A 57,671-nucleotide genomic window follows, 5' to 3' on the forward strand; every position below is an offset into this window, starting at 1 on the left:
TCTCAGGATTTTTTCCGGCGGTTCAGCTTCCCGAACCTCCTGACGCGCCGCTGTGTAAGCCGTTGTTCCGTGTCAGTGGAGGCGCATTATAGGGAATTTCTGCAGGCTGACAAGGGCTAATTTTAAAATAAATTCTGACTGCTTTTTTTTCATTCAAAGCGATGCTTTTCACTTCGATTTGACCGGAAAACAGGCAAATTCACGGGCGAAACTGGCAACCTGCTGCCAGTCGGTATACTCCACTTCCTTTGTTTTATCCGTTTCACCGCCGGTCATCTTCATAATCAACTGAATCATCACGCGATCCAGCCAGCCGTAACGCGGATAACGCAGCGCACCGGCAAACACCGCACAGCAATCGGGCTGCCACGGCGACGTAAGTAGAAACTTCCGCATATAGGCATTGGTTTGCGGCGTGCGTTTTTCTGGTTTACGCGCGGTAAGGTTAACGCAGAAGAAACCTGATGGCCTTTGCTGCAAAGCTTCCAGGTTCTGCTTCACAAACTTCGCTACTGCCGAATGAAAACGTCCATAACGAATAGAAGCGCCGATAAGCACGCGATCGTATTGCGCCCAGTCGACCGCACCGACATGCAGGATATCCATCACGTCACATTCCTGCTGCTCTGATATGCATTTGCCTGCATAAGAGGCAATTTCACGCGTTTGCCCATCACGGCTGGAAAAAAGAATAAGGGCTTTCATTACTGTCCTTCTTTATCTATTCACGCCAGAACGTTGGCGTAAAGAGCACCAACAGCGTGAAAACTTCGAGGCGGCCGAAAAGCATAGTTGAAATCAATATCCATTTTGCGACGTCGTTCATGGAGGTGAAGTTATCCGCTACTACGCCTAAACCCGGACCGAGATTGTTTAATGTGGCTGCGACCGCAGCAAACGCGGAGAAGTCATCTACGCCGGTGGCGATGATGGCCAGCATACTGACCAGAAAAACCAGCGCATAGGCTGAAAAAAATCCCCATACCGCTTCGAGGATGCGTTCCGGCAGCGCGCGATTGCCCAGCTTAATAGAGTAGACCGCGTTCGGGTGAACCAGGCGTTTCAGTTCACGCGAGCCCTGTTTACAGAGCAGCAAAATGCGAATCACTTTTAAGCCGCCGCCGGTAGAGCCCGCGCAGCCGCCAATAAAGGCGGAGCATAAGAGCAGTACCGGCAGGAAAAGTGGCCAGCGTGCAATGCTATCGGTGGTGAAACCCGCCGTAGTGGCCATCGAGACCACCTGAAAAAAGGCCTGATTCAGCGTCTGCAACGTAGTGGGATAAACGTTGTGGAACCACAGCACAATGGTGCAGATCAACACCAGCGTCAGCTGGACACCGATAAAAGTACGAAATTCCGGATCGCGCCAGTAAACGCGCAGGTTACGTCCGCTGAGCAAAGAGAAATGCAGGCCGTAGTTACAGCCTGAAATCAGCAGGAATATGGCAATAATGGTGTTGATCGTTGGGCTGTTAAAATAGCCGATGCTGGCATCGTGAGTGGAAAAGCCACCAATGGCGATAGTGGAGAAGCTGTGACCAATCGCATCGAATAATGGCATACCAGCCAGCCATAACGCCAGCGCACAGGCGATGGTCAGCAATACATAGATCAGCCACAAGGTTTTAGCCGTTTCAGCAATGCGCGGCCGCATCTTATTATCTTTCAGCGGACCGGGCATTTCCGCACGGTAGAGCTGCATGCCGCCGACGCCAAGAATAGGCAGGATCGCCACAGCGAGCACAATAATTCCCATGCCGCCAAACCATTGCAGCATCTGGCGATAGAAGAGGATGGCTTTGGGCAATGAGTCGAGCCCGACCAGCGTGGTCGCGCCGGTTGTGGTTAAGCCAGAGAACGACTCAAAGAAGGCGTCGGTGACCGACAGATTCGGGTGCTCTGAAAAGATAAATGGCATTGCACCGACGCTGCCCAACACCGTCCAGAACAGCACTACAATCAAAAACCCTTCTCGCGGCTTCAGCTCTTTCTTCTGCTTACGGTTGGGCCACCATAATAATGCACCAATAATCAGCGCCATGATAAAGGTCTGACTGAAGGCGCGTCCGGCACCGTCGCGATAAAGCAACGCCACCAGCCCGGGCACAATCATCGTGCCTGAGAACAAAATGACCAGCAAACCGACGATGCGGGTAATGGCACGAAAATGCATTAAGCCGTTTCCTTAACCTGATAGAGAATGTTCGCTCGCCGTCAGCACCAACGCACCGCGGCTAAAATCGGACAAATTTTGTCGGCACCCTGCCACCTGTGCATAGGGCAAAGCGAGCCAGAGGGTAATTTCCGCCTGGAACTCACTGTGCAACACGTTGCCGGCAAAGCGTTTGATGATTCTTTCTACTTCAGCAAGCTGAGCATATTCACACCGCAGCTGAAAAGTCGCCATCGGCGTTTTAGTCTGCCGTACCAACAGCTTCAGCCCCTGTTGTACGCCCCCGCCATAGGCTTTTACCAGGCCGCCGGTGCCCAGCATGATACCGCCGTAATAGCGCACAACCACCGCGGTGATCTCACCGAGCTGGCTGCCCATCAGTTGAGCAAGCATCGGCTTGCCAGCCGTGCCGGAGGGTTCACCATCATCGGAAAAACCCAGCTGCTGTGAATCCTGCGGCGCGCCCGCTACCCATGCCCAGCAATGATGGCGCGCGGCCGGGTGCTCCGCCTTAACGCGCTGGACAAAAGCCCGTGCGTTTTCAACGCCATCAGTATGCGCTAACAGCGTAATAAAGCGGCTCTTCTTGATGGTTTCCTCGCTGACACTGACCGGCTCAGCAGGAATTTCATAAGCATCCATCAGGGCAGGTGCAGATCGCGCGTCATGTTTTCTAAACGATTCGCGTGAATCACCACGTTATCTTCAATGCGGATGCCGCCATAAGGCCTGAGCGCATCGATAGCCAACCAGTCAATATGCTGGCTAAATGCACCGTTGCGCAGCGGCTCCAGCAGGGAATCGATCACATAGAATCCCGGCTCGATGGTCAGCACCATGCGTGGTTCGAGCATACGTGTGCAGCGCAGGAACGGATATTGCGCAGGTGCCGCCAGCGACGTGCCCTGCTCATCCTGCATAAAGCCACCGACATCATGTACCTGCAAGCCTAATGGATGACCCAACCCGTGCGGCATAAACGGCCCGGTAAGGTTTTCCGCTACCATCGCCTCTGCGCTGATGCCTTTTATCAACTCAAACTTCAGCAGCATCCTGGCAATGCGCTCATGCATCTGCTGATGATATTCGGTGTAGCGCACGCCCGCTTTCAGGGTGTCGATCAGCGCCAGCTCCTGGTGGTTCATCTCCTGCACCAGCTGGCCATACAGCGAGTTTTTCTGGGCGGCATAGCTACGGGTGAGATCGGCCGCGTAGCCGTTATATTCCGCACCGGCGTCGATCAAAAAGCTGCGCATCTCTTCCGGTGCACGCGCATCGAGTTTGGTGTAATGCAGCACAGCGGCATGTTCGTTAAGCGCGATGATATTGCCGTAAGGCACATCGGTGTCGCGATGGCCGGTAGCCGATAAATAGGCGAGGTTAATATCAAACTCGCTCATGCCGGAAAGGAAGGCTTCTTTTGCTGCCAGATGCCCCGCCACCGCCAGCTTTTGCGCCTCGCGCATACAGGCCAGCTCATAGTCGGTTTTGTAAGCGCGATGGTAATCAAGGTAATTCAGCACCACGGCAGGATTGATGGCATCGGCGCGGATGCCCAGCTGCGTTGCGCGTGCCGGAACCGGGCCAATATAGGCAACATTTTCACGATGTGCTGGCAGCAAACTGCCAATGTCCGCACTGTTTCGCAGCGCAACGATCTCAATCTCATCGGTCCAGAAGCTATGCGGCAGCGGTTCCACGTTGTGCCAGTAGTCTACCGGTGAGTAAAACCACAGTTTGGGTTTATTCACGCCATCGACCCACAGCCAACAGTTGGCGACCTGCGTGACCGGCACCCAGGCTTTGAACTGCGGATTAACCTTGAACGGATAATGATGATCGTCCAGATGCACGGTTAACAGCTCACCAGAGTGAATCAGCAAAGCGTCATGCTGGCTGTGTGCCAGCGCCTGCTGCGCCCGTTGCTGCAACGTCGCGAGATGATCTTTATACAGGGTGTTCAGTGCGTCCATCTACTTTCCTCCGGTGTATGCGAAATGCCCGCATCTTATCACAGCCGCTGAAAGGATAGCGCACGGCAGCAGCTGTGATCGCCTTAGCAAATCAGTACAGCTGCGTTTGCAAATAATTAACATCAATCTCACACTCTCGATCATCTGGTATGACCAGATCCCTTTTGTGGTCTCAGGAGACAGACATGCTTTATCAAAGCGATACCCTTTCTCTCGACTGGCTTACCGATGGCATCGCCGAGCTGGTTTTCAATGCGCCAGGCTCGGTGAATAAACTCGATACCGCCACGGTAGCTAATCTGGGCGAAGCCCTTACCCTGCTGGAAAATGAACCCGCGCTGCGTGGCCTGCTGGTGAGTTCACGCAAGCCCGCCTTTATTGTTGGCGCCGATATCACCGAGTTTTTGACGCTGTTTTCCGCCCCGGCCAACCAGCTGACCGACTGGCTGAATGACGCCAATGCGATTTTCAACCGACTGGAAGATCTGCCGGTGCCTACGCTGACCGCCGTTAATGGTTATGCACTGGGCGGCGGTTGCGAATGTGTACTGGCCACCGACTTTCGCGTTGCCACGCCGGATACGCGCATCGGCCTCCCAGAAACCAGGCTTGGCATCATGCCCGGCTTTGGCGGCTCCGTTCGCCTGCCGCGTTTGATCGGTGCGGATAACGCACTGGAAATCATCGCAGCGGGCAAAGAGGTGGATGCCGCCAACGCGCTGTCGCTGGGTCTGGTCGATGCCATTGTCGCGCCGGAGAAGCTGGCCGCGGCGGCGCTGCGCATGCTGCAGGCAGCGATCGAGGAGCAAAGCTGGCGGGTACGCCGTGCGCCGAAACTGCAGCCATTAAAGCTCTCAGCAGTTGAAGCGAAAATGAGCTTTACCACTGCTAAAGCGCTGGTGATGCAGACGGCCGGTAAGCACTACCCTGCGCCCTTGACTGCGGTCAAAACCATTGAAGCAGCGGCGCATCTGGGACGCGACGGCGCGTTGAAGCTGGAAACGGCTGCCTTTGTTCCGCTGGCGCAGTCAAACGAAGCACGCGCGCTGGTCGGCATTTTCCTCAACGATCAGTGGGTCAAAAGCAAAGCCAAAAAGCTCGCACAGTCGGCACGTTCGCCACAACAGGCGGCGGTGCTGGGTGCCGGAATTATGGGCGGCGGCATCGCTTATCAGTCTGCCGCCAAAGGTGTGCCGGTGCGCATGAAAGATATTCGCGAAAATGCGCTGACGCTGGGGATGCAGGAAGCGGGCAAGCTGCTGAACAAGCAGTTGGAACGCGGCAAAATTACTGGCGCACAGCTCACCAGTATCATTGCCAGCATTCAACCAACGCTCAGCTTCGCCGACTTCGATCGGGTTGATATCGTGGTGGAAGCGGTGGTGGAAAATCCAACGGTAAAACGTGCAGTGTTGCAGGAGACCGAAGGTCAGGTACGCAGCGATACCATCATTGCCAGCAATACCTCGACTATTCCAATTGGCGATCTTGCTCAGGCGTTGAAGCGGCCGGAAAATTTTTGTGGCATGCACTTTTTTAACCCGGTGCACCGTATGCCGCTGGTAGAAATTATTCGTGGCGAGAAAACTGCTGACAGCACGCTGGCGCAGGTGATTGGCTGGGCGTTGAAAATGGGTAAAACGCCGGTGGTGGTTAACGACTGTCCCGGATTTTTCGTCAACCGCGTGCTCTTTCCCTATTTTGCTGCCTTTAATCTGCTGTTACGCGACGGCGCTGATTTCCGTCAGATAGATAAGGTGATGGAAAAAACTTTTGGCTGGCCAATGGGGCCATCATGGCTGCTGGACGTAGTAGGCATCGACACCGCTCATCATGCCCAGCAGGTGATGGCCGATGGTTTCCCGACGCGCATGAAGACGCCAGATCAGAATGCCATTGATCTGCTGTTTGCCGCCCAGCGTTACGGTCAGAAAAACGGCAGCGGATTCTGGCGCTGGGAAACAGACAAAAAAGGCAAGGCGGTCAGGCAGCCCGATGCCGAAATCGCTGCGTTGCTACAGCCGATATGTCAGCCGGCGCGTTCCTTCAGCGACGAGGAGATCATCGCCCGCATGATGATTCCTATGCTGAATGAAGTGGTGCGTTGCCTGGAAGAAAATATCATCGCCTCACCAGCGGAAGCGGATATGGCGCTGGTTTATGGTCTTGGCTTCCCGCCGTTTCATGGCGGCGCACTGCGCTATCTCGATACGCTCGGCAACGCGCGGTTTATTGAGATGGCGCAGCACTATGCCGCGCTTGGCCCGCTCTATACGCCGCCCGCTCTGCTACTGCAGAAAGCGGAGCAGCACGAGAGCTGGTATCCGGCCACGCCCGCGCGTGCTCATCAGCCGCTGAAAAGCGTGTAAGGAGAAATTATGGAACATGTAGTGATCGTAGATGCGGTACGTACGCCTATGGGCCGCTCGAAAGGCGGCGCGTTTCGCCAGGTACGAGCAGAAGACCTCTCTGCTCATCTGATGCGCGCCCTGTTAAGCCGTAACCCGGCGCTGGAAGCGGCGCAGCTGGATGATATTTATTGGGGCTGCGTACAACAAACGCTGGAACAAGGATTTAATATTGCCCGCAACGCGGCGCTGCTGGCGGAAATTCCGCATCGCGTACCGGCAACCACCGTTAACCGGCTGTGTGGCTCCTCAATGCAGGCGCTACACGATGGCGCACGGGCTATTATGGTTGGCGATGCGCACAGCTGCCTGATCGGCGGCGTTGAGCATATGGGCCACGTGCCGATGAGCCACGGCGTCGATTTCCATCCAGGCCTGAGCAAAACCGTGGCGAAGGCAGCTGGCATGATGGGACTGACTGCTGAAATGCTGGCGCAGGTGCACCATATCAGCCGTGAAATGCAGGATGCTTTCGCGGTACGTTCACATCAGCGCGCCTGGCAGGCAACACAGTCCGGGCAGTTTGCTCATGAGATCGTGCCCACTTATGGCCATGATGCCGATGGTGCGCTGCAACGCTTTGATTATGATGAGGTGATTCGTCCGGATACGCACATTGAGGCGCTTGCCGCGCTGAAACCGGCGTTTGATCCCCGCAACGGTACGGTCACCGCAGCCAGCTCTTCCGCGCTCTCCGATGGTGCCGCCGCCATGCTGATCATGAGCGAATCGCGGGCTGCCGCGCTGGGATTAAAACCGCGTGCGCGCATCCGGGCCATGGCGGTAACCGGCTGCGATCCGTCGTTAATGGGTTTTGGACCGGTGCCCGCCACGGAACTGGCGCTCAAGCGCGCAGGACTCAGTGTGCAGGATATCGATCTGTTTGAATTTAACGAGGCGTTTGCTGCGCAGACGTTACCTTGCCTGAAAGCGCTGCATCTGCTCGATAAGCTGGATGAGAAAGTAAACCTTAACGGTGGGGCGATTGCACTGGGTCATCCACTGGGCTGCTCTGGTGCGCGTATCAGCACCACGCTGCTTAACCTGATGGAACAGCGTAACGCTGAGTTCGGTCTTGCTACCATGTGCATCGGTTTAGGACAGGGCATCGCTACGGTATTCGAACGCGTGTAGGCAACAATCATCCCGCCGGTCATCACACGGCGGGATGATTATTCAGGCATCAGATAAAGGCAAACGCATCGCCAAACATGTGCGCTTCCAGCGCGCCACGCTCGGCACAAAAACGTTCACGGGCAATTTTGGCCATTTCAAAGCGGCCAGCGATGTAAATATCGTGCTCGCTGAGCGTACCAAAATCCTGCATCACCGCGGTAAGCACGGTGCCACTGCGCCCTTGCCATCCTGCTTCTGGCTGTTCCACCACCGGAATAACCTGCAATTGCGGATGCTTCACCGCCAGCGCGTTCAGCTCATCCAAATCGTACAGGTGCTTTAACTCACGGCCGCCCCAGTAAATAGCGATGTCGCGGTCAGGCTGCTGCGACAGCGCCGTCAGCAAAATCGAACGGGCATAGGAGAAGCCGGTACCGCCCGCAATCAGGATCAATGGACGATCGCCCTCTTCACGCAGCCAGGCGTCGCCATGTGGCAGATCAACGGTGATCTGACGCTCCTGCTGAATACGATCCATTACCGCCATCGCATAAAGATTGTGGTCAGAAGCTCCGATATGCAGCTCAATGATATCCTTTTCCATCGGCGTTGAAGCCAGTGAGAACGGGCGTTTGTCGCGCTCATCCATCACCACCATCAGATACTGCCCCGCCCGAAAGCTAAAATCAGCTTCCGGAATCAGACGTACCCGGAAAACGGTATCGGTGATGGCTTCAACTGAAGTCACTTTACAGCTTAAAGTTGTCATGCGTTCCCTCTGTCGGGTCGTCATTATCGTAGTGGCCGCCATTAACGCTGCGGCGGCTGAGTAAAGATGCCTAACTCATCCCATATCGCGTCAATACGCGCCGTTACCGCCGGATCTTTTTCGATAGGCCGTCCCCATTCTCGCTGCGTCTCTCCCGGCCATTTGTTGGTGGCATCAAGCCCCATTTTGGAGCCGAGGCCGGAAACCGGTGAGGCGAAGTCGAGATAGTCAATCGGCGTATTTTCAATCAGCACGGTGTCGCGTGCCGGATCCATGCGTGTCGTAATCGCCCAAATCACGTCGTTCCAGTCGCGCGCATTCACGTCGTCGTCACATACGATAACAAATTTGGTGTACATAAACTGCCGCAGAAATGACCAGACGCCCATCATTACCCGCTTGGCATGGCCGGCGTACTGTTTCTTCATCGTTACCACAGCCAGCCGGTAAGAACAGCCCTCTGGCGGCAGATAGAAATCAACAATTTCCGGAAACTGTTTAATCAGGATGGGCACCAGCACTTCGTTGAGCGCCACGCCCAATACCGCAGGCTCATCCGGCGGCCGACCGGTATAGGTTGAGTGATAGATGGCGTCATGGCGCTGCGTCACATGCGTCACGGTGAACACCGGGAAATCATCTATCTCATTATAGTAGCCGGTATGATCGCCATAGGGGCCTTCCGGCGCCATATCGCCTGGCTCGATATACCCTTCCAGCACAATTTCCGCACTGGCGGGCACGTCCAGATCGTTGGAGATACACTTCACCACTTCAGTTTTGTTGCCGCGCAGCAGACCAGCAAAGGCATATTCTGACAGCGTATCCGGCACCGGCGTGACCGCGCCCAGGATGGTGGCGGGATCGGCGCCCAGCGCCACGGCGACCGGGAAGCGTTCGCCCGGATGCGCTTTGCACCATTCCTGGAAATCCAGCGCGCCGCCACGATGTGACAACCAGCGCATAATCAGGCGGTTTTTGCCAATCACCTGCTGGCGATAGATACCAAGATTCTGCCGCTCTTTGTGCGGACCGCGCGTTACGGTCAAGCCCCAGGTGATCAGCGGAGCCGCATCTTCCGGCCAGCACTTCATCACCGGGATTTTGCTTAGATCGACCTCATCGCCCTGCATCACCTTTTGCTGACAAGGCGCATTACGCAGCCGCTTGGTCGGCATATGCAGAACCTGCTTGAACTGCGGCATCTTATCGAACAGATCGCGGAAGCCTTTCGGCGGTTCAGGCTCTTTCAGAAATGCCAACAGTTTGCCCACTTCGCGCAGCGCGCTAACCTCTTCCTGCCCCATGCCCATCGCCACGCGTTTCGGCGTGCCAAACAGGTTGCACAGCACCGGCATGTCATAGCCTTTGGGGTTTTCAAACAGCAAAGCGGGTCCGCCCGCGCGCAAGGTGCGATCGGCGATTTCAGTCATTTCCAGAATCGGATCGATTGACTGGGTAATGCGTTTTAGCTCTCCGCGCTGCTCAAGCAACGCCATGAAGTCGCGTAAGTCCTGATATTTCATGCTGCTTATTGTTCCGGCAAGTGAAGCGGCCATTATAGGATTGATTAGCGCGCTGTGTTGAATTTTGTGTGGCAATCCGCTGCGAATAATTGCCTGCGCTGGCGCTGTTTTTCGCTTATCGCCGCACGTCGGCTCGTGGATGCGCTATAACTCTCAGCACAGTTTTGATATTCTTAACATCCGAAAATTGGAATGTGACGTTATGGAATCCTGGTATCTGCTCTACTGCAAAAGAGGTCAATTGTTACGCGCCCGGGAGCACCTGGAGCGGCAGGCAGTGCATTGTCTCAGCCCCATGATCGCCATGGAAAAGGTGGTCCGCGGTAAACGCACCACGGTCAGCGAACCGCTGTTTCCAAATTATCTGTTTATCGAATTCGATCCAGAAGATATTCATACCACAACCATCAGCTCCACGCGCGGCGTGAGCCACTTTGTCCGCTTTGGCAATCAGCCTGCTACGGTGCCGCACACGGTTATCGCAGCGCTGCAAACCGACACGCCTGTTTCTATGGTTGATCCGGAAACCCCACAGGCCGGCGATGAAGTGCTGATCACCGAAGGCACCTTTGAAGGTCTCAAGGCAATTTTTACCGAACCCGATGGCGAAGCGCGCTCGATGTTGCTGCTCAATATGCTCAATAAGCAAATTATTCGCAGCGTGGACAATAAGCAGTTTCAAAAGCTCTGACCGGGTGTGCAAACCCGGTCATGACCCTCACGGCAGACGGAACAGACGTCGGCTGTTGCTCTCCAGCTGTGCAGCCAGCACATCCAGCTCTTCATTACGCCAGTGCGCCACCTGCTGAACAATATGCGGCAGATAGCAAGGTTCATTGCGGCGTGAGGTAGGACGCGGCCGCATATCTCGCGGCAGTAAATAGGGTGCGTCAGTTTCCAACAGCAGCCGATCTGCCGGTATTAGCGGCAACAACTCACGCAGCGCCAGGCCGCGTCGCTCATCGCACACCCAGCCAGTAATACCAATCATTAGCCCCATCGCCAGACACGCTTCCAGCTCTTGCTGGTTGCCGGTAAAGCAGTGCACCACCGCGCCCGTTAGCTTATCCGCCCAGGGTGTCAGCAACGCTTCAAAGCGTGTATGTGCATCGCGGCAATGCAGAAAAACCGGCATCTCCAGTTCTGCCGCCAGCGTCAGTTGGGCGGTGAACGCATATTCCTGCTGCTCATGGGCGCTGAAATTGCGGTTAAAATCGAGCCCGCACTCACCAATTGCCACGACTTCATCACTTTCGGCCAGACGGCGCAGCGTAGCGGCCGTTTCCCCTGACCATTCGCTGGCATGGTGCGGATGTATGCCCGCCGTGGACCAGCAGTAGCCCGGGTGACGCCGTGCCAGGCTTTGTGCCTGCTGACTCTCCAGCGCGTTGGTGCCGGTCAACAGCATGCCGGTGACGCCCGCTGCGCGCGCGCGGGCAACCACCTGTTCGCGATCTTTTGCAAACTGCGTGCTGGTCAGGTTTACACCGATATCAAACATCTTTTATCCCGATAGAAAAAAACCGCCCATTGGGCGGTTGAGTGAATGAGTTCTCCGCCAGTGTGCGGGAGAGTGCGTAACCGATCAGGGTTATGACTCTTGCTCGTCAGCCATATCCTGTCGCCTTTTCCCCACATAGAAACGGGAAAAGAATACGCCGACTTCAAACAGACAGTACATCGGAATAGCGAGCAAAGTTTGCGAAAAAACGTCCGGCGGCGTTAATAACATGCCGATGACAAACGCGCCGACCAACATATAGGGCCGTTTCTTTTTCAAGTCTTCCGGGCTGGTTACGCCAGTCCAGCACAGCAGCACAATCGCAATTGGCACTTCAAAAGCAACGCCAAACGCCATAAACAGCGACATGACGAAATCGAGATAGTTACTGATATCTGTGGCTATCTGCACGCCTTCCGGGGCGGTTTTGGCAAAAAAGCCAAAGGCCAGCGGAAAGACAACAAAGTAGGCAAACGCCACGCCAACGTAAAAGAGTACCGAGCTGGAAAACAGCAGCGGCATCACCAGTTTACGTTCATGGCGATAGAGCGCTGGCGCAATAAACGCCCAAACCTGATAGAGAATGACCGGCACCGACAGAAAAATCGAAACAATGATGGTCAGTTTGATCGGCGTAAAAAATGGCGACGCCACGTCGGTGGCGATCATGCTGGCGCCAACCGGCATTTGCGCAATCAGCGGTGAGGCAACGATATGGTAGATATCATTGGCAAACCAGATCAAGACCAGGAAAACGGCCAGGATGGCACCAATGCAGTAGAGCAGACGCTTACGCAGCTCAATAAGATGGCTGATAAGCGGTTGGGTATCTTCAACGGCCATGAGGAGTGTTTATCGCTTCGTGAGAGGTGGCTGAATCAGCAGGTTTTGTCTCAGTCGCCGCCGCTTTTGGCTCGACTTCCGCGTCGGTTTCAGCGGGTGCCTGAGCAGGCGCGCTGGCCTGCATATCGGCTTCAGCTGGCGTCGCATGCGACATCTCTTCGTTTTTCTTCAGCGGGTTATGAATGGTGTAGGCTTCATCGTCAGCCTTTTCATTATCGCCGGTATAGGAGCGCTTCATCGACTCGGCGCTTTTACGCAGCTCATCCATCGACGCCTTCAGCTCCGGCGATAAAGAGTCGCGGCTGGCCTGCTCCACTTTCTTCAGGCTGTCCTGCAGCTCCTGCAGTTTGAGTTCCTGCGCCAGCTCGTTCTGCACGTTAGCCGCCAGCGAGCGCATCGCGCGGATCCAGCCAACCACCGTTTTCACCGCAACCGGTAAACGTTGCGGGCCAAGGACGATCAGCCCGATAATGAAGCATAATGCCAGTTCACTAAAACCAATGTCGAACACGGTTTACACCTGCTCTTTGTCTTTCTTGGCTTCGTCTTTCGTCGCCTCAGTATGCTGCTTGTCCGCCAGCGTTTTAGCGGTGAAATCAGCGTCCTGATGATCGGTTTCTTTCTTGTCGTCGTCGCTCATCGCCTTTTTGAAGCCTTTGATCGACGATCCTAAATCCGAACCGAGATTACGGAGCTTGTTCGTTCCAAAAAGCAGCACCACAATCACTGCAATAATCAATAAATTCCAGACACTTATACCGCCCATGACATAAACCTCTACTCAATACGTATAATCTGACTAATGACGCCGTACAGACAGGCTGCGGCCCGATCCAGCGACATTAGCGCCTTTGAGATAACCTGACAATCAGTTTGTCTTGCGCCAACCAACCAGCCAGGTAACGATGCCCGCCGCAATCATAATGGCGGGAAGAAAATCGAGTTCCGGCCGCTTTAACACAATGGCCGTTCCACTTAACAACAGCGTGGCGCCGATACCAAACAGAAAACGTGACTGATGGTGGCGAGTGCGCTGTGCCTGCATATCGATTGCCAGTCTATCGACGCTTTGTTGCAAACGTTTGTGCTGACGCAGGCTGTCGTAAACCAGTTCCGGCAACTCAGGCAGCTTCTCTGCCCAGTAAGGTGCTTTCTCTTTGACGGCACGAATGATGGCCGGAATACCGACCTGATCCTTGATCCAGTCTTCCAGAAACGGCTTGGCGGTCTTCCACAGATCAAGCTGCGGATAGAGCTGGCGCCCTACTCCTTCAATATAGAGCAAGGTCTTTTGCAACAGCACCAGCTGCGGCTGGACTTCCATGTTGAAACGACGCGCGGTATTAAACAGGTTCAGCAGCACGTGACCAAAGGAGATCTCTGCCAGCGGCTTTTCAAAAATAGGCTCGCACACCGTACGAATCGCGAACTCAAAGTCTTCAACGTTGGTATCCGCGGGCACCCAGCCTGAATCAACATGCAGTTCGGCTACCTTGCGATAATCGCGATTAAAGAAGGCGATGAAATTCTCCGCCAGATAACGCTTATCTTCTTTGTTCAGCGAGCCGACAATCCCGCAGTCAATCGCGATATATTGCGGATCTTCCGGGTGGTCATAGCTGACAAAGATATTCCCGGGATGCATATCGGCGTGGAAGAAACTGTCGCGAAACACCTGCGTAAAGAACACCTGCACGCCGCGTTCGGCCAGCAGCTTCATGTTTACACCATGCTGCTCCAGCGCCACCACATCCGAAATCGGAATACCGTAAATCCGCTCCATCACCATCATGGTTTCACTGCAGTAGTCGGAGAAAACTTCCGGTACGTACAGCAGCGTATTGTTTTCAAAATTGCGGCGCAGTTGAATGGCATTGGCCGATTCACGCAGCAAATTCAGCTCATCGAGCAGCGTTTTTTCATAATCGCGCACCACTTCCGCAGGGCGCAGACGGCGTCCGTCCGGCAGCAGGCGCGGCAGCCAGCTCGCCAGGCGATAGATCAGACGCATATCCGCCTTGATCACCGGCAGAATATCGGGACGAATCACCTTGATGACCACCTTGCGGCCATTCTCTTTCATCGTCGCGGTGTGCACCTGAGCAATCGAAGCTGAAGCCAGCGGCGTGATATCAAAATCATCGAACCAGGTTTCAATCGGGCCGCCCAGTGATTTTTCCATCTGCGCTTTGGCCTTCACGCCGTCAAACGGTGCCACGCGATCCTGCAGCATGGCCAGCTGATCGGCAATGTGCGGCGGAAACAGATCGCGGCGGGTCGACATCATCTGACCCAGCTTGATCCATACCGGCCCCAGATGCTCCATTGCCAGGCGCAAACGGGCACCGGCAGCGGCTTCTTTATGTTGATTCGGCACCCAAAACAGCGTGCGTCGCCACAGACGAATCGGCAGCGTGATCCGCGTTTGCGGTATAAATTCATCCAGTCCGTAAGTGAGAAAGGTTTTTACGATAAACCAGGCTCGACGTATTTCTCCCAGCGTCATTTCGCCTCCAGCTGTGCGATTCGTGCGCTTAGCGCGTCAAGCGAACGCGTCATCGCGTCAACTTCTTCTGCAAACCAGGCGAGCTCCAGCGCGCCCGGCGTCACACGCCACTCTTCGGTGAGCGTCTCTGCCAGGTAAACCTGTTTGCGTTGCAGATCGGTACGGAAAAAAGCGAATGCGCGCCGCGCGGACTGACTCATTCCCTGCGCAACGATGTCACCAACCCACGGGGCCAGATATTCAGCGGGATCGAGTTCAGCCATATCCAGCAGCGCGGAAAAGTTCTGCACGACCTGCAAATCGCCTTCGACGTCCAGCGCGCCGCTACGCAGTAGACGGGTAAGCTGTTGACGATCGCGCAGTTCAGGCAAGGTGCGCAGGGACGTTTTAACCGTGCAGTCGCTGCTGCCCTGCCATTCGCCTAACACATCAAGCTGCTGCTCACTGAACACCAGCGTCATCGGCTGAGAAAATTCCTGCAGAGAAAGCGACAACACTTTGCCACTCAGGCGTTGCCGCGCGGCTTTCATACTGCGATCGCGGTACAGAATGTGGTTAAGCGCGGTCTCCAGACCTGCGGTTAACAGTGGCGTGAGGATCATGCATTATCCTGATTCAGAACTTAAATCCACGGTGCAAGGCAACAATGCCGCCCGTTAAATTGTAGTACGACGTGTTTTCAAAACCGGCGTCATTCATCATCGCCTTCAGCGTTTCCTGATCGGGATGCATGCGGATCGATTCGGCCAGATAGCGATAGCTTTCTGCATCTTTCGCTACCAGCTCACCGATGCGCGGCAGAATGTGAAACGAGTAGGTGTCGTAGGCTTTGTTCAGCGGCTCAAGCAGCGGTTTTGAAAACTCCAGCACCAGCAAACGGCCGCCCGGCTTCAGCACGCGGAACATCGATGCCAGCGCCTTCTCTTTTTCGGTCACGTTACGCAGGCCAAAAGAGATGGTAATACAGTCAAAATAGTTATCGGGGAACGGCAGCGCTTCGGCATTCGCCTGCACATAGCTGACGTTGCCCACCACGCCGGTATTGCGCAGCTTTTCACGGCCCATCTTCAACATGGAGCTGTTAATATCTGCCAGCACAACCTGGCCGGTTTCACCCACCAGACGAGAAAATTTCGCGGTTAAATCACCGGTACCACCGGCCAGATCGAGCACCCGCTGACCGCGACGCACGCCGCTGCAGTCGATGGTAAAACGCTTCCAGATGCGATGAATACCAAACGACATCAGGTCGTTCATCAGATCATATTTGGCCGCAACGGAATGAAAAACATCAGCCACTTTTGCCGCTTTTTCTTCTTTAGCGACGGTCTGAAAACCAAAGTGGGTAGTTTCCTGAGATTCATCTGCCATGTTTTGCCTGCTCCACAATCAAATATCCTCGAAGTGTATCAGAGTCCCGGAAGTCAGGCACGTTAACGCCCGTTTATTCATTGATGCGCTGAAGGGTTTCACTGACTTCCGACAGCGGTGCCAGATCGTCCTCGTCGTCGGCTAACGACTGGGCCACCAGCTGCGGATTCAGTGGCCGTTTGATCTCCACGCCGAGATGGCGAAAGCTCTCGGTTTGGGCGATCAAATTGCCGCGTCCTTCCGCCAGCTTTTTCATCGCCTGACGATAGCTGTCGTGCGCCTTATCGAGGTTTTGGCCGATGCTGCTCATGTCATCCACAAACAGCCGCATTTTGTCATAAAGCCGCGCGGCCCGATCGGCAATACGCTGCGCGTTACGGCTCTGATGTTCGTAACGCCACAGGTTGCTGATGGTACGCAACGCCACCAGTAAGGTGGTCGGGCTGACCAGCATGACGTTCTGCTGCAATGCTTCGCTGATTAGCTCCGGCTGACGATCGATCGCCAGGAGAAACGCCGGCTCAATCGGGATAAACATCAACACATAATCCAGCGATCGTAAACCCGGCAATTGTTGATAATCTTTTCGACTCAGCAGACGCAGATGCCCGCGCACGGCGGCAATATGCTCAGTCAGCGCCAGTTCGCGCGTCGCTTCATCGTCGGCGTTAAAGTAGCGCTCATAGGCCACCAGCGTCATTTTGGCATCAATCACCACATCCTTGCCCTGCGGCAGATGCACCACCACATCGGGCTGCATACGTTTCTGCTGATCCAGCTGAATGTTGACCTGGGTTTCATACTCGTGGCCTTCGCGCAGGCCGGACGCTTCCAGCACGCGACTGAGCACTACTTCACCCCAGTTGCCCTGGGTTTTATTGTCGCCTTTCAGCGCTTTAGTGAGGTTAATCGCTTCCTGCGCCATTTGGGCATTTAGCTGTTGTAAACTGCGGATTTCATGGGAAAGGGTGTGTCTTTCGCGCGCTTCCTGGCCAAAGCTTTCCTGTACCTGGCGACGGAAGCCATCAAGCTGCTCCCGCAGCGGCGTAATCAGGGTATTCAGGCTCTGGCGATTTTGCTCATCGACGCGGCGGCCGCTGTTTTCAAAGATACGGTTGGCAAGGTTTTCGAACTGGGCGCTCAGGCGCTGTTCGCTGTTAATCAGCAGGCGCTGCTTCTCTTCTGCGGTTAACCGCGACTCTTCAAGACGAATGGTGACTTCACGCAGCTCCGCCTCCTGCGCACTGTTGATCTCCAGCTGGTTGCGCAGCTCACGGCTCAGCTGCTCACACTCGGCTTTCCAGTAGTCAAAATGCTGCAGTTTTTCCTGTGAGGCTGAGAGCGCGCCATGCAGCTGGCGAAGGGTCTGTGCGTCCTGCTGTTGCAGCTGGCGCTGCTCCGTCAGCTGCTGCTCCAGCTTTTGCTGGGCCTGATGAGACTGGGCCAGCGACTGTTCCAACAGCCGCTGCTGCGTCAGGGCAGCAGCCTGCTGCTGGCCGGTCCGTAAATGCGCCACCAACCAGCCAAAAAGGAGGCCCGCCAGGCCAAGACAGCCCGCTAACAGATAACCCTGCTCCATTGCTTTTTCTCCCCATTACCGCGTGGGGGAAAAGGTAGAGGCGCCCTGTATGAATGTCCACACAAATCGGTGGCGCTGAAGGTTACGCGTCAGTCAGTACGAAACGCAGCTTGCCATTTTGGTAGTCCGTCACCAGGAAGAAAGGCACCGCCAGCGACCATTCACCGTTTTTAACCGGTGCCGGATAAGCGAACTCACCGGCATCGCTGCACAGTTTCACCCATTGCGGCTGGTTGTCTGTCACGGAAGCCGGGCCGCCGACACGCGTGTAACCGGCGTTGCTGCCAACATGAAACTCAGCGCCCTGCCAGCGCACCGGCGGATGCGGCGGGAAAGCGTGGGCATCGTGGAAATCAAAGATATCATCATGGCTGAGCAGGCTTTCGCGCACGGTGGCCCACAGCGCAGTCTTCAGAAAGACCTGATCGGTAAAACGCGCGCTGCCGCTGTACTGCGTCATGAAGTCACGAATCTGCTGTTCAATATTGTGAAATACGCCGTGACAGCCGCCCCACATGCCCGCCAGCAGCAGTTCCGTGTGCGAGCAATAATCCCGCATATGATGAAACCAAAAAGGAGAAGCCGCCCAGGCTTCAACCGCCACCACTTCGCGTTCAGAGAGCAAGGAGTCAGCATCACGTACGATAAAGCGTTCTACGCTGCTGTCATCCATCACCAGAAAACGCCACAGAGTTGGCATAATGGTTTTTTCATGTGACATATCCACCAGCTGCACGTTTGGCTGCTGCAGCCGGTGCCAGACATGCTGCGGCACGCTGTCATCAAGATAGATACGGCAGGTCCATGCCGGATAAAGCTCTCGTGCGACCTCAACGTTTTTGATCAGCGTTTCGCAGTAGCGCGGATGCTGGCCATAGAGGCTGAAAGCGATGATATTTTTTTGCGGGTTGTCGAGGTCCAACGGTTCAGGACCACGCGCCGGAAAAGGATAGCGAACATTCTGCTTATAGATTGCATCGGCTTTACTCAGCGATTCGTGGCCGTAACGCTTGACCTCCAGCGGCTTATTCATCAGCCCGCTTAGCTCCGCCAGGCCATCCAGCCAGGTATCGGATGCTCTGTGTCGCTGCGGCGACTGATAAATACGCTGGTAAATTTTCCACGCTTTCTGATGCTCACCGAGGCGCATCAGCACCAGCGCGTAATCACTCAGTACCTGCATCTGCTGGGGGATTACTTTCAGCACCTGCTCACAGCAGAGACGCGCCTGCGCAAAATCGAGCTGATCCATTGCCTGACGAAACCGCGCTGCCTGTTGTTCAAAGCGGTCCTGCATCGCAGGCGTGATGACAACCTGGGTACGACGGGGAGAAGGAGTAGTTTTACGCATCGGAAACGGCTTAAGGTCATTGAGAATGCGCAGAGTATAAAGAGGCTAAAAAGCCGAACCCTATAAGCCCTGTCTCGAAATTCCCGCAGCCGTTTCCGAAATGCGGCGTTAGTCCAGCAGCAGGCGCGCCGCTTCAACCACAATTTTCACCGCATCGCTTTCTGTCTGCTTCATCGCGGCCGCATCCGGAATCTCTTTTTGGGTGCGATTGACGATAACGCCCGCCACCATACCGGCGCGTAAGCCCTGGCTGGCGCACATGGTTAACAGCGTGGCCGATTCCATTTCGTAGTTCAGCACGCCCATCTGCTGCCACTCTTTCATTGAGCCCTGGAACTGGCTCACCACACGGCCTGAGAAGGTGTCGTAGCGTTCCTGGCCCGGATAAAAGGTGTCGGAAGAGGCGGTTACGCCGATATGCGTTTTCGCACCGGCAGCTTTTGCAGCGGCAACCAGCGCAGTGGTACAGGCGAAATCGGCTACCGCCGGAAACGCCATCGGGGCGAAATGCAGGCTGGCACCATCAAGGCGAACGGCGCCGGTGGTCACCAGCACGTCGCCAACGTTGATATCGGGTTGAATCGCACCGGTGGTGCCGACGCGCAGGAAAGTGCGCACGCCCAGCTGTGCCAGCTCTTCTACCGCAATGGAGGTCGACGGGCCGCCAATGCCGGTTGAGCAAACTACAACCGGCTTGCCGTTGAGCTCGGCACGCCAGCTGGTGAATTCGCGATGTGAGGCGAGATGCACAGGATTGTCCATCAACGCCGCGATTTTTTTCACTCGTTCTGGATCGCCAGGCACAATGGCCAGCGTGGCGCCCTGCAGATCAGCGCGGGTGATACCTAAATGAAAAACATCGGACTGGGCCATAACGGACTCCTGAAGTAAATAGTAACAGCCGCGTACTTTACGCCAGCGGTCAGGGAAAAGGTGTGAACGCAATCGTTCAACATTATGAAAGTTGCAGAGATTAATCAAAACAATGTGACTAATCTCACACCTTGCAAGCGTGCTTTGACGTAGTGCTACAGGCTGCTGTGCACGCTGCCACGGTGTAGTGATAAAGAGAGATAACCCGCACTGCCGGGAGTGAAGAAATAATCCTGGCTATAGTTACCTCACTGCGCGAATCGTCTGTACGGAGAGAACAATGAAAACCGAAGAGAATATGGCACAAAAAGCGCGCGGCTTCGCGCCTGCGGTCGGCCCCACCGCAACCACCACCATCATTACCGGAGATCACGCAATTCACAGCGGCGAAACCTCCGTGGCCACCCAGGGCGAAAACATGCCCGCTTTTTTTGCCCGGCCTGAAAATAAAACCGAGGGTTTGCCGGTTGTGCTGGTGGTGCAGGAGATTTTTGGCGTACACGAGCATATTCGTGACATCTGCCGTCGGCTGGCGGCAGAGGGCTATCTGGCCGTTGCGCCGGAACTCTATTTCCGCGAAGGCGATCCTTCAGAATACAGCGATATCCCCACGCTGTTTAAAGAGCTGGTCAACAAGGTGCCGGATGCGCAGGTGCTGGCCGATCTCGATCACGTTGCCAACTGGGCAGCCAAACATGGCGGCGATATGCGCACCATGGCCATTACCGGCTTCTGCTGGGGCGGTCGCATCACCTGGCTTTATGCCGCACACAATCCGCAGCTAAAAGCGGCGGTAGCCTGGTATGGCAAGGTGGTCGGCGAGAAAACCATTAAGCAGCCAACCCAGCCGGTGGATGTAGCCACCGAACTGAGCGCGCCGGTTTTAGGCCTCTATGGCGGCAAGGATGAGAGCATTCCGCAGGAGAGCATTGAGCTGATGCGAAAAGCGGTGCGTGCGGCTAATGCCAACGCGGAGATTGTCGTGTATCCCGAAGCGGGCCACGCCTTTAATGCCGACTATCGTGAAAGCTATCATGAAGCGTCGGCGAAAGATGGCTGGCAGCGCATGCTCGCCTGGTTTACACAGTATGGTGTTGCCCCGGCAAAATAAGTTACAAGGGGCGCCACAAGCGCCCCTGAGTTTAGATCGTCATCGTCATATCCGGGCGCGCAGGTTCTGCGCCGCTGTCACCATATTTGCCAGCGCCTGACGCGTCTCCGTCCAGCCGCGCGTTTTCAGTCCGCAATCGGGATTGACCCACAAACGCTCAACCGGAATACGCCTGGCCGCTTTCAGCAACAGCGCCTCTATCCACTCCACACTCGGCACGTTAGGCGAGTGAATGTCATACACGCCCGGACCAATCTCATTCGGATAAGCAAACTCCTCGAACGACTCCAGCAGTTCCATATCCGAGCGCGAGGTTTCGATGGTAATCACATCGGCATCCAGTGCCGCGATCGACGCCATGATGTCGTTGAATTCGCAATAACACATATGGGTATGAATCTGCGTGTCATCCTGCGCCACTGCGGCATTCAGGCGGAAGGCCTCTACTGCCCATTCAAGGTAGGCCGCCCACTCTGACTGGCGCAACGGCAGCCCTTCGCGCAGTGCCGGTTCATCAATCTGAATGATGCCAATGCCCGCTTTTTCCAGGTCGGCTACCTCATCGCGCAGCGCCAGCGCAATCTGTCGGGCGATGGTTTCTCGGGTCACATCTTCACGCGGGAATGACCAGCAGAGGATCGTAACCGGCCCGGTCAGCATGCCTTTCAGCGGCTTGTCGGCCAGCGACTGAGCATATTTCGCCCACTCCACGGTGATCGGCTGCGGACGGCTTACGTCGCCAATAATCACCGGCGGTTTTACACAGCGCGAACCGTAGCTCTGTACCCAACCATTTTGCGTAAAGACAAAGCCCTCGAGATGCTCGCCAAAATATTCCACCATGTCATTGCGCTCGGCCTCGCCATGCACCAGCACATCCAGCCCCAATTGCTCCTGCTCACTTATTGCCTGCTTAATGTGTTCGGCAATGCCGGTGCGGTAATGATTTCCATCGATGGTGCCTTTTTTAAAATCGAGGCGCAGGCTGCGAATATCGTGGGTTTGCGGGAAAGAACCGATGGTGGTGGTCGGCCATGCCGGTAAATTGAAGCGCTGCCGCTGTGCGGCGGCTCGCGTTTGATAATCGCTGTGACGCTGGCTCTCTTTTGGGGTGATGCCAGCAAGACGTTCGCCAACCGCGGCATTGTGTACCCGGCCTGAATGGCGACGAGCACGTACGGGCGCGCTCCAGGTTTCCAGCGCTGCACCGTCGTTGTTATTCAGCGCGTTGCTCAGTAGCGCGAGCTCGGCGCATTTTTGCAGGGCGAAGGCGAACCAGCTTTTCACCTCTTCATCCAGACGTGTTTCCACGCTGAGGTCGATCGGACTGTGCAGCAGCGAGCAGGAAGAGCCAATCCACAACTGTTTGCGCTGCGCCTGCAGCGGTTGCAGCCTTTCAAACCACTGTGTCAGATCGGCGCGCCAGACGTTACGGCCATTGATCACGCCCAGCGACAGCAGCCAGTCAGCGGGCAACTGCTGGTTCAGCGCGACGATATCATCTTTGCCATGTACCAGATCGACATGCAGCCCCTGCACCGGCAGCTGACGCACGGTATCAAGGTTATGGCTCACGCTGTCAAAGTAGGTGGTCAGCAGCAGCTTGCATCGCCCGTTCAGCGCGGCATAAGTGGGTTTAAACGCCTCGAGCCACGCCTGCGGCAGTTCCAGCACCAGCGCAGGCTCATCAATCTGTACCCACTCTACGCCGCGCTGCGCCAGTGCATCCAGTACCTGCTGATAGACCGGCAGGATATCCTGCAGCAGGCTCAAGCGGTCAAAGGATTCACCTTTGACTTTACCCAGCCAGAGATAGGTCACCGGTCCCAGCAGCACCGGCTTTATCTTGTGTCCGAGCGCCAGCGCCTCATCAACCTCGTCCAGCAGCTGATGCCAGCTCAGACTGAACTGCTGTCCGTGAGTAAATTCCGGTACCATGTAGTGATAGTTAGTGTTGAACCATTTAGTCATTTCAGCGGCCGCGGCGGGTTCGCCGGTTGGCGCCCGGCCACGTGCAATGCGGAACAGCGTGTCCAGATCCACGTTGCCCGCTTTATTCTGATGACGTGCCGGCACGTTGCCCAGCATCAGGCTGGTGGTCAGCACATGATCGTACCAGGCAAAATCACCTACCGGCAGCAGATCGACACCCGCTGCTTGCTGCTGCTGCCAGTGACGGGCGCGCAGCTCACGACCGGTTGCCAGTAGCGCTTCCTGCGTGCTGTTGCCCGCCCAATAGCTCTCCTGCGCCTTTTTCAGTTCGCGACGCAGGCCAATACGGGGAAAACCAAGCGTGTGATTCAGAATCGTCATCAGTGTTGCCTCATAGTGTTAGACGTCGATGCCGGGCGGTGCCGTTTTCGCATCCCTGCTGGCGCAGACGTCAGGATCAGGTTGGGCGGGCCAGTGATGTTTGGCCGTCCAGATGTTTACACCGCTATATTGTGCAGGTAAGGTATGTTCCTCAAGCGCAAATTGTTCACTGTCGATGTGAAGGACTCTCATGATCGAACTCAAACACCTCCGGACACTGCAGGCTCTCAGGAACACTGGCTCGCTGGCCGCCGCCGCCGCACAGCTGCACCAAACGCAATCGGCGCTGTCGCATCAGTTCAGCGATCTGGAGCAGCGGCTGGGGTTCCGGTTGTTTGTGCGTAAAAGCCAGCCGCTGCGTTTTACGCCGCAGGGCTCTATTCTGCTGCAGCTGGCCGAGCAGGTGCTGCCGCAAATTCAGCAGGCGTTACAGGCGTGTCATGAGCCGCATCAGGCCACGCTGCGCATCGCTATTGAATGCCACAGCTGCATTCAGTGGCTGACGCCTGCGCTGGATAATTTCCGCCTGAGCTGGCCGCAGGTGATGATGGATTTCAAATCAGGCGTCACCTTTGATCCGCAGCCGGCCTTGCAGCAGGGCGAACTGGATGTGGTGCTGACCTCCGATATCCTGCCGCGCAGCGGTCTGCACTATTCGCCAATGTTCGATTTTGAAGTGCGCCTGGTGCTGGCCACGGATCATCCGCTGGCGCAGGCAGCGATCATTACGCCTGAAGATTTAGCCAGCGAAGTGTTGATGATCTACCCGGTGCAGCGACAACGGCTTGATATCTGGCGCCACTTTTTACAGCCAGCGGGCGTCAGCCCGGCGCTGAAAAGCGTTGATAACACCCTGCTGCTGATTCAGATGGTTTCGGCGCGCATGGGCATTGCCGCACTGCCGCACTGGGTGGTGGAGAGTTTTGAACGTCAGGGGCTGGTGGTCACCAAAACGCTGGGAGAAGGATTATGGAGCCGTCTCTATGCGGCGGTGCGCGACGGCGAGCAGCGTCAGCCGGTAGTTGATGCCTTTATCCGCTCCACGCGGCAGCACGCCTGTGAACACCTGCCGCTGGTGCGTGATGCGTCAAAACCGGGCGTGCTGCAACCGGGATAATGCACGGCGATATAATTACCGGCCGCTCTGCTCTATAATGCGCCGCATTGCCGTAACCATGAGAAAACTAATGACCAATAATGACGTCCTGCGCAGCATCCGCTACATGCTTAAACTGAACGATGAAGCGATGGTCAACATCGCCGCTCTCGCCGACAGCGAAGTTCCGCTGGCGATGATGCAGGCGTACCTGAAAAAGGAAGAAGAAGCGGGCTTTCAGCCTTGCCCGGATGTGCTGATGGGCTATTTCCTGAACGGACTGATCTTCCATCGTCGTGGCAAAAGCGAAGAGCTGCCAGCACCGTCGATTGAGCGCAAGATGAATAACAACATCATCCTGAAAAAACTGCGCATCGCCTTTGATCTGAAAACCACCGATATTCCACAGGTGTTGGCAAAAGCTGATTTTGCGGTAGGCCAGTCAGAAATCGGTGCGATCTTCCGCAAGCCCGATCACAAAAACTATCGCGAATGTGGCGATCAGCTACTGCGTAACTTCCTGAAGGGATTATCGCTGACCGTGCGTCCACCGATCGTGCCAAAAGCGCCCGCCGAGAAAAAACCGGCCGCTGAGCACAAACCTGCTGGACAGGCCAAATCGGCAACCGCCGGTAAGCCGGCTGGCGGCAAGAGCTGGAGTGGCAACAAGCCCGCCAGCGCGAGTCGTCCTGCTGCTGGCGGCAAACCTGCCGCAGGCAAAAAATCCTGGCCAGGCAAATCCTGATCGACTGAGCCAGGTTCGCCTGGCTCTTCCCTCTATTTTCCGCGACCGATAATCCAGCGCTTGTGCACCCACAGTGACGCGCAAATCACCGCAGCACCAATAATGAAGCTTGGCCAGTGCGGCTGTTCCTGCCAAATTGCCAGATTGACCAGCAATCCCGCTGGCACATGCATATTGTTCATGATCCCCAGCGTACCCGCATCAACCTGCGTAGCGCCGTAGTTCCACATAAAATAACCCAGCCCGGAAGCGGCAACGCCCAGCCAGACCAGAATGCCCCACTGCAGGCCGGTTGTCGGCAGCTTGTGCGGATTACCCCACAAACCCCAGGCGACGATCGCCACCAGCACCGCACCGATATAGAACCAGGCAAAAGCGACATGCTGCGGCATCGGCCGCGTCTCCTGCAGGCGCTTATAACCCACCATTCCCGCCGCAAAGCAAAGGTTAGCCAGCTGCACCAGCAGCAGCCCGAACCAGAAATGCTCGCTGACTTTGTCGTAGCGAATAATCGCCGCACCAGCCACCGCCAGCAGGGCGCTGAAGAGATAGCCGATACGCACGCCGCGCCCGCTGATGATGTCGTAAATCAGCGTAACGTAGAGCGGCGTCATCACGGTGAACAACAGAAACTCTGACACGCTGAGGTAGAGATAGGCCTGAAAGCTGATGAGATACATGATGCCCAGCTGCAGCGTGCCGACCAGCATGTAGAGCGCCAGCGTCGAGGCGCGATAGCCACGCCAGCGCAAAAACGGCAAAAACACCAGCGCTGCCAGCGACAGTCGCATCAACACTGAAAACCAGCTGTCAACGTGACCGGCAAGATAGACGCCGATCAGGCTAAAAGAAAATGCCCATAAAATGGTGGTAACGATCAGTAAAAACACAATCCTGCCCCTGAAATGAAGAAGCACGCATTGTAACCGCCGTATTTCACAAAGCGTGAAATATCTGGTTTACATATGATTAATAAAACACCGCCCGTCCTCCTGGCTGGTAATGCCAGCAGGCGCACATTTCTCACGCCTGACGCAGCAGAAAACGTGCCACCTGTCATAAAAATGTAACATTAACGTCACAGACGCTCCGCATTCATCGGGCTGGACGCTATCCTTTGCGCGAACCTTATCAGAAGGCGTATAGCCTCTTTCACCTGCTGCAAAGCATTTCAATACACCACTGGAGTCTGGAATCATGCTGAATATCTTCCGTCCCGCCGCGCATCGCCCGCGTGTGGACGATGCTCATGTCGATCCCCTTTATCGCCGCCTGCGCTGGCAAATCTTTTTGGGGATCTTTTTTGGTTATGCCGCCTACTATCTGGTGCGAAAAAACTTCGCACTGGCGATGCCTTATCTGGTGGAACAGGGCTTTTCGCGCGGCGATCTCGGTTTCGCCCTGTCCGGTATTTCAATCGCCTACGGCTTTTCAAAATTCATCATGGGTTCGGTATCAGATCGATCTAATCCACGCGTGTTTTTACCTGCGGGCCTGATTCTCGCCGCGGTGGTGATGCTGATCATGGGCTTTGTGCCCTGGGCCACCTCCAGCATCATGATCATGTTTGTGCTGCTGTTTGTCTGCGGCTGGTTTCAGGGCATGGGCTGGCCGCCCTGTGGCCGCACCATGGTGCACTGGTGGTCGCACAAAGAACGTGGCTCGATTGTGTCAGTGTGGAACTGTGCCCACAACGTCGGGGGCGGTTTGCCGCCTTTGCTGTTCCTGCTGGGCATGGCGTGGTTTAACGACTGGAAAGCGGCGCTTTATATGCCGGCGTTTGGCGCGATTCTGGTTGCGGTGATCGCCTTTATGCTGATGCGCGATACGCCGCAGTCATGCGGCCTGCCGCCGATCGAAGCGTACAAAAATGACTATCCGCCAGACTACAACGAACAGTATGAAGAGGAATTAACCGCCAAACAGATCTTCATGCAGTACATTTTGCCTAACAAGCTGCTGTGGTATATCGCGCTGGCCAACGTCTTTGTTTACCTGCTGCGTTACGGCATTCTCGACTGGTCGCCGACCTACCTGAAAGAGGTGAAACACTTCACGCTCGATAAATCGTCGTGGGCCTACTTCCTCTATGAATATGCCGGTATCCCGGGCACGCTGCTGTGCGGCTGGATGTCTGACAAAGTGTTCAAAGGCAACCGCGGCGCAACCGGCGTGTTCTTTATGGTGCTGGTGACCATCGCAACGGTAGTGTACTGGTTGAATCCGGTGGGCAATCCGGGCGTGGATATGGCCTGTATGATTGTGATTGGCTTCCTGATTTATGGTCCGGTAATGCTGATTGGCTTGCATGCGCTGGAACTGGCACCGAAAAAGGCAGCCGGCACCGCAGCAGGCTTTACCGGCCTGTTTGGTTATCTCGGCGGCTCGGTTGCGGCCAGCGCCATCGTGGGTTACACCGTGGATTACTTCGGCTGGAACGGCGGTTTTGCCATCATGATTGGCGGCGGCGTACTGGCGGTATTCCTGCTGATTTTAACCATGCTGAGTGAGAACAAACACAAGCGTCAGTTAAAAGCGTAACGACCTGCGGGCAGGATGAACGCCCTGCCCGCAGCGCATTACTCCAGAAACAGCTTACGCAGATAACGTGGCACCGCATCCTGCGTATTGCTGCCAATCACTTCCAGTTCCGGCAACAAATCCTTCAGACGCTGGTGGGCATTGCTCATGATGCAGCCCTTACCCGCCATGATCAGCATCTCTTTGTCATTCAAGCCGTCACCAAACGCCACGCACTCTTTTAACGAGTAACCGAGCAGTTTGGACACCTCTTCCAGCGCATGCCCTTTGGATACGCCGCCCGCCATCACTTCCAGACAGGTTGGAAATGAGAAGCTGACATTGACCCGATCGCCCCAGCGCGCAATCAGCGCCTGCTCCAGCGGAATAAGCAGCTCTGCATCCTCGCAGGTGAAAAAGACCTTGCTGATGCCGTCGGTGGGCAGCAAACCAGGCTGATAGACCTGATAGTTAAACACTGATTCGCGAAAGTACTTCTGCTCTTCCGGACGATGACGGCACATATACCACTCATCGTCGCGATAGACGTTAGTCATGATCGCTGGATCGTCATATTTCAGCGCGAACAGATCCTGGGCGATATCCTCGTCAAGGTTATGGCTGAAGATCAGCTCACCGGCGGTGTTGTGCACGCGCGCGCCGTTGGAGGTGATCATATAGGCGTCAATCTCCAGGTTATCGCGCATCTGGCCAACATCAATATGATGACGACCGGTGGCAAAGACAAAATGGATATCCCGCGTGGTGAGCAGCTTCAGCGTCTCTTTGGTGTAGGGCGTCAACAGATGATCGGGGGAAAGCAGGGTACCGTCGAGATCGGACGCGACAATGTGATACATAAAAACCTCTGATTAGAAAACGTTAACCGGCGTGACTCGCCAGCACAAATCTGAGCGGTGCAGCTAAAGCGAATGCCGTTGAAAAAAGTCGAGGATGGCATCCAGTGCGTCGGCACGCATTTCGTCCTTTTCAAACAGGATCTCATGGCGCGCGCCAGCGATGACGTACGGGCCGCCGCCATCACAAGGATGACCGGCGGCGCTCATGGCGTCACAGAACAGCTGATGCGAGCGGTTATCGACAATTTTGTCTTCACCGGCCTGCAGCAGCAGCAGCGGCGTGGAGATGGACGCCGCCTGATTAATAATATTGTTACCCGCCTGCACACCTTCACGTACCCAGTGCCAGGTCGGTCCGCCGACGCGAATCGCAGGATCGTCGGCATAAAAACGCAGGCTGCGCTTGTAGCGTTCGCGGCTGTGCGTCAGGCGGTTCAGCCCAAACGGATGCGCCCGCCATTTGCCGGTGCCTGGCGCGTAACCGTCGCGAATCAGCGGCCTTTTTTCTGCCCAGTCGAGCAGGCGATTTGCCATCCAGCCAGGCATTGGCAGATAGATGCCGAACATCGGTGCGGCCAGCGCTGCGGCATGAAACGCCCGCGGCTGCTGCGCCAGAAACAGCGCCAGAATCGCGCCGCCCATCGAATGTGCCAGCGCAAAGCGATGACGATAGTGGTGCGGCACAATCTCCTTCAGGTAGAGCGTTTCCAGATCGTCGACGTAGTGCTCAAAGCGCGCAACGTGGCCACGATGACGATCGTCCAGCAGACGATCGGAACGTCCCTGACCACGATGATCGATAATGATCACATCGTAGCCGCACTGAAAAAGATCGTAAGCCAGTTCGGGATATTTGACATAGCTTTCTATTCGCCCCGGTACCAGCAACACCACTTTATCGTGGCTGGCATCCCGAAAGCGCACGTAGCGAATAGTGAGGTTTTCCACGCCGACAAACTCGCACTCTTCCCGCTGCCGCCAGAAGTCCAGTAACGGCCCGGTAGCAAAAGCGGCGAATGCTTTTTCGCGGTTTAACCAGAGGGTTTTGTGACTGTTCATCGTGGCTTTTCCTGCTTGCTGACGGCGCTCCCGTGACGCGTAGCGCAACGCGAGATAATATCGTATTGTGTCATATTCCGCCGCTCGCAGGGAGCCTTACACTATGACTATCGAATGGTGGTTGACCTATTTGTTGACCACATCTGTACTGAGCCTGTCGCCTGGTTCCGGCGCCATTAATACCATGAGTACCGGGATCAGCCACGGCTATCGCGGCGCGGCGGCCTCAATATGTGGTCTGCAGGTGGGTCTGTCGTTGCATATCATGCTGGTGGGTATCGGACTGGGCGCGCTGTTTTCACAGTCGCTGCTGGCATTTGAAATCGTGAAATGGGCAGGTGCAGCTTATCTGGTCTGGCTCGGGATTCAGCAGTGGCGCTCGGCTGGCTCTCTCGATCTGCAGGCGGTTGCTAAAGCGATGCCGCGTCGTCGGCTGTTCAAACGCGCGGTGCTGGTGAATCTCACCAATCCCAAAAGCATTGTTTTCCTCGCCGCCCTGTTCCCGCAGTTTATTCTGCCGCACCAGCCGCAGGCCGTGCAGTATCTGATCCTTGGTGTCACCACCGTCGTCGTCGATATTATCGTGATGATTGGCTACGCCATGCTGGCTACGCGCATCGCCGGCTGGATCAAAGGCCCAAAACAGATGAAGCTGCTGAACCGCATCTTCGGCGGCCTGTTTATGGCCGTCGGCGCTCTGCTCGCCTCCGCCCGCAAAATGGCCTGATCACCACCCGCAAAACGCAAAGGTACGCGGTTATTTGAATTTTGAAGGAATTTAAGATCTTTAACCTTCCAGCGCACTTGCTGCAAGGCCGTCGGCGTCGCAGCGAGTTTGCCGTCGGCCAGCGCGGAAAAACCGGAGCGTACTAAAGTACGTGAGGATTTTGAGCACTGCCCGGCGGCTAAATCGCCAGTAAGCCAGGCCGGAAACGTCAGGTAAGCGAGCTTACCTGGAGATGATCAGATGAATGCCAAACCCGGCAAAGAGCACCCCCGCCATCCCATCCACCCATTTAGCCACGCGCTGATATTTCTGACGCATCCACGGCATCGCAAAGATCGCCGCTACCAGCGCGAACCAGGCAAAGGTCTCACCAATAATCAGCAGGAAAAGTCCCCAGCGTTCACCGGCACCGACATCATCACCGACAAAGAGTGAAAAGACGCTGCCAAAGTAGATCACCGCTTTGGGATTGGAAAGGTTGGTCAGAAAGCCTTTCAGGAAGCTGCGCCCTTTTTTCGGCAACTCAACCGCCACCTCCTCCTGCTGCGGATTTTTATGCTGCTGGCGCGCCGAACGTAGAAGCTGCCAGCCCATCCACAGCAGATACAGCCCACCGCCGACCATAATGATCTGATGCAGCCAGGCCATTTTTTGCAGGATCAGATGCAGCCCCATCAGCGCCACGCCCGCCCACACCACAATACCCAACGTGATGCCCAGCACGCCCATCATTGCCTCTTTGCGCGAGCGGCTGGCCGCAGTTTGCGAGACAAAGAAGAAGTCCGGTCCCGGACTCATTAACGCCACCAGATGGACAACCGCGACGGTTAAAAACAAGGCGAGCATGGTAGTTCCTTTTAAGTAAGGAAGACGATCAGGCGTCTTCGTCGTCAATATGATCTTTAATCATCAGCAAAAACGGTTTGCCGAAGCGCTCGAGCTTGCGATGACCCACGCCGTTGACGCTCAACATTTCCGATGCGGTGATCGGTAGCTGCTCCGACATCTCAATCAAGGTGGCATCGTTAAACACCACGTATGGCGGCACGTTGGCCTCATCTGCAATCGCCTTGCGCAGTTTACGCAGCTTGGCGAACAGCTTGCGGTCGTAGTTGCCGCCAAAGGTTTTCTGGCTGTAACTTTTGGCTTTTACCGTGACCAGACGCGGCACCGCCAGCATTAGTGGCACTTCACCGCGCAACAGCGGACGCGCCGCTTCGGTGAGTTGCAGCGCAGAATGCAGCGCAATGTTTTGCGTCACGAAGCCGAGATGGATCAGCTGGCGCAGCACGCTCACCCAGTGCTCATGACTCTGATCTTTGCCGATGCCATACACCGGCAGTTTATCGTGCTGCAGCTCACGAATACGCTGATTGTTGGCGCCGCGCAGCACATCGACCACATAACCCATACCGAAGCGCTGCCCGACGCGATAGATACCAGAAAGCGCTTTTTGCGCCTCCACCAGCCCGTCATAACGCTTCGGTGGATCAAGGCAAATATCGCAGTTGCCGCACGGCTGTTGGCGACCTTCACCAAAATAGTTGAGTAATACCAGGCGACGACAGGTTTGCGCCTCAGCAAACGCGCCCATCGCGTTGAGCTTATGGCGTTCTATATCCTGCAGCTGACCCGGCGCCTTCTCTTCCAGGCACTTACGCAGCCAGGCCATATCAGCCGGATCGTACAGCAGCATCGCTTCGGCAGGCAGGCCGTCACGGCCAGCGCGTCCGGTTTCCTGATAGTAGGATTCGATGTTGCGCGGAATATCGAAGTGCACCACAAAGCGAACGTTGGGTTTATTAATCCCCATGCCAAACGCCACGGTGGCGACCACGATTTGCAGATCATCACGCTGAAAAGCTTCCTGCACGTGGGCGCGCTGTGTCAGCTCCAGTCCGGCGTGATAGGCACCGGCGCTGATGCCGCGGCTCTGCAATCGGGCAGCGGTGTCTTCCACTTTGGCCCGGCTGTTACAGTAGATAATGCCGCTTTTGCCGCGCTGATCCTGCACATAGCGCAGCAGTTGCTCGGTGGGCTTGAACTTTTCCAGCAGAGTATAACGAATGTTAGGCCGGTCAAAGCTGCTGATTTGAATCAGCGGATCTTCAAGCCGCAGCAGCTGAACGATGTCGTTCCGTGTGGTTTCATCCGCGGTCGCGGTCAGCGCCATTACCGGCAGCTGGGGAAAACGTTGGCGCAGCTGGCCAAGTGCGCCATATTCTGGCCGGAAATCGTGGCCCCACTGTGAGATACAGTGCGCTTCATCCACCGCCAGCATCGCTGGCTGCCACGCCGACAGCTTCTCCAGGAAGTTATCCATCATCAGCCGTTCTGGTGCAATGTAGAGCAGCTTAATCTCGCCGCTGCGGCAACCCGTCATCACTTCCTGCTGCGCCTCACGACTTTGTGTGGAGTTCAGGCAGGCCGCAGCCACGCCGTTGGCTAACAGCTGATCGACCTGATCTTTCATCAGAGAGATCAGCGGAGAAACCACCAGCGTCAGTCCCTCGCGCACCAGCGCCGGGATTTGATAACAGAGCGATTTGCCGCCGCCGGTTGGCATGATGACCAGGCAGTCGCGATCCGCCAGCGAAGCCTGAATAATGCTTTGCTGACCCGGACGAAACTGCTGATAACCGAAGATGTCGCGCAGGTACTGTTCTGCCAGCGCGTCCTGATTCATTACTGCCGTTGTTGCCACCGTATTCCCGTTTTACGTCTTTACCAATTTTAGAACAAATCGTTAAGGGTCACGCCCACGCCAAGGCGGGTTTGACGATGATTGTAATCAATCAGCGATTCACCGTAGCCGCTGTAAACCTGCGTGTAGAAACGAACGTGTTCGCTGATCGGATAGCTCCACCCCAGCTCCGCGCCGCCGTAGCCGCTGTTCCAGTTATAGGTGCTTTGCAGGCTAAAGATATTGTCGCCCAGCATATACCCCAATTTCAGGCGGTAATAACCCATATATTTAGTGATATCGGGGTTATCGTCTTCGTTCTCACCTTCCGGCAGACGATACCAGGGTTTCACCTCAACGAGGAAGTTACCGTTCTGCGCCATCAGGCGAGCATACAGGCGATTCCAGCTGCGTGATGTAGGATCGGAACGGCCGTTTGACTGGTGATCGAAGCCGGTTTCAACATCGCGTAACGTCCAGCCGCCCAGGCTGTAATCCGTGGCCCACCCCAGAAAGATTTGCGGTTCGTAGTTGGTTTCACGAAACGGCGAAGAGGCACCGCGGTTGGAGAGCTGCCACCAGGAACCCTGCGTATAGGACGCCGCCAGCACCGAGTTATCACCCAGAATGCCGCGCCACAATGGAAACGCCAGGCTGAGCTGAAACTTCACCTCATCTTTCTTCACCTTATCAGACCAGTTATAGCTGGAAATCGCTTCGCGATTCATGTCACTGGTGTAGGTATAAAGCAGATAGTTTTTTTCGTAGGGATAGAGCACGAACGGATTATCGTGCTTCTCCAGCAGGTTAGCGATGATACTGCCACGTACAGCCGGAGCGTCGTGAACTTCTTTAATTGTGGCTTCCTGAGCCTGAACAATAGCAGGAAGGATCATTGCCGCAGCCAGCAAAGCGCGAAGCATACGCATAAAAGTCTCCAGAGAAAGCACTGAGCGAAGGGGTTGTGTAAAAAGCAGGCCATTCTACACGCAAAAATCAGCAAAATCTGCGCTGTTTTTGGAAAGCAGATAGCCCTTTTTGAACAGCACAAACGCGCTGCCCTGGCTATGCTCAGCCGCACTTTTATCGCTTCAGGAAGGGAAACGATGTCACTGCTGCTCTCTCAAAACGATGCGCGCCAGCTGATTGGTGAAATCTTTGTTTATCACATGCCGTTTAATCAGGCGCTGGGCCTGTCGCTGAAGACGCTGGAGGCAGATTATGCGGAGCTGAGCTTCAGTAATCAGGCGATGCTGGTAGGCAATGCGGCGCAGCGTATTCTGCATGGTGGCGTTATTGCATCCGTGCTGGACGTGGCGGCTGGGCTGGTGTGTGTGAGCAGTTCACTGACGCGCCAGGAAACCATCAAGGAAGAAGAGCTGCGGCAGAAGCTGGCGAAAATGGGCACCATCGATTTGCGTGTGGATTATTTGCGCCCTGGCCGCGGCGAGCACTTTATCGCCTCCAGTCGGCTGCTACGGGCGGGCAATAAAGTCGCCGTGGCGCGTGTCGAACTGCATAACGACAGCGGCCTGTATATTGCCACCGCGACTGCGACCTATCTTATTGGCTAACGGTTGCTGTTCAGAGCGGCAGAATTCTTTACAATAGCGCTCTTTTTCCACGGGTTACACATCATGGATGCGCAACAAACGCGACAGGGCATCTTCTTTGCCCTTGGTGCCTACTTTATCTGGGGCATCGCGCCGATCTATTTCAAGCTCTTACAGCAGGTGCCGCCTGCCGAGATCATGACCCACCGCGTAATCTGGTCAGCGCTGTTTATGCTGCTGCTGATCAGTGCCAGCCGAAGCTGGCCGCAGGTGCGCGCTATCGTTCGTCAGCCGATAAAAGTCCTGCTGCTGGCGATTTCAGCGGTGACCATCGGTGGCAACTGGCTGCTGTTTATCTGGTCGGTCAATAACCATCATATGCTGGAAGCGAGCCTCGGTTACTTTATCAATCCGCTGCTGAATGTGGTGGTGGGCATGCTGTTTCTCGGTGAGCGTTTCCGCCGTTTGCAATGGCTGGCGGTGGGGCTGGCAGCCTGCGGCGTGATGGTGCAGCTATGGAAATTTGGTTCGGTGCCGATCATCGCGCTGGGCCTGGCGCTGAGCTTTTCGTTTTATGGTTTGCTGCGCAAGAAGATAGCGGTGGATGCGCAAACCGGCATGCTGATTGAGACGTTATGGTTGCTGCCAATGGCATCGCTTTATCTGTTTGGCATCGCCGACAGCAGTACCAGCCATCTGGGCGATAATGCGGCCAGCCTGAATCTGCTGCTAATTGCCGCGGGCATCATTACCACCATTCCGCTGATGCTGTTTGCGGCGGCCTGTACCCGACTGCGTCTCTCAACGGTGGGCTTCTTTCAGTATCTTGGTCCAACGCTGATGTTCCTGCTGGCGGTGCTGTTCTACGGCGAGCAGCTGACGCAGGATAAAGTCGTCACTTTCGGCTTTATCTGGCTGGCGCTGGCGCTGTTTATCTTTGACGCGCTGCGTAACCTACGTCGCGCGCGCAAAGCCTGAGATAAAACGCGCGATAGCCGGCCCGGCAAACAGGATAGTGAACAGCCGTAAGGTTTGCATCGCCATTACAAAAGCCATATCCACCTTGCTGCCCGCCGCGATGATCGCCACGGTATCCAGCCCGCCAGGGCTGGTTGCCAGATAGGCGGTCAGCAAATCCACGTTGAGCACCCGCGTTAACATCCACGCCATACCCGCACACAACAGCATCAGGCCAAGAATCGACAACAGCATCTGCGGCAGCGTACGCAGCGCCAGCTGGAAAATCGGTCGGGTGAAACGCAGACCTACACTCCAGCCAATCAGGGCGTAAGCCAGCGCCAGCAGCCATTCCGGCACCTGCAAAGTTAAGGTGCCGCTGGAGTGAAAGGTGGCGCCAATCAGCGCCGGTACCAGCAGCGCGCCGGCAGGAATGCGAAACCGCTGTCCCAGCCAGGCCCCCACCAGCATGATACCGAGCGTGGCGGCAAAACCGCCGTGCAGCGCCGGAAACCACACTGGCGAAGTCGCCTGCTGTGCCGCATCACCCAAACCGATGCGTGCCACAACCGCGGCGGCGGTCGCCACAAACAGCACGCGCAGATATTGCATAAAGGCTACCAGCCGAACATCGGCGCCGTAATCGGCCGCCATGACCACCATGGCTGAAGCACCGCCAGGAGAGGAGCCCCATGCGCCGGTCGCACCGGGCATATCGCTGAAACGCACCAGCAAAAAGCCAGAAAATGCGCTGGCCGCCAGCGTCATTAGCAGCACCGCCAGCACGATCGGCCAGTCCTGCAACAGCGGAGTCAGAATGGAGGGCGACAAGCTTTGCGCAATCATGCAGCCCAAAATCGCCTGCGCAATGACAAAGAAGTGTTTATGAATGCGCAGCGTCGCCCCGCTCAGTCCCATGATCACGCCAACAATCATTGGGCCGAGCAGCAGCGCTGCCGGAACATGAAACAGTTGCAGGATTACGCCAAGCGTAAGCGAGGCTGCGAGCAGCAGCACCCACTGTAACGGAACAGAAAGCCGTTGCATAAGGTGAAGTATTCAGTGAGAAAATAAGAGGTTAAAGGTTACGCCGATTGCGCAGGGGATGCCAGAAACAATTCGGGCCGCCCGCAGGCAGCCCGAAAAATCATAACCAGTTCTTACGTTTAAAGTAGAGATAAGGCGCCAGACCCGCGAGCATCATCAGGCAGATCGCCGCTGGATAGCCAAAGCTCCACTTCAGCTCCGGCATAAACTCAAAGTTCATTCCGTAGCTGGACGCGACCAGCGTAGGCGGCAGGAACACCACCGACACCACCGAGAAGATTTTGATGATGCGGTTCTGTTCGATATTGATGAAGCCCATCGCCGCCTGCATCAGAAAGTTCACCTTCTGAAACAGCGATTCGTTGTGCGGCAGCAGGGATTCGATATCGCGCAGGATTTCACGCGCCTGCTCCAGCTGATTGCCCGGCAGGCGCGCTTTACGCACGAGGAAATTCAGCGCACGCTGGGTATCCATCAGGCACAAACGCACTTTCCAGCCGATATCTTCCAGCTCCGCCAGCGTTGACAGCGCACGATCGAAATCGTCGCCCTGCTGGCCTTCCATGATCACCCGGCTCAGCTTTTCCAGATCGCTGTAGATGTTCTCAATCTCATCCGCCAGCTGCTCGATTTTGGTTTCAAACAGATCGAGCAGCAGTTCGTAGGCGTTGCCGTCAATCATCGTCTGACTGCGCGCACGCATGCGGTAAAGCCGGAAAGCGGGCAGTTCACGTTCGCGCAGCGTATAGAGGCGGCCATCGCGGATGGTAAATGCCACGGTGGCGTTACCGGCGTGATCTTTGGCGTCTTCATAGAAGAAAAATGAGTGAATGTGCAGGCCATCTTCATCTTCGAAGAAACGGGCGGATGCTTCGATGTCCTCAAGTTCCGGCCGCGTTGCCAGATTCTGTCCCAGCTCGGTATGAACGCGGTCACGCTCGCTCTCTTCGGGCTCGATCAGATCGACCCAGACAGACGAGGTCAGCCGATCTTCGGTCTCTTCCAGCTCAAGACGAGTGAGGCGGCTTTCATCCAGTTTAAATGCGCTCAGCATAGCAGTATGACTCCCAATTGCGGTCTTTTATGGGACATGGCAATGTTGCCCGCTGGCGCACTGTTGTGCGCGCAAACAGGAACAAAACGAATACCTGGACACGGAAATACCGTATAAAAAAGAGTGGGTACTAGCTCAAGCGACGGGAATGGAGCGGTCGCTGACAACCACGAAGGCTATCAGCAAAAGAGGATAGCCTTAGGCGTTGTACCTGCGTAACAGGTTAATGAGCCAGTATCGACTGGGTGCGTCCAAGGCGTATGTCCTCTCAGGATTGTAGTGGGCGCATGTTACGCTGAGACGAAAAAGGCGTCAAGTTACCGTTAGGCTACTATTCAGACCGCTTCCAGTCGGGCATAAGCGGCTACTAACCATTTGATTCCCTGACCGTTAAAGGCGACCTGAACACGACTATGATCGCCGCTGCCTTCAAGATTCACCACGGTACCTTCACCAAACTTGGCGTGCCGCACGCGCTGGCCCAGCGTAAAGCCGCTGCTGTTTTGCGTGACTGGCGCACCGGAGCGGGCATGGCTTACCGGGCGGCTGACGCTGGCGCGCAGACGGACTTCTTCGATGCAGGATTCCGGCAGCTCGGAAATAAACCGCGACGGCCGGTGATACACTTCCTTACCATAAAGGCGCCGGGTTTCTGCGTAGGTCAGGGTCAGTTTCTGCATGGCACGCGTCACGCCAACGTAGGCAAGACGACGCTCCTCTTCAAGACGACCGCTCTCATCCAGCGACATCTGGCTGGGAAACATACCCTCTTCCATGCCGACGATAAACACCTGACTGAACTCCAACCCTTTCGCCGAGTGCATGGTCATCAGCTGCGCAGCGTCCTGCCATTTGTCCGCCTGACCTTCGCCCGCTTCCAGGGCGGCATGCGACAAAAATGCCTGCAGCGGCATCAGATCTTCATCTTCGTCCTGATAGCTGTACTGACGCGTGGCGTTAACCAGCTCTTCCATGTTCTCGATGCGCGTCTGACCTTTCTCGCCTTTTTCCTGCTCATACATCTGCCACAGGCCGGAGTCTTTCATTACCCGATCGGTTTGCACATGCAGCGGCATTTCGGCCGTCTCCTGCGCCAGCGAGTCGATCAGTTCGGTAAAGCGTTGCAGTGCTGAAGCGGCGCGACCGGCCAGCGCTTTTTCCTGCAGCAGTTCGCGCGCGGTTTGCCACAGCGTGAGCTGCCGTTCGCGTGATGTCTGTCGCACCACGTCCAGCGTACGATCGCCGATGCCGCGCGTAGGCGTGTTCACCACGCGTTCAAATGCCGCATCATCATTGCGGTTGGCGATCAGGCGCAGATAAGCCAGCGCATCTTTGATCTCCTGACGTTCGAAGAAGCGCATACCGCCATAAATGCGATACGGCAGGCTGGTTTGCAGCAGCGCTTCTTCCAGCACGCGTGACTGGGCGTTGCTGCGGTAGAGAATAGCGCAGTCGCTGAGCGCACCGCCCTGTTCATTCCAGGCTTTGATGCGATTGACGACAAAGCGCGCCTCATCCAGTTCATTGAAGGCGCAATAGATGGAGATCTTTTCGCCGTCGCCATCTTCGGTCCACAGCTCTTTACCCAAACGACCGTTGTTGTTGGCGATCAGGGTGTTAGCCGCGCGTAGAATGTTATTGGTTGAGCGATAGTTCTGTTCCAGGCGGATGGTTTCCGCACCGGGAAAATCATTGAGGAAACGCTGGATATTCTCAACCTGCGCGCCACGCCAGCCATAAATTGACTGATCGTCATCGCCTACGATGATCACCTTGTTGGTTTCGCCCGCCAGCATGCGAATCCACGCATACTGTATGTTGTTGGTATCCTGAAACTCATCCACCAGGATATTAGTGAAACGCTCGCGATAGTGATTGAGAATGTGCGGCTTGTTCAGCCACAGTTCATGCGCGCGCAGCAGCAGCTCGGCGAAATCGACCAGGCCCGCGCGATCGCACGCTTCCTGATAGGCCTGATACACCTTCAGCCAAGTTTGTTCAACCGGATTGCCGTAGCTTTCAATGTGTGCAGGCCGTAGGCCCTCATCTTTTTTGCCGTTGATGTACCACATCGCCTGACGCGCTGGCCACTGTTTATCATCCAGGTTCATCGCTTTGATCAGTCGCTTCAGCAGCCGCAGCTGATCTTCGCTGTCGAGGATCTGAAAATCCTGCGGCAGGCGGGCATCAAGGTGATGCGCGCGCAGCAGCCGGTGCGCCAGGCCGTGAAAGGTGCCGATCCACATGCCGCCCTGACTGGTGCCAATCAGCTGTTCAATACGGTGGCGCATCTCTGCCGCGGCTTTGTTGGTAAAGGTCACTGCCATAATGGAATAAGGCGAGCAGTTCTCTACCGCCAGAAGCCAGGCGATGCGGTGAACCAACACGCGCGTTTTGCCGCTGCCCGCGCCCGCCAGCACCAGCAGGTTGCTGCGTGGCGCCGCGACGGCGTCGCGTTGTTTGTCATTCAAACTGTCGAGCAGGTCAGAAACGTCCATAAGCACCGTTGATTCACTGGATATTTAAACAGGATATTACATTAAGGCGGTCAGCGATGCCAGGCGGGTAATTTCCAGATGAGGAAGCAGCCGTGCATCAGCGATGTGCATCAGGTCGCCGCCGCGCAGGTTGATCCAGCAGGCTTGCAGCCCGCAGCGCAGCGAACCGGCAACGTCGGTGGTGAGATCATCGCCGACGTGCAGAATATTTTCCGGCGCAATCGCCAGCCGCTCAGCGGCCAGATGATACATATCCTCGAACGGTTTCGCACGGCCATCGGGACCGGCGCGCAGTGTAAACTGAAAATAGCGATCAAGCCCGAACAGGTGCGGCTCGGCGTTGCCGTTGGTGATGGCCACCAGCGGCATGCGTTCAGCCAGCGCCGCCAGCGTACTGTGCGTCTCCGCTGACACCTCGATTTTGCTGCGCCAGTGGGCAAACACCGCCATGGTCCGCGTGGCACCTTCGCGCGCCTGCTCGGCGGTCAATCCCGCCTCCAGCATCGCTAACTCCACCGAGCGACGGCGCCATTCGGTCACATCGTGCCAGATATCGGGCTCCTGCTCACACAGCCGATCGCGTACCTGTTGATAGGCATCAACGCTGAAGTCGCGCAGGCTGGGATGGAATCCCTGCAAAAACGCATGGGATTCCAGTGCGGTTTTGCGGATCACCGGCAGGTTGTCATAGAGCGTATCGTCAAGATCGAAGGTCATGGCTTTAACGGGACGCAGCGGGCGATAAAAATGCATTACGATTTTCCTCGTTTCGCACGGGGATGAGCAGCATCGTAGACCGACGCCAGATGTTGAAAGTCGAGATGGGTATAAATTTGCGTGGTGGAGAGATTCGCGTGTCCCAGCAGCTCCTGCACCGCGCGCAGATCGCCGCTGGATTCCAGCATGTGCGTGGCAAACGAGTGGCGCAGCTTGTGCGGATGAATATGACTGGTCACGCCCTGTTTGACGCCCCACTCGGCAAAACGCTTCTGCACGTTGCGTACCGAAATCCGTTTTCCCTGGCTCGACAAAAACACCGCGTCGTCCTGTGGCGCAAACACGTCGCGCAGCACCAGCCAGTGTTCAATCCACTGCACCGCCATTCTGCCAATCGGCAGCCGCCGCTCCTTGCTGCCTTTACCCACCACCCAAACTTCGCCCGTGGTGAGATCGAGATGGCGGCAATCCATGTTGACCAGTTCGGACAGACGCAGTCCGGCACCGTACATCACTTCCAGCATGGCGCGATCGCGTACCGCCAGCGGATCGTTAAGGTCAATATCCAGCAGTTGGTTGACCTCATCGACATCGATATTTTTTGGCAAATGGCGCGGCGCGCGCGGCGTGGCGATGCCTTTCGCCGGGTTCGCTTTCAGTGCGCCCTGGCTCACCTGCCAGTCAAGAAAACTGCGGAGCGCCGACAGTCGCAACGCCAGGCTGGCCGGTTGCAGATCGGCACGGCGGCTGCGCGCCGCCAGTGAACGCACCTGCGCCGGTTCCAGCGTCGCCCAGTCGCGGATCTGCATCTCATCGGCGAGCACAATCAGCGCACTCAGCTGATGCGTATAGCTTTTCAGCGTCAGCGGACTGAGTTGCCGCTCCACCTTCAGATAACGCAGAAAGGCATCAACGGCGGGTTGCAGAGGGGAGGTCATGCGCGTTCAATCCAGCGTTCCACCAGGCCTGGCAGCATGGTCGCCAGATGCTGCAATAACAGCGTGCCCATGCCGGGCTGATAATGCTGCGTGTCGCGGCTGCTGAAGATCACCACGCCAAGGTTGCCCGATTCGCCCATCATTGACATCGCGACCGAGCCAATCGCTTTGGCCTGCGGCAACAGCAGCAGCAGTTCCGGGCCATTCAGGCTGCCGAGATAGTGCTGCTCTTTGCCAAGGCGCTGAATACGCACTGGTTCGAAGGCGGGCCGCGACAGCGCCAGCTGAGTGAAATCAGACGGTGCGCCAATGCGCCATTTATCGCTGAACAAGCGAATATTCGCGCCCGCCAGGCCAAGTTCGCGCGCCCAGCGCTGCAGACGGTTTAACATGTCCATCAGCGACGACGCGGCGGCCAGGTGATTTTGCAGCGCCAGCAGACGATCAAACAGTTGATGGTTGGCGGTGGCCTGCTCCATCAACAGGGTAATTTCCTCTTCCAGGCGGGCGATGTGATTGCGCTGGCGGGACATATGCCACTCAACCAGCGACACGCTACCGCGCACCGCATGCGGCACCGCCATCTGCTCAACCTGACGAGCGTTACGAATAAAGAAATCGGGGTTCTGGCGCAAGAAATCACTGACGCTGTCATCATTGAGCAGCGTGTCGCCTGCAGCCTGTTCGCCAACCTGTTTCATAAGTGAATCAATCCATCATAAACGTGCGTTGCCGGGCCGGTCATATAGAGCGGCGTGCCCGGCCCTTTCCAGGCGATATTCAGGCTGCCGCCGGGTAAATCGACGCGCACCTGCTCGGCCAGCAGCAGTTGCTGAATGCCGACCGCTACCGCCGCACAGGCACCGCTGCCGCACGCCTGGGTTTCACCGGCACCGCGCTCATAAACGCGCAGGCGAATGTGCTCGCGGCTGACCACTTCCATAAAGCCGACGTTTACTCGTTCAGGAAAACGATCGTGGCTTTCCAGCACCGGACCGAGGCTCTCCACCGCGGCGGTGATAACACTCTCCACCTGAATCACGCAGTGCGGATTGCCCATCGATACCACGCCGCACATCACGGTCTGTTCCGCGGCGCGCATCAGGTAAATGCTTTCTGCTTTGTTGGCGCGGAACGGCACCAGCGACGGCTCAAAATTGGGCTCGCCCATGTTGACGCGCACCAGCTCATCCTGCGTGACGCTCAGCACCATGCGGCCGGTTTGCGTACTGACACGAATTTCGTTTTTATTGGTCAGCCCTTTCAGGCGGACAAAGCGGGCAAAGCAGCGCGCGCCGTTGCCGCACTGCGCCACTTCGCTGCCATCGGCGTTGAAAATACGGTAATGAAAGTCGAGATCCGGATCGTAAGGTGGCTCAACGATCAGAAGCTGATCGAATCCCACGCCATGATGACGATCCGCCAGGCGGCGAATCAGCTCCGGCGAGAAATAGACGTTTTGCGTCACGGCATCAACGACCATAAAGTCGTTTCCGAGGCCGTGCATTTTTGAGAACTGCATTTTCTGCTCCGCCGGATGCGCCATGATCGATTAGTTTGCCTGGGTGCCTGAGGTGGAGGATTTCAGGCTGTCGGCATCGTTATTTTTCTGCACGGTGCTGCCTGGCGTGGTCTGTTTCGTTAAGGGTGGCTGCGGCGCTTTGGGCTGTTCTGATGGCGGAAAGTAGAGCGGACCTTTTAATCCACAGCCCGTCAGGCTCACTAATGCCAGCGCCAGAACCAGCTGGCCTATCACTTTGTTCATTCTGCGTTTGCTCATATTCAGGCGGTTTATGTTGCTTATCATCGCAGGTGAAAAGGAGAAAGCAACAGGAAATCGTTACCGATGCTGACCGGTCAGGGCGACAGGCCAGTGCGTTCAGTGCCGCTGCCTAAGCAGCAGCACTTAGTGCATATGATAACGCGGCTGATGGTAATCGTTGCTGCTGTTATCGGGCGTTGTCGCGCAGATCTGGGTCAGGGTTTGGCTACGAAACGGAATCACCTGCAGACGATCGTCAATGTGCACAATTTGATAGAACTGCGGCAGGTTAAAATTGATGAAGCTGGAGCCGTAGGTAAAGCGATCGTGCGAAGAGGAGTAGAAACGGCTGACGTCGCGCACCAGTTCCTCTTTGCTGCCTTCGCAATGATGATAGATTTCTACGCGGTTGCTCTCATCCAGAATGTAGATATTGAAGCCGCGATCATTCTGCGTGTCTTCAAAGAAGAACTGAATGATGCCTTCGCTGGCGTAGCCATTGACCACAGCAGGCAGCCGCGTCTGATCGGCATCCACCTTAATCGACAAACCGTGCAGCTTGTTATTCGAAATCGCGCCGTAAAACTCTACCGCATTTTCCAGCTTCTGCACCGACACGCTCAGCCGCTCGAAGAACAGGCCCCAGGTCTGGCCGGCTACGCGCAGCGCTTTGAAACGTCCCGGCTCCTGTCGCGTGCTCGAGAGACGCAGGTCGATACATTCTGAAACCAGCTGCTGCACGCGCGTTTTGATCAGGCCACGCAGATGCTGGCTGTAGCAGAACACATCCACTTCGTCAGGCGGCGCCGCATCCTGATGCATTTTGCCGAGAATGGTTTTCAGCGCTTCGATCATCGCCTGCTCGCCGTTAAAATGCAGCGTGCGCACCTCATTCCACGAGTTGCGATAGAGCAAATCGATGCTGCCGATCAGGCACTGTTGCTGCTGGCCAAAGCTAAAGACATCCAGCTTGCGGAAATCAAAATGCACCACCTGATTACGAAACGCCGAGGTTGGATCGTATTCAAGGTTGACGATAATCGCCAGATGACGAATTTCGCACGGGCTGTAGAGCGCTTTTGGTGTCGGTGATGGCAAGCGCAGCGGGAAATGGTGTGACACATCGGCCACCAGTTCCTGCAGTCGCGGCAGATCGCACACGTCGTTGCCTTTGATATGGATGCGCGTCTGCGCGGTCAACAGCCCGTTGAACCACGCCCAGGCCACCAGCTTGTTCAGGTAACGGTTAAATTCCAGTGGCTGATGGCTGATGATCGAATCCATGTCCGGTGCCTGGTTATAAAGATACCAGCCAGAACGATTGGCGCGGCCAACCGGCACATGAATAAAGGTCAGATGCGGCTCGGAGAGATCCGGCGAAATCTGCGGGTTTAGCAGTGTCACCTTGCCCGGCAGCGCCTCAAAGGCGGCGTACAGCTTACGCGTCAGCACGCCGATATCCTGCGGGCTGGCGCTGACGCTTAAGTTGTTACGGCGGGCAAAGCGAATCAGGTTGCGATAGCTTTGCATCATCGCATCCAACAGTTCGTTATGGGCTTCGCGTACCTGCTCAATTTTCCACTCGGCGCGGTTATCCAGCATCTGCAGACGCGCGTCGTCCCAGCCCCACTCTTTAATCAGCTGGGTCAGAATTTCGCGGCGCCAGCCGTTGCGACCTGGCTGCGCTTCGGTGAGCTTTTCACACACTTTCAGATAGAAACAGCGACGCACCAGATCCAGCCGCGCATGATCGTCAATGCTGGTGAGATAATGGGTCACGCGCTCCAGCATCATGCAATAGGCATCAAGGCCGAAAGAGACGATTTCGCCATCATGTAGCCGCTGTTTGATATCCATCGCCAGCAGCTGAGTATTGGGGTATTCCCAGGAATAGGCTTCCAGCAGCAGCGTTTTCAGCACGGCTTTATAAGGCGAATCGATGCTTTTATAGAGCTGCCACAGGCTGGCACCAAAATACTCTTCCGCCGAGAGCGTGCCGAGGCCGCCAAGATCAAGCCATTCATTAGGTGTCAGCACGCCCTGAGAATAGAGCGTCATCACATAGTCGTCGTAATGTGACTCTTCTTCACCCGGCACCATATTCCACAGAATACGTTTGCCCGCCATGCGCACCGCGGTGCGATAGAACTCATCCAGCAGCAGGATATGTTGCGTGGAACCGCAATCTTCACTGCCTAAGCTGCCGCTTTCATTATGGCGGAACCGGTTTTCATCAATCAGGAAAAAGCTCGCTTCCACGCCCATGGAAACGCACCACTTTTGTAGCTGGTTGCACTTTTTCTGCAGGGCAAGCCGTTCATTGTTATCCAGCCAGGATTGATGGCAGACCCAGATATCGAGATCGGAGGTGCCATTCTGACCAACAGACGAGGTACTGCCCATGGAATACACGCCGGTAATGGGCATTTCGCCCGGCTTGTTGGCATCTTGCGCGTCTGGCGTCAGCTCGCGCAGCCATTTTTGTTGGTTTTCATCAGGCGTGTAGAAACTGATGCCGTGTGGAACGTTACCTTCAAGGTAACCGGGCATCAAAGGGTGATGATAATGTAATAAGGTTGGCAGCAGACTGTATACCTGCTGGAAAGCAGGGCCCATCGCAGCCAGAGCGCGGTCAACACGCAGCTGGTTAATGGCATCCAATCTCTGTTTCAGTGTCTCAATGTAGAGGTACAAGACGATTCGCCTGATTATAACAGTGCTGACAAAAAACCCCGTTTCCGAAATTTGCTGCTTGATTTAAACATTGTTGAGCAAATTATTGCTGGAAACGTGATCAATCTAACACCAGTCAGATTGACCGTAAAGAAAGTTGCACTACACAACAGTTGACTCTCTTTTGCGGTCCGCCCTTTTTTCACATCGCTTTCAGCCGTTTCGCGAGGCTTTTTGACCGCGTGGAAACTGTCAGCAATGCTGTATCAATGATAGGATAATCGGTGAACGATCAAAACGGTAACCAGCATGTTAGACAAAATTTTAAGAATTGCTACCAGACAAAGTCCTCTGGCTTTATGGCAAGCACAGTATGTGCAACAACGGCTCATGGCGTGCCATCCCGGCCTGCGCGTGGAGCTTGTGCCGATGGTGACGCGCGGTGACATTATTCTTGATACGCCACTGGCAAAAGTGGGCGGCAAAGGCCTGTTCGTAAAAGAACTGGAACTGGCGATGCTGGAGAACCGCGCCGATATCGCGGTGCATTCCATGAAAGATGTGCCGGTGGGCTTTCCGCCTGGCCTTGGTTTAGTGACGATTTGCGAGCGTGAAGATCCGCTTGATGCTTTTGTTTCTCTCAATTATGACACCGTCGACGCGTTACCAGCCGGTGCCGTGGTTGGCACCTCCAGCTTACGCCGTCAGTGCCAGCTCAGCGCCCGTCGTCCCGATTTGGTGATTCGCTCACTGCGTGGCAACGTCGGCACGCGGCTCTCCAAACTCGATGCTGGCGAATATGATGCGATTATTCTTGCCTGCGCCGGTTTAAAACGCCTCGGGCTGGAAAGCCGCATTCGCCACGCGATGCCAGCAGAAGAATCCCTGCCTGCGGTTGGGCAAGGCGCGGTGGGAATTGAATGCCGTCTCGATGACAGCGAAACCATTATGCTGTTGGCGGCGCTGAATCATGACGATACCGCGACACGTATAAAAGCAGAGCGCGCAATGAATACCCGTCTCGAAGGCGGCTGTCAGGTGCCGATTGGCAGCTATGCCGTGCTGGAAGGCGATCAGCTCTGGCTGCGCGGACTGGTCGGTTCGCCTGATGGCAAAGTCACGGTGCGCGGCGAACGTCGTGGACCACGCGAAGATGCCGAGAGCATGGGCATTTCACTGGCAGAAGAGTTATTAGGCAATGGCGCGCGGGAAATCCTGTACGAGGTCTATCAGGGGCAGCCGCCGAGATGACTATTCTGGTGACGCGCCCTTCCCCCGCCGCCGAAGCGCTGGTTGAGCGGCTGCAACGTGCCGGACGCGTCGCCTGGAGCCTGCCGCTGATCGAATTCACGCCCGGACAGGATTTGGCGCTGCTGCCACAGCAGCTTGCTGCGCTGCATCCCGACGATCTGGTGTTTATCGTGTCGCAGCATGCCATTCACTATGCGGCAGCGCATTTGCGTCAGGCCGGTTTCACATGGCCCGCTACAGTAAACTACTATGCTATAGGCCGGAGCAGCGCGCTGGCGCTTCACGCCGCCAGCGGCCACGCCGCAGCCTATCCGCGCGAGCGGGAAACCAGCGAAACGCTGCTGCAGTTCCGCGATCTGCATCGGCTAACCGGCAAACGCGCGCTGATTTTACGCGGCAACGGTGGCCGCGAACTGCTGGCGGACACGCTGGCGCAGCGCGGTGCGACGGTCACGCTCAGCGAATGTTATCAGCGCTGCGCTAAATATTACGAAGGCGCCCTTGAGGGCCGACGCTGGCGCGATCGCGGCATCAATACGATCGTGGTTACCAGCGGTGAAATGCTGCAACAACTTTACAGCCTGTTCCCCGCCATCGATCGCGAGGAATGGCTGTTGCACTGTCGGCTCATCGTCGTCAGTGAACGTTTGGCTACTTTAGCCAGGGAATGCGGCTGGCGGGAAATCACCGTCGCCGATGGAGCCGATAACGACGCGCTGATGCGGGCGTTACAACAAACTTAATAGATGGGATGTGCCACAATGACGGAACAAAAAAACTCCTCCGCCATGGTTGAAGAGACCACCCCAGCGGTTGAAACAGCGAATAACAGCTCGCCAACGCCACCGCAGAAAGGAAGAAACGGTGCCATGGCGCTGGGTGCAGTGGCAATTGTCATTGCGCTGGCGATCGGCGCGGGACTCTACCTCAATGCTAAACATCAGTCTGAACAGCAGGCAGCGGCGACGCAGAGCCTGAACGATCAGCTCACCGCGCTGCAACAGCAGGCGAAGCAGGATAAACAGCAGCTGAGCCAACAGCTCACCGCCGCTACTGCCGCGCTGGATAACGCTCAGCAACAACAGGCCGCGACTGCAAAACAGCTGGACGAGCTGCGTGGAAAAGTGGCTGCTATCTCTGGTAACGATGCGCGCACCTGGTTGCTGGCGCAGGCGGATTATCTGGTGAAGCTCGCCGGTCGTAAACTGTGGAGCGATCAGGATGTCACCACCGCTGCTGCGCTGCTGAAAAGCGCCGACGCCAGCCTGGCTGATATGAATGATCCCAGCCTGATCGACGTTCGTCGCGCACTCACTGAAGATATCAGCAGCCTTTCTGAGGTTAGCCAGGTCGATTATGACGGGGTGATTCTCAAACTGAATCAGCTCTCTAACGGCGTGGACAATTTGCGTCTTGCCGATAACGACAGCGACGATGCACCGATGGACAGCGACAGCAATGAGCTCTCCACCTCGCTGCGAGAATGGCGGCAAAACCTGGTTAAAAGCTGGCACAACTTCATGGATGATTTCATCACCATCCGTCGCCGCGATAACACCGCACAGCCGCTGCTGGCGCCCAATCAGGACGTCTATCTGCGTGAGAACATTCGTTCCCGTCTGCTGATTGCCGCTCAGGCCGTGCCGCGCCATCAGGATGAGATTTTCAAACAGTCTATCGATACGGTCTCCACCTGGGTGCGTGCCTGGTTCGACACCAACGATGCGGCGACCAAAGCGTTTCTCGCGCAGCTTGATGAGCTGAGCCAACAGAGCGTATCAATGGACGTGCCGGAATCGCTGGAAAGCCAGCCGATGCTGGATAAACTGATGCAGACGCGCGTGCGCAACCTGTTGGCGCAGCCTTCCATGCCAGCGAACGCTCAGCCGCAGCAGGGAGAATAAGCATGCTTAAAGTATTAGTGCTGTTCCTGCTGCTGATCGCGGGCATTGTGGTCGGTCCGATGATCGCCGGCCATCAGGGCTATGTGTTGATTCAAACCGATAACTGGAATGTTGAAACCAGCGTCACCGGTCTTGCCATTATCCTGATCGTTGCGCTGCTGGTTATTCTGGCACTTGAATGGCTGCTGCGTCGTCTGTTCCGTACCGGCGCTAAAACCCGTGGCTGGTTTGTGGGCCGTAAGCGCCGTCGCGCGCATCGTCAGACGCAGTCTGCGCTGATGAAGCTGGCGGAAGGCGACCACAAACAGGTTGAGAAACTGCTTTCACGCAATGCCGATCACGCCGAGCAGCCGGTAGTGAACTACCTGCTGGCGGCAGAAGCGGCACAGCAGCGCGGCGATGAAGCACGTGCCAATCAGCATCTTGAACGTGCCGCCGAGCTAACTGAAAACGACCCCATTCCACTGGAAATTACCCGCGCGCGCATTCAGCTGGCTCGCAATGAGGATCATGCGGCACGTCATACCATCGATCGTCTGTTGGAAGTGGCGCCGCGTCATCCTGAAGTGCTGCGTCTGGCGGAGCAGGCTTATGTGCGCACCGGCGCATGGGCCGCACTGCTGGATATTCTGCCCGCCATGGAGAAATCGCAGGTCAGTGATGAAAATCATCGCGCCGCATTGCAACTACAAGGCTGGCTGGGCCTGATGAATCAGGCCATGGCTGAGCAAGGCAGCGACGGGCTCAAGCGATGGTGGCAGAACCTGAGCCGTAAAACGCGTCAGGAACCGGCTCTGCAGGTGGCGATGGCTGACCATCTAATCGAGTGTAACGATCCCGATACCGCTCAGCAAATCGTGCTCGACGGCCTGAAACGCCAGTATGATGAACGACTGGTGCTGTTGATGCCACGCCTGAAGAGCGGCAATCCGGAGCAGCTGGAGAAAGCACTGCGCCAGCAGATTAAGCAGCACGGCGCGACGCCGCTGCTGCACAGCACGCTCGGTCAGCTGTTAATGCAGCATGGTGAATGGCAGCAGGCCAGCGAGACATTTCGTGAAGCGCTGAAGCAGCGCCCGGATGCCTATGATTATGCCTGGCTGGCTGACGCGCTGGATCGTTTGCACCATCCTGAAGAAGCGGCAAAAATGCGCCGTGATGGCTTGCTGCTGACGCTTAAAAACAACAAATAGCGCCAGCTGGCGTGACAATATGCAAAGCCGGGCCAGCGCCCGGCTTTTTTATGACCGCAAAAAAAACACCTGCATAAGCAGGTGTAAAGTTCAGATCGATAAAACAACTGGACGGTATCAGACTCAACGTAATGTCCGGTAAGCCCATCACGGGCTTGTGGACAACAGATACCAGAATGGCTTTGCGTCATTCCTGGGATTATGTCGTTAAACGTACATAACAAATGGAATGAGCATCTACGCATTTACCTTTGCATAGCCCGTGCCAAAGCACGACGTTTTTCACAAATCATCGCCATCCCACTGTAAATTAAGCACTTATTTAATGAGCAAAAGCCGATTACTGCTCTGCGCTCAGCGCCAACGCGTATGCAACCTGTCGCAAGATCGCGACAACCTGACTTAAAGATAAGAATCTGCTTACTTTTCATCAGGATAAATGTCACCGCATAGCGACAGCCCGGTGGAAAAAGGTGACAGTGATCAAAAGCGCCTGTCTGACGGCAAACATGATGCATTTAGCAGGAGAAAGAAAAGTGAGCGGGCCGAGTGTCGTCAAGCCGTTAAAGCAGATTTGTTTACGGCTGCGCTCTGATTCGGCAGCGTGGATTTACCCAGGCAACAGACGTAAAAAAGCCCGCTTTTTCAAGCGGGCTTCTTAAATGTGGTCGGCGAGAGAGGATTCGAACCTCCGACCCACTGGTCCCAAACCAGTTGCGCTACCAAGCTGCGCTACTCGCCGATATACTGCTTTTTCTTGATTCTGCCTGGTGCGAAGAGAGGGACTTGAACCCTCACGTCCGTTAAGACACTAACACCTGAAGCTAGCGCGTCTACCAATTCCGCCACCTTCGCATATGTCCAGCAAAATCTGGGGTGGCTAATGGGACTCGAACCCACGACAACTGGAATCACAATCCAGGGCTCTACCAACTGAGCTATAGCCACCACTGTACAACGTTGGATGACATCTTACGATGCTCTCCGACTCTTTCGAGCCAATTCTTAACGCGGCAAGTTAACTTCACCACCGCAGCTCTCGCACGTAACCTAATGGTGCGCCCGACAGGATTCGAACCTGAGACCTCTGCCTCCGGAGGGCAGCGCTCTATCCAGCTGAGCTACGGGCGCTTAGCGCCGTTGCGGATGTGCATACTACGTATTTGGTGCCATGCTGTCTAGTGCTTATTTAATAAAAAAGTGCGTTTGCTTACGCTTTGTGCGTTTCGTCGATTAAAGCGGCATTTTCACACCATAAGCCGTTGAAAACCGCCGGTGCGCCGCCTTTTTAGCTATTTTTTATAACTCACCGCGGAAGTGATATCCGAGATATTTCATCAGCCTGAGCTGACGCCGCCAGCGGGAAGGCTGAACAATCAGCCGATAAAGCCATTCCAGCCCCATGCGCTGCCAGATCGCCGGTGCCCGCTTTACATGCCCGGTAAACACATCATAGGTGCCGCCCACGCCCATATAAAGCGCCTGAGGATAGTGTGCCTTGCAGTCGCGCATCAGCTTCTCCTGCTTCGGCGAGCCAAGCGCCACGGTGACAATTTTCGCGCCGCTGGCAGCCACACGGGCAAACAGCGCCTCGCGATCGGCAGGCGCAAAATAGCCATCCTGCACGCCGACAATATTGACGTTCCACTGACGACGCAGCTTCTCTTCCGTTTGTCCCAGCACCGATTGTTTGCCACCGATCAGAAACACCGGCGTACCTTCCCGTCCGGCACGCTCCATCATCGCTTCCCACAAGTCAGCGCCAGCGATACGGTTCAGGCGTGCCTGCGGATATTTTTTGCGAACAGAGCGCACAATACTGATGCCATCGGGGTATTTATACTCTGCGGCATCCAGCAGCGAGCGCAGTTCGCTGTCCTGCTCAGCTGTTAACACTTTTTCCGCATTGATCGCGATCAGCGTGCCCGGCCGAACAGCGCCATCGGCAAACAAAAAATCGAGAAACTCTGCCTTATGACCAAAGCCATACAGCGAAATACCGCGGATTTCATAACGCGGTGCCTGCTCGCTCACTGCCATCTCCTTTTTAACTCCGGATTATTATCATTGTGATGCGGTCTGGACAGGCCCGCGCGGCGATCGGGAACGGATAAGTCCTGCCCGATCAAAAAACAGAAATAGCAGCTTTGCCACCAGCAAGCAGAGACCGAAAATCAGGCAGAAGAAGACCACTCTGGAGACAAACGCATCGAGGCCTTCACGTGCCAGCACAATCATGTTAAAGACCGCGCCAAAGCAGAATGCCTGTAGTACGGCGGCGCGATAACGACTGCTGGCATCGCGCCCCAGCCGGTAGAGCCAGTCGAACCATTTCATAATCAGTCCTACCGCAATGGCACCGAGTGGAATAAAGGCTGCGCCACCCATCACCAGCAGCGATCCAATTAACGTCGGCGAAATGGCTAGCCCGGAATGGTTATTCAGCACTTCCCAGGTAAAATAATTGGCGCTGTTAAGCACTATGGCGGGCTTGTCCGGCCACAGCCAGTGCGGAATAAACACATAGAAATCACGCACTATCGGCGCCAGCCCCTGAAATTCAATCTTGTCGTAATTTTGCAGCAGCAACGCGAGGTTTTCCCACGGAGAGAAAGTGTCGCGCGTTAAATAGAGGAAAGTGTAGAAGGCTTCGTCACCGCTGACGTCGAGATTATAACGTCGCAGCGCCAGACCAAACATGCCAACAATCGCCAGCACGCCCGCTGCGGCCAGCATCCATAACGATATCCAGCCACGAATAATGCCAATAAACAGAAACAGCGCAAAGGCGATGATGATATTAGCGCGTGTGCCGCCGACAATAGCGTAGGTCAACAGACCAAACCCCACTGTGGCCGCCAGAAACAGGAACCAGTTACGTACGCCAGGCCGTAAAAAATAGACCAGCAGCATCGCCGGGATGAAAAAATAGAAGAAGCGTTTGAGCGCCACGCCGGAGACATCCGCCGAGAATATCTGGTTGTACGCCTTTAATTTGAACAGCAAAAAGCCGTTATGCATAAAGAAGATGGAGACGGTGATTAGCGCTGTCAGCGCCAGCAGCCAGCCGAAAAGATGCGTTTCCACCCGATTCATCTGGAGAAACTCGCGCGGCGGCGCGGCGCTGACCGCCCGCAGGCGGGTTTTGTAGCTGACATAATAAATGGCGTAAAAGCAGCTGGCGGCGAGCAGCGCCTGCAGCAGATAGCTCGGAGGCACCACAGTCACATCAAAACGGAACACCAACAGGCTGGTCAGCGGGAAACCAAAATAGAAGGTCAGAACGAACAGCAGCGAAAAGAAGATGTTGAAATTGAAGCGCTCACGGCGAAACTCGCGCCATGTCAGGCCGGACACCAGCATCACCGACAGCAACCAGACCACAAACAGCCCACCAAATTGCGCAAGATTCATTGGCCCTCTCCTTCTGCCAGCGCTAGTGCCTGTTGCCAGCCGTGCAGATACGCGGGATCGAGAAAATCGACGCTGCATTTGTCCAGCTGCACCAGCTGCTGGCGGGCATTCGCGATAGCGTCTCTGTCCAGAGGTTCGTCACTGAACAGCACCGGCACGCGCTGCTCCTGCAGATCGCGCCAGAACGGGTTTTCACGCGCCAGCACAAAGGGAATATTTGCCTGAATCAGCAGGCAAAGCGTCCCAATGCCCTGCTGCCGTTTAAAACTGAACCAGCCCAGCTGACAGCGGGCAATCAGCTGCAAATAAGCGGAAAATTCGAGCTTTTCGGTAAGCAGTTCCACGTTGCCTGCCGGGAACAGACGATTTGCCACCTGGCGCACGTCGTCGATATAACGCTCGTTGTTGGCCGGATAACCGAGCGGCACCATGATTTTCACCCGATCGTCAAACTGCTGACGCAACGCGACCAGGGCTTCACGGTGACGGTTGCTGGGGTCGCCAGAATTGCCCAGCAGCACGGTAAAAGGTTCTGCCGGTTGTGCTGGCGGAACCGTTGCGGTCATCCGCGTGGGAAAATAGAGCAGCGAGGTCGGCACATCGCGATGACGCTGCTGATAATGTTCAATATCGCCGCGGGTGGCAAACAGGTGGGCGATACGGCCCTGCGCGCGACGCCGCAGCAGATAGAAAAGGCGAAACTTCAGGCTACGGGAATCTTCATACAGATCTGCACCCCAGACGTGCCAGTAAAGCTGATGCGGCTTAAGCGCGCCGCGCAGCAGCGCCAGCCAAAGTAGCGCGTTAAACTGGCCGTGACAGAAAAAGCGCTGCTGGCGATCGGCACCGCGAGCAATCACCGCCTGCGCCAGCTGTTTCTTGCTGGCAAAACACTCAACGCGCAGCGCGCTGAACGTGGCCATAGCGGCAGTATCGTCGCTGACTACCATAAAATGACGCGGCGCGGCGACAGGCTGAACCTCGCTCAACACATCGTTGAAATAGCGCAAAATGGTCAGATTATGGTGGGGAACAGGCGATCCCAGCAGATGAATCAAGGTTGTCATACTTTCCGGCAGTAAATAATGAAGGCGCCACAGCAGAGCGCGAAATAGAGCATGTAGGTGGCCATGTAAGCCTGCGCAGCGCCGGTTGCGCCATAAAGCGGAATCAGCCAGTGCGAGAATATAAGCAGCAACAGGAACTGGCTGACTTCGGTAAGAATATAGAAGCGCAGTGACGCTTTGGCGATCACCAGATATCCGAAAACGTAGGCGCCGACTTTACAGACGTCGCCGATCAGCTGCCAAACAAACAGATCACGCATCGCTGCAAACTGGCTGGAGAACAGCAGCGAAATCGCAACATCGCGCAGTAGCCAGACGCAGAAGCTGGCAACGGCAACGGCGGGCAGCACAAAGCGCAGCGCGCGGCTAATCTCGCGACGAATCTGCTGTTTATGTTCCAGGCGCGCCAGTGTCGGCAATAACCAGACGCTGAAGGTGGCAGTAATAAACTGCAGGTAGGCGTCGGAAATACTGCTTACCGCCTGCCATAATCCCACCTGTTCCCAGCCGCTGTGGGCAGCCAGCAGATTACGCATCATGACCCACGCCACCGGAATAGTTACCGCGGTGATCATCGCCATCAGCGTGTAAGTCGCCAGCTGACGCGCACGCGCACTGTGCCACTGTGGCAGCAGATAACGCAAAGGCAGGTGCTCGCGACTAGCCAGCAGCCACAGCGCTGGCAGAGCCACCAGCGCCGGCACCAGCGCCAGCCCGACCAGCGCGCCCCTGTAGCCGCCCAGCCGCCAGCAGGCAGCGTAAGCAATGACGCCCGCCACGCTGCCGCCGATCAACGCCAGCGCGTTGCCTTTGGCATCGCGAAATCCCTTGATGACAGAAAGAATCAAGTTGGCCCAGGCGATGCCAATCTGTAAAAACGCCACGATGCGCACCACGTTTTGATAGCGATCGTGACCAAACAGCGCCTGGCTTATTGGCGCGGCAGCGAGCAGAAACACCACCGCCAGCAGCAGGGAAAAACCCAGAACTATCGCCGATGCGGTGCCGGTTACCGCGCGCAGATCCGCTGGTCGCTGGCGGTTTTCCGCCACATATTTGGTAACGCCGTTGAAAATCCCGGCACCGGCCAGCACGCCCAGTACGGTAATCAATTGACGAAAGTTGCCCGCCTGCCCTACGCCAGCTGGGCCATAACTCACCGCCAATAATTTTACGATCAGCAAACCTGCCGCAATTTTAACCAGCGTGGACGTGGCGGTCCACACCGAGGCTTTTGCCAGCGACATATCAGGAAAAATAGCTCAGCAGCGAGTTGATTACCGTGCCCTGATTGTTATCAGAGAGGTTATAAAACAGTGGCAGGCGCAACAGCCGCTCGCTTTCGCGGGTGGTAAAGCGATCTTCGCCGCTAAACCGGCCAAAGCGCAGGCCCGCGGGCGAACTGTGTAGCGGAATGTAGTGAAACACGGCAAGAATGTCGGCTTCTTTGAGCCAATCGATCAGTTCGCTGCGCGCATCACTGTCGTGAAGTTTGATGTAGAACATATGGGCATTATGCTCTGCTGATGCGGGCAGAGCCGGCAGTTCGATACGGCCACTCGCCGCTATCGGTTGTAGCGCATCGTAATAGCGCTGCCACAGCTTCAGTCGTTGTGCATTAATCTGGTTTGCCTGCTCCAGCTGCGCCCACAGATAGGCCGCCTGCAAATCGGCCATCAGATAGCTTGAGCCGATATCGCGCCAGGTGTATTTATCCACCTGGCCGCGGAAGAACTGGCTGCGATTGGTGCCTTTTTCACGAATGATTTCTGCCCGATCCACCAGTGCCTTATCGTTAATCAGGGTGGCACCGCCTTCGCCGCCTGCGGTGTAATTTTTCGTTTCGTGAAAACTAAAGCAGCCAATGTGGCCGATCGATCCCGCCGCGCGGCCTTTGTAGGTCGACATCACCGCCTGCGCCGCATCTTCAATCACGTAAAGCTGATATTTCTCCGCCAGCGCCATGATGGCATCCATCTCACATATCACGCCCGCGTAATGCACCGGCACAATGGCGCGCGTCTGCGGTGTGATCGCTGCCTCGATCAGGCGCTCATCCATGTTCATGGTGTCCGGGCGAACATCGACAAAGACGATAGTGGCGCCGCGCAGCACAAAGGCGTTGGCGGTGGAAACAAAGGTATAGCTCGGCATGATCACTTCATCGCCAGGCTGTATATCGATCAGCAAGGCGGCCATTTCCAGCGATGCGGTGCAGGACGGCGTTAATAACGCACGACTGCTGCCAAAACGCTGCTCCATCCATTGCTGACAGCGGCGGGTAAAACCGCCATCGCCGCACAGCTTGCCGCTGCTCATAGCTGAGCGCATATAGTCGATTTCGGTGCCAACCACCGGCGGAGCATTAAATGGAATCATGACGTTACCTGTATAGCCAATATGCGGTGCTTTCCAGCTGCGCACCGCTACGAAAATAGAGCCGCATCGCGGCAAGATTGCTTAATTGTGTGGCCACACGCAGACGTTTCAGGCCGCGCACACGCGTCCAGTCGGCTGCGGCCGCCATCAGACGCCGCCCG

At 55.9% G+C, this 57,671-nt stretch carries 51 protein-coding genes, 4 tRNA genes and 1 pseudogene (1 of these 56 running past the window's edge); 14 read left to right on the forward strand and 42 right to left on the reverse strand.

The window, feature by feature from the left end; genetic code table 11:
* Positions 1–168 precede the first annotated feature (168 nt).
* Genes hemG through pepQ form a run of 4 tightly spaced genes read right to left on the reverse strand, consistent with a single transcriptional unit; the run spans position 169 to position 4,146 of the window.
* On the reverse strand, positions 169–705 hold the full coding sequence (gene hemG / locus ACJY2L_RS14405; RefSeq protein ID WP_439214029.1) for a menaquinone-dependent protoporphyrinogen IX dehydrogenase: 537 nt from the start codon (positions 703–705) through the stop codon (positions 169–171).
* A 16-nt stretch (positions 706–721) separates the two neighbouring features.
* Positions 722–2,173: a Trk system potassium transporter TrkH gene (gene trkH, locus ACJY2L_RS14410; RefSeq protein WP_067434492.1), complete on the reverse strand. Its 1,452-nt coding sequence runs from the start codon at positions 2,171–2,173 to the stop codon at positions 722–724.
* 12 nt (positions 2,174–2,185) lie between these two features.
* Positions 2,186–2,815: an IMPACT family protein gene (locus tag ACJY2L_RS14415; protein WP_187486633.1), complete on the reverse strand. Its 630-nt coding sequence runs from the start codon at positions 2,813–2,815 to the stop codon at positions 2,186–2,188.
* On the reverse strand, positions 2,815–4,146 hold the full coding sequence (gene pepQ / locus ACJY2L_RS14420; RefSeq protein ID WP_439214028.1) for a Xaa-Pro dipeptidase: 1,332 nt from the start codon (positions 4,144–4,146) through the stop codon (positions 2,815–2,817). Before pepQ ends, ACJY2L_RS14415 begins: the two co-directional genes overlap by 1 nt.
* Positions 4,147–4,331: 185 nt before the next feature.
* Between pepQ and fadB the strand changes: the two genes are divergently transcribed.
* Together fadB and fadA are read left to right on the forward strand one after the other, a co-directional pair.
* Positions 4,332–6,515, forward strand: coding sequence for a fatty acid oxidation complex subunit alpha FadB (fadB, locus tag ACJY2L_RS14425; RefSeq protein WP_439214027.1), 2,184 nt, complete (start codon positions 4,332–4,334; stop codon positions 6,513–6,515).
* Positions 6,516–6,524: 9 nt separating this feature from the next.
* On the forward strand, positions 6,525–7,688 hold the full coding sequence (fadA, locus tag ACJY2L_RS14430) for an acetyl-CoA C-acyltransferase FadA (protein ID WP_067434503.1): 1,164 nt from the start codon (positions 6,525–6,527) through the stop codon (positions 7,686–7,688).
* A gap of 49 nt (positions 7,689–7,737) precedes the next feature.
* On the opposite strand, the gene fre is transcribed toward fadA, so the two are convergent.
* Entirely contained in the window at positions 7,738–8,439 is a 702-nt protein-coding gene (gene fre / locus ACJY2L_RS14435; RefSeq protein WP_439214026.1) for an NAD(P)H-flavin reductase, read from the reverse strand.
* A gap of 41 nt (positions 8,440–8,480) precedes the next feature.
* A complete protein-coding gene (ubiD, locus tag ACJY2L_RS14440; protein ID WP_067434510.1) occupies positions 8,481–9,965 on the reverse strand; it encodes a 4-hydroxy-3-polyprenylbenzoate decarboxylase in 1,485 nt (494 codons plus the stop codon).
* A gap of 202 nt (positions 9,966–10,167) precedes the next feature.
* Here ubiD and rfaH point away from each other — a divergent pair, with 202 nt between their 5' ends.
* The gene (rfaH, locus tag ACJY2L_RS14445) at positions 10,168–10,656 is read left to right on the forward strand and encodes a transcription/translation regulatory transformer protein RfaH (protein WP_439214025.1); all 489 of its coding nucleotides are present in this window, start codon (positions 10,168–10,170) and stop codon (positions 10,654–10,656) included.
* Positions 10,657–10,683: 27 nt separating this feature from the next.
* Here rfaH and tatD read toward each other — a convergent pair whose 3' ends face one another.
* The 10 genes from tatD to udp form a co-directional block, all read right to left on the reverse strand.
* Positions 10,684–11,466 carry a 3'-5' ssDNA/RNA exonuclease TatD gene (gene tatD, locus ACJY2L_RS14450; RefSeq protein WP_067434515.1) on the reverse strand — a complete coding sequence of 261 codons (783 nt, stop codon included), beginning with the start codon at positions 11,464–11,466 and terminating at the stop codon, positions 10,684–10,686.
* A gap of 90 nt (positions 11,467–11,556) precedes the next feature.
* On the reverse strand, positions 11,557–12,309 hold the full coding sequence (tatC, locus tag ACJY2L_RS14455) for a Sec-independent protein translocase subunit TatC (protein WP_067434518.1): 753 nt from the start codon (positions 12,307–12,309) through the stop codon (positions 11,557–11,559).
* On the reverse strand, positions 12,299–12,820 hold the full coding sequence (gene tatB / locus ACJY2L_RS14460; RefSeq protein ID WP_439214024.1) for a Sec-independent protein translocase protein TatB: 522 nt from the start codon (positions 12,818–12,820) through the stop codon (positions 12,299–12,301). Before tatB ends, tatC begins: the two co-directional genes overlap by 11 nt.
* A gap of 3 nt (positions 12,821–12,823) precedes the next feature.
* The gene (gene tatA, locus ACJY2L_RS14465; protein ID WP_067434524.1) at positions 12,824–13,075 is read right to left on the reverse strand and encodes a Sec-independent protein translocase subunit TatA; all 252 of its coding nucleotides are present in this window, start codon (positions 13,073–13,075) and stop codon (positions 12,824–12,826) included.
* 102 nt (positions 13,076–13,177) lie between these two features.
* Positions 13,178–14,815, reverse strand: coding sequence for a ubiquinone biosynthesis regulatory protein kinase UbiB (gene ubiB, locus ACJY2L_RS14470; RefSeq protein ID WP_439214023.1), 1,638 nt, complete (start codon positions 14,813–14,815; stop codon positions 13,178–13,180).
* A complete protein-coding gene (gene ubiJ / locus ACJY2L_RS14475; protein ID WP_067434530.1) occupies positions 14,812–15,417 on the reverse strand; it encodes a ubiquinone biosynthesis protein UbiJ in 606 nt (201 codons plus the stop codon). The genes ubiB and ubiJ overlap by 4 nt, the downstream gene beginning before the upstream one ends.
* Positions 15,418–15,430: 13 nt before the next feature.
* Positions 15,431–16,186, reverse strand: coding sequence for a bifunctional demethylmenaquinone methyltransferase/2-methoxy-6-polyprenyl-1,4-benzoquinol methylase UbiE (ubiE, locus tag ACJY2L_RS14480; protein WP_067434533.1), 756 nt, complete (start codon positions 16,184–16,186; stop codon positions 15,431–15,433).
* A gap of 73 nt (positions 16,187–16,259) precedes the next feature.
* On the reverse strand, positions 16,260–17,765 hold the full coding sequence (rmuC, locus tag ACJY2L_RS14485) for a DNA recombination protein RmuC (RefSeq protein ID WP_439214022.1): 1,506 nt from the start codon (positions 17,763–17,765) through the stop codon (positions 16,260–16,262).
* 82 nt (positions 17,766–17,847) lie between these two features.
* Positions 17,848–19,116: a tetratricopeptide repeat protein gene (locus ACJY2L_RS14490; protein WP_439214021.1), complete on the reverse strand. Its 1,269-nt coding sequence runs from the start codon at positions 19,114–19,116 to the stop codon at positions 17,848–17,850.
* A gap of 108 nt (positions 19,117–19,224) precedes the next feature.
* Positions 19,225–19,989, reverse strand: coding sequence for a uridine phosphorylase (gene udp / locus ACJY2L_RS14495; protein ID WP_067434542.1), 765 nt, complete (start codon positions 19,987–19,989; stop codon positions 19,225–19,227).
* A gap of 280 nt (positions 19,990–20,269) precedes the next feature.
* Here udp and ACJY2L_RS14500 point away from each other — a divergent pair, with 280 nt between their 5' ends.
* A complete protein-coding gene (locus tag ACJY2L_RS14500) occupies positions 20,270–21,100 on the forward strand; it encodes a dienelactone hydrolase family protein (RefSeq protein WP_067434545.1) in 831 nt (276 codons plus the stop codon).
* 45 nt (positions 21,101–21,145) lie between these two features.
* Here ACJY2L_RS14500 and metE read toward each other — a convergent pair whose 3' ends face one another.
* On the reverse strand, positions 21,146–23,413 hold the full coding sequence (gene metE, locus ACJY2L_RS14505; RefSeq protein ID WP_439214020.1) for a 5-methyltetrahydropteroyltriglutamate--homocysteine S-methyltransferase: 2,268 nt from the start codon (positions 23,411–23,413) through the stop codon (positions 21,146–21,148).
* Between the two features lie 190 nt (positions 23,414–23,603).
* Between metE and metR the strand changes: the two genes are divergently transcribed.
* Together metR and ACJY2L_RS14515 are read left to right on the forward strand one after the other, a co-directional pair.
* Complete coding sequence (gene metR, locus ACJY2L_RS14510; RefSeq protein WP_439214019.1) at positions 23,604–24,530, forward strand: HTH-type transcriptional regulator MetR; 927 nt, start codon at positions 23,604–23,606, stop codon at positions 24,528–24,530.
* Positions 24,531–24,600: 70 nt separating this feature from the next.
* Positions 24,601–25,059: pseudogene (locus ACJY2L_RS14515) on the forward strand (DUF1456 family protein); the annotation flags it as partial.
* A 227-nt stretch (positions 25,060–25,286) separates the two neighbouring features.
* On the opposite strand, the gene ACJY2L_RS14520 reads toward ACJY2L_RS14515, so the two are convergent.
* Complete coding sequence (locus tag ACJY2L_RS14520; RefSeq protein WP_187486621.1) at positions 25,287–26,144, reverse strand: carboxylate/amino acid/amine transporter; 858 nt, start codon at positions 26,142–26,144, stop codon at positions 25,287–25,289.
* 307 nt (positions 26,145–26,451) lie between these two features.
* On the opposite strand from ACJY2L_RS14520, the gene glpT reads away from it, so the two are divergent.
* Positions 26,452–27,795, forward strand: a complete 1,344-nt coding sequence (gene glpT / locus ACJY2L_RS14525) for a glycerol-3-phosphate transporter (RefSeq protein ID WP_067434556.1) — start codon at positions 26,452–26,454, stop codon at positions 27,793–27,795.
* A 38-nt stretch (positions 27,796–27,833) separates the two neighbouring features.
* On the opposite strand, the gene yigL is transcribed toward glpT, so the two are convergent.
* Together yigL and pldB are read right to left on the reverse strand one after the other, a co-directional pair.
* Positions 27,834–28,634, reverse strand: a complete 801-nt coding sequence (gene yigL, locus ACJY2L_RS14530; RefSeq protein ID WP_067434559.1) for a sugar/pyridoxal phosphate phosphatase YigL — start codon at positions 28,632–28,634, stop codon at positions 27,834–27,836.
* Positions 28,635–28,697: 63 nt separating this feature from the next.
* Positions 28,698–29,693, reverse strand: a complete 996-nt coding sequence (gene pldB, locus ACJY2L_RS14535; protein ID WP_439214018.1) for a lysophospholipase L2 — start codon at positions 29,691–29,693, stop codon at positions 28,698–28,700.
* Between the two features lie 103 nt (positions 29,694–29,796).
* Here pldB and rhtB point away from each other — a divergent pair, with 103 nt between their 5' ends.
* Positions 29,797–30,420 carry a homoserine/homoserine lactone efflux protein gene (gene rhtB / locus ACJY2L_RS14540; protein ID WP_439214017.1) on the forward strand — a complete coding sequence of 208 codons (624 nt, stop codon included), beginning with the start codon at positions 29,797–29,799 and terminating at the stop codon, positions 30,418–30,420.
* 222 nt (positions 30,421–30,642) lie between these two features.
* Here rhtB and rhtC read toward each other — a convergent pair whose 3' ends face one another.
* The 3 genes from rhtC to pldA are packed head-to-tail and all read right to left on the reverse strand — an operon-like array spanning position 30,643 to position 34,032.
* Positions 30,643–31,266 carry a threonine export protein RhtC gene (gene rhtC, locus ACJY2L_RS14545; RefSeq protein ID WP_067434568.1) on the reverse strand — a complete coding sequence of 208 codons (624 nt, stop codon included), beginning with the start codon at positions 31,264–31,266 and terminating at the stop codon, positions 30,643–30,645.
* A gap of 28 nt (positions 31,267–31,294) precedes the next feature.
* Complete coding sequence (recQ, locus tag ACJY2L_RS14550; protein WP_439214016.1) at positions 31,295–33,124, reverse strand: ATP-dependent DNA helicase RecQ; 1,830 nt, start codon at positions 33,122–33,124, stop codon at positions 31,295–31,297.
* Positions 33,125–33,153: 29 nt separating this feature from the next.
* Positions 33,154–34,032: a phospholipase A gene (pldA, locus tag ACJY2L_RS14555; RefSeq protein ID WP_439214015.1), complete on the reverse strand. Its 879-nt coding sequence runs from the start codon at positions 34,030–34,032 to the stop codon at positions 33,154–33,156.
* Positions 34,033–34,209: 177 nt separating this feature from the next.
* Here pldA and ACJY2L_RS14560 point away from each other — a divergent pair, with 177 nt between their 5' ends.
* Together ACJY2L_RS14560 and rarD are read left to right on the forward strand one after the other, a co-directional pair.
* Entirely contained in the window at positions 34,210–34,677 is a 468-nt protein-coding gene (locus ACJY2L_RS14560) for a thioesterase family protein (RefSeq protein ID WP_439214014.1), read from the forward strand.
* Between the two features lie 63 nt (positions 34,678–34,740).
* The gene (gene rarD, locus ACJY2L_RS14565; RefSeq protein WP_439214013.1) at positions 34,741–35,634 is read left to right on the forward strand and encodes an EamA family transporter RarD; all 894 of its coding nucleotides are present in this window, start codon (positions 34,741–34,743) and stop codon (positions 35,632–35,634) included.
* Here rarD and ACJY2L_RS14570 read toward each other — a convergent pair.
* The 9 genes from ACJY2L_RS14570 to ACJY2L_RS14610 all read right to left on the reverse strand — a co-directional run bounded on the left by ACJY2L_RS14570 (position 35,611) and on the right by ACJY2L_RS14610 (position 46,323).
* Entirely contained in the window at positions 35,611–36,660 is a 1,050-nt protein-coding gene (locus ACJY2L_RS14570; RefSeq protein ID WP_439214012.1) for an AbrB family transcriptional regulator, read from the reverse strand. The genes rarD and ACJY2L_RS14570 overlap by 24 nt on opposite strands.
* 100 nt (positions 36,661–36,760) lie before the next feature.
* Entirely contained in the window at positions 36,761–37,714 is a 954-nt protein-coding gene (gene corA, locus ACJY2L_RS14575) for a magnesium/cobalt transporter CorA (RefSeq protein ID WP_439214011.1), read from the reverse strand.
* A 335-nt stretch (positions 37,715–38,049) separates the two neighbouring features.
* Entirely contained in the window at positions 38,050–40,212 is a 2,163-nt protein-coding gene (uvrD, locus tag ACJY2L_RS14580) for a DNA helicase II (RefSeq protein ID WP_187488340.1), read from the reverse strand.
* Positions 40,213–40,248: 36 nt separating this feature from the next.
* Positions 40,249–40,965, reverse strand: a complete 717-nt coding sequence (gene yigB, locus ACJY2L_RS14585) for a 5-amino-6-(5-phospho-D-ribitylamino)uracil phosphatase YigB (protein ID WP_439214010.1) — start codon at positions 40,963–40,965, stop codon at positions 40,249–40,251.
* Positions 40,965–41,867, reverse strand: coding sequence for a tyrosine recombinase XerC (xerC, locus tag ACJY2L_RS14590; RefSeq protein ID WP_187486616.1), 903 nt, complete (start codon positions 41,865–41,867; stop codon positions 40,965–40,967). Before xerC ends, yigB begins: the two co-directional genes overlap by 1 nt.
* Positions 41,864–42,568: a DUF484 domain-containing protein gene (locus ACJY2L_RS14595; RefSeq protein WP_439214009.1), complete on the reverse strand. Its 705-nt coding sequence runs from the start codon at positions 42,566–42,568 to the stop codon at positions 41,864–41,866. Before ACJY2L_RS14595 ends, xerC begins: the two co-directional genes overlap by 4 nt.
* The gene (gene dapF, locus ACJY2L_RS14600; RefSeq protein ID WP_209501093.1) at positions 42,565–43,389 is read right to left on the reverse strand and encodes a diaminopimelate epimerase; all 825 of its coding nucleotides are present in this window, start codon (positions 43,387–43,389) and stop codon (positions 42,565–42,567) included. The genes ACJY2L_RS14595 and dapF overlap by 4 nt, the downstream gene beginning before the upstream one ends.
* Positions 43,390–43,419: 30 nt before the next feature.
* Positions 43,420–43,632, reverse strand: a complete 213-nt coding sequence (gene lptM, locus ACJY2L_RS14605) for an LPS translocon maturation chaperone LptM (RefSeq protein ID WP_067434601.1) — start codon at positions 43,630–43,632, stop codon at positions 43,420–43,422.
* Positions 43,633–43,773: 141 nt separating this feature from the next.
* A complete protein-coding gene (locus tag ACJY2L_RS14610) occupies positions 43,774–46,323 on the reverse strand; it encodes a class I adenylate cyclase (RefSeq protein WP_067434604.1) in 2,550 nt (849 codons plus the stop codon).
* Between the two features lie 288 nt (positions 46,324–46,611).
* Between ACJY2L_RS14610 and hemC the strand changes: the two genes are divergently transcribed.
* The 4 genes from hemC to hemY are packed head-to-tail and all read left to right on the forward strand — an operon-like array spanning position 46,612 to position 50,650.
* Complete coding sequence (gene hemC / locus ACJY2L_RS14615) at positions 46,612–47,553, forward strand: hydroxymethylbilane synthase (RefSeq protein WP_439214008.1); 942 nt, start codon at positions 46,612–46,614, stop codon at positions 47,551–47,553.
* On the forward strand, positions 47,550–48,296 hold the full coding sequence (gene hemD, locus ACJY2L_RS14620; RefSeq protein ID WP_439214007.1) for a uroporphyrinogen-III synthase: 747 nt from the start codon (positions 47,550–47,552) through the stop codon (positions 48,294–48,296). The genes hemC and hemD overlap by 4 nt, the downstream gene beginning before the upstream one ends.
* 18 nt (positions 48,297–48,314) lie before the next feature.
* Entirely contained in the window at positions 48,315–49,457 is a 1,143-nt protein-coding gene (gene hemX / locus ACJY2L_RS14625; protein WP_439214006.1) for a uroporphyrinogen-III C-methyltransferase, read from the forward strand.
* Positions 49,458–49,459: 2 nt separating this feature from the next.
* Positions 49,460–50,650 carry a protoheme IX biogenesis protein HemY gene (gene hemY, locus ACJY2L_RS14630; RefSeq protein ID WP_439214005.1) on the forward strand — a complete coding sequence of 397 codons (1,191 nt, stop codon included), beginning with the start codon at positions 49,460–49,462 and terminating at the stop codon, positions 50,648–50,650.
* A 665-nt stretch (positions 50,651–51,315) separates the two neighbouring features.
* Here the strand turns inward: hemY and ACJY2L_RS14635 are convergent.
* From ACJY2L_RS14635 to rffC, 10 genes are all read right to left on the reverse strand, one after another.
* Positions 51,316–51,392, reverse strand: a tRNA-Pro gene (locus ACJY2L_RS14635).
* Positions 51,393–51,418: 26 nt separating this feature from the next.
* A tRNA-Leu gene (locus tag ACJY2L_RS14640) sits at positions 51,419–51,505 on the reverse strand.
* Between the two features lie 17 nt (positions 51,506–51,522).
* Positions 51,523–51,598, reverse strand: a tRNA-His gene (locus tag ACJY2L_RS14645).
* Positions 51,599–51,704: 106 nt separating this feature from the next.
* A tRNA-Arg gene (locus ACJY2L_RS14650) sits at positions 51,705–51,781 on the reverse strand.
* A gap of 168 nt (positions 51,782–51,949) precedes the next feature.
* Complete coding sequence (gene wecG, locus ACJY2L_RS14655; protein ID WP_439214004.1) at positions 51,950–52,690, reverse strand: lipopolysaccharide N-acetylmannosaminouronosyltransferase; 741 nt, start codon at positions 52,688–52,690, stop codon at positions 51,950–51,952.
* 24 nt (positions 52,691–52,714) lie between these two features.
* Positions 52,715–54,064: an ECA oligosaccharide polymerase gene (gene wzyE, locus ACJY2L_RS14660; protein WP_067434625.1), complete on the reverse strand. Its 1,350-nt coding sequence runs from the start codon at positions 54,062–54,064 to the stop codon at positions 52,715–52,717.
* The gene (locus tag ACJY2L_RS14665) at positions 54,061–55,131 is read right to left on the reverse strand and encodes a TDP-N-acetylfucosamine:lipid II N-acetylfucosaminyltransferase (protein WP_439214003.1); all 1,071 of its coding nucleotides are present in this window, start codon (positions 55,129–55,131) and stop codon (positions 54,061–54,063) included. Before ACJY2L_RS14665 ends, wzyE begins: the two co-directional genes overlap by 4 nt.
* The gene (gene wzxE, locus ACJY2L_RS14670) at positions 55,128–56,378 is read right to left on the reverse strand and encodes a lipid III flippase WzxE (protein ID WP_439214002.1); all 1,251 of its coding nucleotides are present in this window, start codon (positions 56,376–56,378) and stop codon (positions 55,128–55,130) included. The genes ACJY2L_RS14665 and wzxE overlap by 4 nt, the downstream gene beginning before the upstream one ends.
* Before the next feature lies 1 nt (position 56,379).
* The gene (gene rffA / locus ACJY2L_RS14675) at positions 56,380–57,510 is read right to left on the reverse strand and encodes a dTDP-4-amino-4,6-dideoxygalactose transaminase (protein WP_439214001.1); all 1,131 of its coding nucleotides are present in this window, start codon (positions 57,508–57,510) and stop codon (positions 56,380–56,382) included.
* Between the two features lie 4 nt (positions 57,511–57,514).
* Positions 57,515–57,671 carry the final stretch of a dTDP-4-amino-4,6-dideoxy-D-galactose acyltransferase gene (rffC, locus tag ACJY2L_RS14680; RefSeq protein ID WP_439214000.1) on the reverse strand. The gene runs 533 nt beyond the window's last position, so only the last 157 of its 690 coding nucleotides appear in the window; its start codon lies beyond the right edge, outside the window; the stop codon is at positions 57,515–57,517.

This window comes from Duffyella sp. Ts4, assembly GCF_051851875.1.
GTDB classification, from domain to species: domain Bacteria; phylum Pseudomonadota; class Gammaproteobacteria; order Enterobacterales; family Enterobacteriaceae; genus Duffyella; species Duffyella gerundensis.

Coding starts and splice junctions, on each gene's coding strand:
- hemG (WP_439214029.1), bottom strand. CDS start 705: ATGAAAGCCCTTATTCTTTTTTCCAGCCGTGATGGGCAAACGCGTGAA.
- trkH (WP_067434492.1), bottom strand. CDS start 2,173: ATGCATTTTCGTGCCATTACCCGCATCGTCGGTTTGCTGGTCATTTTG.
- ACJY2L_RS14415 (WP_187486633.1), bottom strand. CDS start 2,815: ATGGATGCTTATGAAATTCCTGCTGAGCCGGTCAGTGTCAGCGAGGAA.
- pepQ (WP_439214028.1), bottom strand. CDS start 4,146: ATGGACGCACTGAACACCCTGTATAAAGATCATCTCGCGACGTTGCAG.
- fadB (WP_439214027.1), top strand. CDS start 4,332: ATGCTTTATCAAAGCGATACCCTTTCTCTCGACTGGCTTACCGATGGC.
- fadA (WP_067434503.1), top strand. CDS start 6,525: ATGGAACATGTAGTGATCGTAGATGCGGTACGTACGCCTATGGGCCGC.
- fre (WP_439214026.1), bottom strand. CDS start 8,439: ATGACAACTTTAAGCTGTAAAGTGACTTCAGTTGAAGCCATCACCGAT.
- ubiD (WP_067434510.1), bottom strand. CDS start 9,965: ATGAAATATCAGGACTTACGCGACTTCATGGCGTTGCTTGAGCAGCGC.
- rfaH (WP_439214025.1), top strand. CDS start 10,168: ATGGAATCCTGGTATCTGCTCTACTGCAAAAGAGGTCAATTGTTACGC.
- tatD (WP_067434515.1), bottom strand. CDS start 11,466: ATGTTTGATATCGGTGTAAACCTGACCAGCACGCAGTTTGCAAAAGAT.
- tatC (WP_067434518.1), bottom strand. CDS start 12,309: ATGGCCGTTGAAGATACCCAACCGCTTATCAGCCATCTTATTGAGCTG.
- tatA (WP_067434524.1), bottom strand. CDS start 13,075: ATGGGCGGTATAAGTGTCTGGAATTTATTGATTATTGCAGTGATTGTG.
- ubiB (WP_439214023.1), bottom strand. CDS start 14,815: ATGACGCTGGGAGAAATACGTCGAGCCTGGTTTATCGTAAAAACCTTT.
- ubiJ (WP_067434530.1), bottom strand. CDS start 15,417: ATGATCCTCACGCCACTGTTAACCGCAGGTCTGGAGACCGCGCTTAAC.
- ubiE (WP_067434533.1), bottom strand. CDS start 16,186: ATGGCAGATGAATCTCAGGAAACTACCCACTTTGGTTTTCAGACCGTC.
- rmuC (WP_439214022.1), bottom strand. CDS start 17,765: ATGGAGCAGGGTTATCTGTTAGCGGGCTGTCTTGGCCTGGCGGGCCTC.
- ACJY2L_RS14490 (WP_439214021.1), bottom strand. CDS start 19,116: ATGCGTAAAACTACTCCTTCTCCCCGTCGTACCCAGGTTGTCATCACG.
- udp (WP_067434542.1), bottom strand. CDS start 19,989: ATGGCCCAGTCCGATGTTTTTCATTTAGGTATCACCCGCGCTGATCTG.
- ACJY2L_RS14500 (WP_067434545.1), top strand. CDS start 20,270: ATGAAAACCGAAGAGAATATGGCACAAAAAGCGCGCGGCTTCGCGCCT.
- metE (WP_439214020.1), bottom strand. CDS start 23,413: ATGACGATTCTGAATCACACGCTTGGTTTTCCCCGTATTGGCCTGCGT.
- metR (WP_439214019.1), top strand. CDS start 23,604: ATGATCGAACTCAAACACCTCCGGACACTGCAGGCTCTCAGGAACACT.
- glpT (WP_067434556.1), top strand. CDS start 26,452: ATGCTGAATATCTTCCGTCCCGCCGCGCATCGCCCGCGTGTGGACGAT.
- yigL (WP_067434559.1), bottom strand. CDS start 28,634: ATGTATCACATTGTCGCGTCCGATCTCGACGGTACCCTGCTTTCCCCC.
- pldB (WP_439214018.1), bottom strand. CDS start 29,693: ATGAACAGTCACAAAACCCTCTGGTTAAACCGCGAAAAAGCATTCGCC.
- rhtB (WP_439214017.1), top strand. CDS start 29,797: ATGACTATCGAATGGTGGTTGACCTATTTGTTGACCACATCTGTACTG.
- rhtC (WP_067434568.1), bottom strand. CDS start 31,266: ATGCTCGCCTTGTTTTTAACCGTCGCGGTTGTCCATCTGGTGGCGTTA.
- pldA (WP_439214015.1), bottom strand. CDS start 34,032: ATGCGTATGCTTCGCGCTTTGCTGGCTGCGGCAATGATCCTTCCTGCT.
- ACJY2L_RS14560 (WP_439214014.1), top strand. CDS start 34,210: ATGTCACTGCTGCTCTCTCAAAACGATGCGCGCCAGCTGATTGGTGAA.
- rarD (WP_439214013.1), top strand. CDS start 34,741: ATGGATGCGCAACAAACGCGACAGGGCATCTTCTTTGCCCTTGGTGCC.
- ACJY2L_RS14570 (WP_439214012.1), bottom strand. CDS start 36,660: ATGCAACGGCTTTCTGTTCCGTTACAGTGGGTGCTGCTGCTCGCAGCC.
- corA (WP_439214011.1), bottom strand. CDS start 37,714: ATGCTGAGCGCATTTAAACTGGATGAAAGCCGCCTCACTCGTCTTGAG.
- uvrD (WP_187488340.1), bottom strand. CDS start 40,212: ATGGACGTTTCTGACCTGCTCGACAGTTTGAATGACAAACAACGCGAC.
- yigB (WP_439214010.1), bottom strand. CDS start 40,965: ATGCATTTTTATCGCCCGCTGCGTCCCGTTAAAGCCATGACCTTCGAT.
- xerC (WP_187486616.1), bottom strand. CDS start 41,867: ATGACCTCCCCTCTGCAACCCGCCGTTGATGCCTTTCTGCGTTATCTG.
- ACJY2L_RS14595 (WP_439214009.1), bottom strand. CDS start 42,568: ATGAAACAGGTTGGCGAACAGGCTGCAGGCGACACGCTGCTCAATGAT.
- dapF (WP_209501093.1), bottom strand. CDS start 43,389: ATGCAGTTCTCAAAAATGCACGGCCTCGGAAACGACTTTATGGTCGTT.
- lptM (WP_067434601.1), bottom strand. CDS start 43,632: ATGAACAAAGTGATAGGCCAGCTGGTTCTGGCGCTGGCATTAGTGAGC.
- hemC (WP_439214008.1), top strand. CDS start 46,612: ATGTTAGACAAAATTTTAAGAATTGCTACCAGACAAAGTCCTCTGGCT.
- hemD (WP_439214007.1), top strand. CDS start 47,550: ATGACTATTCTGGTGACGCGCCCTTCCCCCGCCGCCGAAGCGCTGGTT.
- hemX (WP_439214006.1), top strand. CDS start 48,315: ATGACGGAACAAAAAAACTCCTCCGCCATGGTTGAAGAGACCACCCCA.
- hemY (WP_439214005.1), top strand. CDS start 49,460: ATGCTTAAAGTATTAGTGCTGTTCCTGCTGCTGATCGCGGGCATTGTG.
- wecG (WP_439214004.1), bottom strand. CDS start 52,690: ATGGCAGTGAGCGAGCAGGCACCGCGTTATGAAATCCGCGGTATTTCG.
- wzyE (WP_067434625.1), bottom strand. CDS start 54,064: ATGAATCTTGCGCAATTTGGTGGGCTGTTTGTGGTCTGGTTGCTGTCG.
- ACJY2L_RS14665 (WP_439214003.1), bottom strand. CDS start 55,131: ATGACAACCTTGATTCATCTGCTGGGATCGCCTGTTCCCCACCATAAT.
- wzxE (WP_439214002.1), bottom strand. CDS start 56,378: ATGTCGCTGGCAAAAGCCTCGGTGTGGACCGCCACGTCCACGCTGGTT.
- rffA (WP_439214001.1), bottom strand. CDS start 57,510: ATGATTCCATTTAATGCTCCGCCGGTGGTTGGCACCGAAATCGACTAT.